The organism is Leptothermofonsia sp. ETS-13 (genome assembly GCF_049200465.1).
Taxonomy (GTDB): domain Bacteria; phylum Cyanobacteriota; class Cyanobacteriia; order Leptolyngbyales; family Leptolyngbyaceae; genus Leptothermofonsia.
This window is the reverse complement of sequence record NZ_CP120836.1, coordinates 2,764,493-2,820,436: the sequence shown is the minus strand read 5'-3', so window position 1 is coordinate 2,820,436 and position 55,944 is coordinate 2,764,493. Positions and strand designations below refer to the sequence as shown.

64 protein-coding genes, 4 pseudogenes and 2 riboswitches (2 of these 70 only partly in view) are annotated in these 55,944 nt (G+C 47.4%); of the genes and pseudogenes, 38 read left to right on the top strand and 30 right to left on the bottom strand.

The genetic code is table 11. The annotated features are described in order from the left end of the window. On the bottom strand, positions 1 to 2,897 hold the 5' portion of the coding sequence (locus tag P4D80_RS12815; protein ID WP_421654377.1) for a filamentous hemagglutinin N-terminal domain-containing protein. It extends 196 nt beyond the left edge of the window; 2,897 of the gene's 3,093 nt are visible here — the first part of the coding sequence; it begins with the start codon at positions 2,895 to 2,897; the stop codon falls past the left edge of the window. Between the two features lie 275 nt (positions 2,898 to 3,172). Here P4D80_RS12815 and P4D80_RS12810 point away from each other — a divergent pair, with 275 nt between their 5' ends. From P4D80_RS12810 to P4D80_RS12770, 9 genes are all read left to right on the top strand, one after another. Continuing rightward, complete coding sequence (locus tag P4D80_RS12810; RefSeq protein ID WP_421654376.1) at positions 3,173 to 3,637, top strand: hypothetical protein; 465 nt, start codon at positions 3,173 to 3,175, stop codon at positions 3,635 to 3,637. 184 nt (positions 3,638 to 3,821) lie between these two features. Next, positions 3,822 to 4,424 (top strand): hypothetical protein, encoded by a 603-nt coding sequence (locus P4D80_RS12805; protein WP_421654375.1) that lies wholly within the window; start codon positions 3,822 to 3,824, stop codon positions 4,422 to 4,424. Between the two features lie 10 nt (positions 4,425 to 4,434). Continuing rightward, complete coding sequence (locus P4D80_RS12800; protein ID WP_421654374.1) at positions 4,435 to 4,605, top strand: hypothetical protein; 171 nt, start codon at positions 4,435 to 4,437, stop codon at positions 4,603 to 4,605. Positions 4,606 to 4,678: 73 nt separating this feature from the next. Beyond that, on the top strand, positions 4,679 to 5,665 hold the full coding sequence (locus P4D80_RS12795) for a homocysteine S-methyltransferase family protein (RefSeq protein ID WP_421654373.1): 987 nt from the start codon (positions 4,679 to 4,681) through the stop codon (positions 5,663 to 5,665). Positions 5,666 to 5,848: 183 nt separating this feature from the next. Beyond that, the gene (locus P4D80_RS12790) at positions 5,849 to 6,061 is read left to right on the top strand and encodes a hypothetical protein (protein WP_421654372.1); all 213 of its coding nucleotides are present in this window, start codon (positions 5,849 to 5,851) and stop codon (positions 6,059 to 6,061) included. A gap of 148 nt (positions 6,062 to 6,209) precedes the next feature. Next, a complete protein-coding gene (locus tag P4D80_RS12785) occupies positions 6,210 to 6,668 on the top strand; it encodes a hypothetical protein (RefSeq protein ID WP_421654371.1) in 459 nt (152 codons plus the stop codon). Positions 6,669 to 6,946: 278 nt separating this feature from the next. Further along, a complete protein-coding gene (locus tag P4D80_RS12780) occupies positions 6,947 to 9,754 on the top strand; it encodes a hypothetical protein (protein WP_421654370.1) in 2,808 nt (935 codons plus the stop codon). Positions 9,755 to 9,766: 12 nt separating this feature from the next. Next, on the top strand, positions 9,767 to 11,035 hold the full coding sequence (locus P4D80_RS12775; protein WP_421654369.1) for a hypothetical protein: 1,269 nt from the start codon (positions 9,767 to 9,769) through the stop codon (positions 11,033 to 11,035). A 3-nt stretch (positions 11,036 to 11,038) separates the two neighbouring features. Continuing rightward, a complete protein-coding gene (locus P4D80_RS12770) occupies positions 11,039 to 11,176 on the top strand; it encodes a hypothetical protein (protein WP_421654368.1) in 138 nt (45 codons plus the stop codon). Between the two features lie 354 nt (positions 11,177 to 11,530). Here P4D80_RS12770 and P4D80_RS12765 read toward each other — a convergent pair. The 3 genes and pseudogenes from P4D80_RS12765 to P4D80_RS12755 all read right to left on the bottom strand — a co-directional run bounded on the left by P4D80_RS12765 (position 11,531) and on the right by P4D80_RS12755 (position 13,030). Next, positions 11,531 to 12,239, bottom strand: a pseudogene (locus tag P4D80_RS12765) (IS1 family transposase). Positions 12,240 to 12,319: 80 nt separating this feature from the next. Continuing rightward, the gene (locus tag P4D80_RS12760) at positions 12,320 to 12,607 is read right to left on the bottom strand and encodes a phage integrase N-terminal SAM-like domain-containing protein (protein WP_421654367.1); all 288 of its coding nucleotides are present in this window, start codon (positions 12,605 to 12,607) and stop codon (positions 12,320 to 12,322) included. Between the two features lie 234 nt (positions 12,608 to 12,841). Next, complete coding sequence (locus tag P4D80_RS12755) at positions 12,842 to 13,030, bottom strand: hypothetical protein (RefSeq protein ID WP_421654366.1); 189 nt, start codon at positions 13,028 to 13,030, stop codon at positions 12,842 to 12,844. On the opposite strand from P4D80_RS12755, the gene P4D80_RS12750 reads away from it, so the two are divergent. Beyond that, a complete protein-coding gene (locus P4D80_RS12750; protein ID WP_421654365.1) occupies positions 13,021 to 13,263 on the top strand; it encodes a hypothetical protein in 243 nt (80 codons plus the stop codon). The genes P4D80_RS12755 and P4D80_RS12750 overlap by 10 nt on opposite strands. A 323-nt stretch (positions 13,264 to 13,586) precedes the next feature. Beyond that, on the top strand, positions 13,587 to 14,465 hold the full coding sequence (locus P4D80_RS12745; protein ID WP_421654364.1) for a restriction endonuclease: 879 nt from the start codon (positions 13,587 to 13,589) through the stop codon (positions 14,463 to 14,465). Between the two features lie 1,267 nt (positions 14,466 to 15,732). Here the strand turns inward: P4D80_RS12745 and P4D80_RS12740 are convergent. From P4D80_RS12740 to P4D80_RS12650, 19 genes are all read right to left on the bottom strand, one after another. Then, positions 15,733 to 15,864, bottom strand: coding sequence for a DUF1810 family protein (locus P4D80_RS12740; RefSeq protein WP_421654363.1), 132 nt, complete (start codon positions 15,862 to 15,864; stop codon positions 15,733 to 15,735). Between the two features lies 1 nt (position 15,865). After that, on the bottom strand, positions 15,866 to 16,177 hold the full coding sequence (locus P4D80_RS12735; RefSeq protein WP_421654362.1) for a DUF1810 domain-containing protein: 312 nt from the start codon (positions 16,175 to 16,177) through the stop codon (positions 15,866 to 15,868). A 676-nt stretch (positions 16,178 to 16,853) separates the two neighbouring features. Next, positions 16,854 to 17,093 (bottom strand): hypothetical protein, encoded by a 240-nt coding sequence (locus P4D80_RS12730; RefSeq protein WP_421654361.1) that lies wholly within the window; start codon positions 17,091 to 17,093, stop codon positions 16,854 to 16,856. Between the two features lie 93 nt (positions 17,094 to 17,186). Beyond that, entirely contained in the window at positions 17,187 to 17,639 is a 453-nt protein-coding gene (locus P4D80_RS12725) for a beta-lactamase hydrolase domain-containing protein (protein ID WP_421654360.1), read from the bottom strand. A 148-nt stretch (positions 17,640 to 17,787) separates the two neighbouring features. Further along, entirely contained in the window at positions 17,788 to 18,117 is a 330-nt protein-coding gene (locus P4D80_RS12720) for a DUF190 domain-containing protein (protein ID WP_421654359.1), read from the bottom strand. Continuing rightward, entirely contained in the window at positions 18,114 to 18,566 is a 453-nt protein-coding gene (gene crcB / locus P4D80_RS12715; RefSeq protein ID WP_421654358.1) for a fluoride efflux transporter CrcB, read from the bottom strand. The genes P4D80_RS12720 and crcB (P4D80_RS12715) overlap by 4 nt, the downstream gene beginning before the upstream one ends. Positions 18,567 to 18,578: 12 nt before the next feature. Further along, positions 18,579 to 19,019 (bottom strand): fluoride efflux transporter CrcB, encoded by a 441-nt coding sequence (gene crcB, locus P4D80_RS12710; RefSeq protein ID WP_421654357.1) that lies wholly within the window; start codon positions 19,017 to 19,019, stop codon positions 18,579 to 18,581. 98 nt (positions 19,020 to 19,117) lie between these two features. Next, positions 19,118 to 19,214: riboswitch (Fluoride riboswitch) on the bottom strand. A gap of 117 nt (positions 19,215 to 19,331) precedes the next feature. Next, complete coding sequence (locus P4D80_RS12705) at positions 19,332 to 20,033, bottom strand: MBL fold metallo-hydrolase (RefSeq protein ID WP_421654356.1); 702 nt, start codon at positions 20,031 to 20,033, stop codon at positions 19,332 to 19,334. Between the two features lie 203 nt (positions 20,034 to 20,236). Beyond that, a complete protein-coding gene (locus P4D80_RS12700; protein ID WP_421654354.1) occupies positions 20,237 to 20,866 on the bottom strand; it encodes a 4Fe-4S single cluster domain-containing protein in 630 nt (209 codons plus the stop codon). 10 nt (positions 20,867 to 20,876) lie between these two features. Continuing rightward, positions 20,877 to 21,566: a radical SAM protein gene (locus P4D80_RS12695; RefSeq protein WP_421654353.1), complete on the bottom strand. Its 690-nt coding sequence runs from the start codon at positions 21,564 to 21,566 to the stop codon at positions 20,877 to 20,879. 224 nt (positions 21,567 to 21,790) lie between these two features. Further along, positions 21,791 to 22,186 (bottom strand): hypothetical protein, encoded by a 396-nt coding sequence (locus tag P4D80_RS12690; protein ID WP_421654352.1) that lies wholly within the window; start codon positions 22,184 to 22,186, stop codon positions 21,791 to 21,793. Positions 22,187 to 22,280: 94 nt separating this feature from the next. Next, positions 22,281 to 22,844 (bottom strand): ferritin-like domain-containing protein, encoded by a 564-nt coding sequence (locus P4D80_RS12685; protein WP_421654351.1) that lies wholly within the window; start codon positions 22,842 to 22,844, stop codon positions 22,281 to 22,283. A gap of 39 nt (positions 22,845 to 22,883) precedes the next feature. Beyond that, positions 22,884 to 23,417 carry a DUF3122 domain-containing protein gene (locus P4D80_RS12680; RefSeq protein ID WP_421654350.1) on the bottom strand — a complete coding sequence of 178 codons (534 nt, stop codon included), beginning with the start codon at positions 23,415 to 23,417 and terminating at the stop codon, positions 22,884 to 22,886. Between the two features lie 11 nt (positions 23,418 to 23,428). Then, positions 23,429 to 24,022 (bottom strand): Tll0287-like domain-containing protein, encoded by a 594-nt coding sequence (locus P4D80_RS12675; RefSeq protein WP_421654349.1) that lies wholly within the window; start codon positions 24,020 to 24,022, stop codon positions 23,429 to 23,431. Further along, positions 23,943 to 24,416 carry an ArsR/SmtB family transcription factor gene (locus tag P4D80_RS12670; RefSeq protein WP_421654348.1) on the bottom strand — a complete coding sequence of 158 codons (474 nt, stop codon included), beginning with the start codon at positions 24,414 to 24,416 and terminating at the stop codon, positions 23,943 to 23,945. The genes P4D80_RS12675 and P4D80_RS12670 overlap by 80 nt, the downstream gene beginning before the upstream one ends. 10 nt (positions 24,417 to 24,426) lie before the next feature. Then, positions 24,427 to 25,734 carry an NAD(P)/FAD-dependent oxidoreductase gene (locus tag P4D80_RS12665; protein ID WP_421654347.1) on the bottom strand — a complete coding sequence of 436 codons (1,308 nt, stop codon included), beginning with the start codon at positions 25,732 to 25,734 and terminating at the stop codon, positions 24,427 to 24,429. A gap of 285 nt (positions 25,735 to 26,019) precedes the next feature. Then, a complete protein-coding gene (locus P4D80_RS12660) occupies positions 26,020 to 26,283 on the bottom strand; it encodes an NAD(P)/FAD-dependent oxidoreductase (RefSeq protein ID WP_421654346.1) in 264 nt (87 codons plus the stop codon). A 93-nt stretch (positions 26,284 to 26,376) separates the two neighbouring features. After that, positions 26,377 to 26,736, bottom strand: coding sequence for a cytochrome c6 PetJ (gene petJ / locus P4D80_RS12655; RefSeq protein WP_421654345.1), 360 nt, complete (start codon positions 26,734 to 26,736; stop codon positions 26,377 to 26,379). Positions 26,737 to 26,779: 43 nt separating this feature from the next. After that, positions 26,780 to 27,304: a DUF4079 domain-containing protein gene (locus P4D80_RS12650; protein WP_421654344.1), complete on the bottom strand. Its 525-nt coding sequence runs from the start codon at positions 27,302 to 27,304 to the stop codon at positions 26,780 to 26,782. 191 nt (positions 27,305 to 27,495) lie between these two features. Between P4D80_RS12650 and P4D80_RS12645 the strand changes: the two genes are divergently transcribed. From P4D80_RS12645 to P4D80_RS12620, 6 genes are all read left to right on the top strand, one after another. After that, complete coding sequence (locus P4D80_RS12645; protein WP_421654343.1) at positions 27,496 to 27,708, top strand: YgaP family membrane protein; 213 nt, start codon at positions 27,496 to 27,498, stop codon at positions 27,706 to 27,708. A 385-nt stretch (positions 27,709 to 28,093) separates the two neighbouring features. After that, positions 28,094 to 28,258: a Rieske 2Fe-2S domain-containing protein gene (locus P4D80_RS12640; protein WP_421654342.1), complete on the top strand. Its 165-nt coding sequence runs from the start codon at positions 28,094 to 28,096 to the stop codon at positions 28,256 to 28,258. A gap of 100 nt (positions 28,259 to 28,358) precedes the next feature. After that, the gene (locus tag P4D80_RS12635) at positions 28,359 to 28,754 is read left to right on the top strand and encodes a rhodanese-like domain-containing protein (RefSeq protein ID WP_421654341.1); all 396 of its coding nucleotides are present in this window, start codon (positions 28,359 to 28,361) and stop codon (positions 28,752 to 28,754) included. Between the two features lie 101 nt (positions 28,755 to 28,855). Continuing rightward, complete coding sequence (locus P4D80_RS12630) at positions 28,856 to 29,311, top strand: hypothetical protein (RefSeq protein ID WP_421654340.1); 456 nt, start codon at positions 28,856 to 28,858, stop codon at positions 29,309 to 29,311. A 112-nt stretch (positions 29,312 to 29,423) separates the two neighbouring features. Next, on the top strand, positions 29,424 to 29,735 hold the full coding sequence (locus tag P4D80_RS12625; RefSeq protein WP_421654339.1) for a hypothetical protein: 312 nt from the start codon (positions 29,424 to 29,426) through the stop codon (positions 29,733 to 29,735). A gap of 162 nt (positions 29,736 to 29,897) precedes the next feature. Next, positions 29,898 to 30,365, top strand: coding sequence for a DUF2214 family protein (locus tag P4D80_RS12620; protein ID WP_421654338.1), 468 nt, complete (start codon positions 29,898 to 29,900; stop codon positions 30,363 to 30,365). Positions 30,366 to 30,403: 38 nt separating this feature from the next. On the opposite strand, the gene P4D80_RS12615 is transcribed toward P4D80_RS12620, so the two are convergent. Further along, positions 30,404 to 30,997, bottom strand: coding sequence for a class I SAM-dependent methyltransferase (locus P4D80_RS12615; protein WP_421654337.1), 594 nt, complete (start codon positions 30,995 to 30,997; stop codon positions 30,404 to 30,406). A gap of 119 nt (positions 30,998 to 31,116) precedes the next feature. Between P4D80_RS12615 and P4D80_RS12610 the strand changes: the two genes are divergently transcribed. The 6 genes from P4D80_RS12610 to P4D80_RS12585 all read left to right on the top strand — a co-directional run bounded on the left by P4D80_RS12610 (position 31,117) and on the right by P4D80_RS12585 (position 34,337). After that, positions 31,117 to 31,695, top strand: coding sequence for a 4Fe-4S binding protein (locus P4D80_RS12610; RefSeq protein WP_421654336.1), 579 nt, complete (start codon positions 31,117 to 31,119; stop codon positions 31,693 to 31,695). 45 nt (positions 31,696 to 31,740) lie between these two features. Next, the gene (locus P4D80_RS12605; protein ID WP_421654335.1) at positions 31,741 to 32,511 is read left to right on the top strand and encodes an arsenic resistance protein; all 771 of its coding nucleotides are present in this window, start codon (positions 31,741 to 31,743) and stop codon (positions 32,509 to 32,511) included. Next, positions 32,480 to 32,716: a hypothetical protein gene (locus P4D80_RS12600; RefSeq protein ID WP_421654334.1), complete on the top strand. Its 237-nt coding sequence runs from the start codon at positions 32,480 to 32,482 to the stop codon at positions 32,714 to 32,716. Before P4D80_RS12605 ends, P4D80_RS12600 begins: the two co-directional genes overlap by 32 nt. 267 nt (positions 32,717 to 32,983) lie before the next feature. Beyond that, the gene (locus tag P4D80_RS12595) at positions 32,984 to 33,136 is read left to right on the top strand and encodes a hypothetical protein (RefSeq protein ID WP_421654333.1); all 153 of its coding nucleotides are present in this window, start codon (positions 32,984 to 32,986) and stop codon (positions 33,134 to 33,136) included. Continuing rightward, complete coding sequence (locus P4D80_RS12590) at positions 33,117 to 33,566, top strand: NUDIX domain-containing protein (RefSeq protein ID WP_421654332.1); 450 nt, start codon at positions 33,117 to 33,119, stop codon at positions 33,564 to 33,566. Before P4D80_RS12595 ends, P4D80_RS12590 begins: the two co-directional genes overlap by 20 nt. A 168-nt stretch (positions 33,567 to 33,734) precedes the next feature. Continuing rightward, on the top strand, positions 33,735 to 34,337 hold the full coding sequence (locus tag P4D80_RS12585; protein ID WP_421654331.1) for a cation transporter: 603 nt from the start codon (positions 33,735 to 33,737) through the stop codon (positions 34,335 to 34,337). Here the strand turns inward: P4D80_RS12585 and P4D80_RS12580 are convergent. Then, positions 34,313 to 35,962, bottom strand: coding sequence for an FAD-dependent oxidoreductase (locus P4D80_RS12580; RefSeq protein ID WP_421654330.1), 1,650 nt, complete (start codon positions 35,960 to 35,962; stop codon positions 34,313 to 34,315). The two genes, P4D80_RS12585 and P4D80_RS12580, sit on opposite strands and share 25 nt — an antisense overlap. 96 nt (positions 35,963 to 36,058) lie before the next feature. Here P4D80_RS12580 and P4D80_RS12575 point away from each other — a divergent pair, with 96 nt between their 5' ends. Then, positions 36,059 to 36,415, top strand: coding sequence for an ArsR/SmtB family transcription factor (locus tag P4D80_RS12575; protein WP_421654329.1), 357 nt, complete (start codon positions 36,059 to 36,061; stop codon positions 36,413 to 36,415). A 126-nt stretch (positions 36,416 to 36,541) separates the two neighbouring features. On the opposite strand, the gene psbA is transcribed toward P4D80_RS12575, so the two are convergent. Continuing rightward, positions 36,542 to 37,624 carry a photosystem II q(b) protein gene (gene psbA, locus P4D80_RS12570; protein ID WP_421654328.1) on the bottom strand — a complete coding sequence of 361 codons (1,083 nt, stop codon included), beginning with the start codon at positions 37,622 to 37,624 and terminating at the stop codon, positions 36,542 to 36,544. A 161-nt stretch (positions 37,625 to 37,785) separates the two neighbouring features. Between psbA and hetL the strand changes: the two genes are divergently transcribed. Further along, a complete protein-coding gene (gene hetL / locus P4D80_RS12565) occupies positions 37,786 to 38,511 on the top strand; it encodes a heterocyst differentiation pentapeptide repeat protein HetL (protein WP_421654327.1) in 726 nt (241 codons plus the stop codon). A gap of 27 nt (positions 38,512 to 38,538) precedes the next feature. On the opposite strand, the gene P4D80_RS12560 is transcribed toward hetL, so the two are convergent. Together P4D80_RS12560 and acsF are read right to left on the bottom strand one after the other, a co-directional pair. Further along, positions 38,539 to 40,134: a pyruvate kinase gene (locus P4D80_RS12560; RefSeq protein ID WP_421654326.1), complete on the bottom strand. Its 1,596-nt coding sequence runs from the start codon at positions 40,132 to 40,134 to the stop codon at positions 38,539 to 38,541. A gap of 184 nt (positions 40,135 to 40,318) precedes the next feature. Then, on the bottom strand, positions 40,319 to 41,383 hold the full coding sequence (gene acsF, locus P4D80_RS12555; RefSeq protein WP_421654325.1) for a magnesium-protoporphyrin IX monomethyl ester (oxidative) cyclase: 1,065 nt from the start codon (positions 41,381 to 41,383) through the stop codon (positions 40,319 to 40,321). A gap of 244 nt (positions 41,384 to 41,627) precedes the next feature. On the opposite strand from acsF, the gene P4D80_RS12550 reads away from it, so the two are divergent. The 10 genes and pseudogenes from P4D80_RS12550 (at position 41,628) to P4D80_RS12505 (ending at position 53,580) form a co-directional block, all read left to right on the top strand. Further along, positions 41,628 to 42,398: a heme oxygenase (biliverdin-producing) gene (locus P4D80_RS12550; RefSeq protein ID WP_421654324.1), complete on the top strand. Its 771-nt coding sequence runs from the start codon at positions 41,628 to 41,630 to the stop codon at positions 42,396 to 42,398. 93 nt (positions 42,399 to 42,491) lie between these two features. Next, positions 42,492 to 43,877, top strand: coding sequence for an oxygen-independent coproporphyrinogen III oxidase (gene hemN / locus P4D80_RS12545; RefSeq protein ID WP_421659469.1), 1,386 nt, complete (start codon positions 42,492 to 42,494; stop codon positions 43,875 to 43,877). 133 nt (positions 43,878 to 44,010) lie between these two features. After that, a complete protein-coding gene (locus P4D80_RS12540) occupies positions 44,011 to 44,787 on the top strand; it encodes an acyl-CoA desaturase (RefSeq protein WP_421659531.1) in 777 nt (258 codons plus the stop codon). A 1,128-nt stretch (positions 44,788 to 45,915) separates the two neighbouring features. Next, positions 45,916 to 46,057, top strand: a riboswitch (cobalamin riboswitch). A gap of 260 nt (positions 46,058 to 46,317) precedes the next feature. Further along, positions 46,318 to 47,196, top strand: a pseudogene (locus P4D80_RS12535) (hypothetical protein). Continuing rightward, positions 47,180 to 47,638, top strand: coding sequence for a hypothetical protein (locus P4D80_RS12530; protein ID WP_421659468.1), 459 nt, complete (start codon positions 47,180 to 47,182; stop codon positions 47,636 to 47,638). The pseudogene P4D80_RS12535 and the gene P4D80_RS12530 overlap by 17 nt, the downstream one beginning before the upstream one ends. Next, on the top strand, positions 47,631 to 48,170 hold the full coding sequence (locus tag P4D80_RS12525) for a GTP-binding protein (RefSeq protein WP_421659467.1): 540 nt from the start codon (positions 47,631 to 47,633) through the stop codon (positions 48,168 to 48,170). Before P4D80_RS12530 ends, P4D80_RS12525 begins: the two co-directional genes overlap by 8 nt. A 184-nt stretch (positions 48,171 to 48,354) precedes the next feature. Then, the gene (locus tag P4D80_RS12520) at positions 48,355 to 50,472 is read left to right on the top strand and encodes a TonB-dependent receptor (RefSeq protein WP_421659466.1); all 2,118 of its coding nucleotides are present in this window, start codon (positions 48,355 to 48,357) and stop codon (positions 50,470 to 50,472) included. Positions 50,473 to 50,483: 11 nt separating this feature from the next. Continuing rightward, positions 50,484 to 51,362, top strand: a complete 879-nt coding sequence (locus tag P4D80_RS12515) for a (2Fe-2S) ferredoxin domain-containing protein (RefSeq protein ID WP_421659465.1) — start codon at positions 50,484 to 50,486, stop codon at positions 51,360 to 51,362. Positions 51,363 to 51,508: 146 nt separating this feature from the next. Then, positions 51,509 to 52,555 (top strand): ABC transporter substrate-binding protein, encoded by a 1,047-nt coding sequence (locus P4D80_RS12510; protein WP_421659464.1) that lies wholly within the window; start codon positions 51,509 to 51,511, stop codon positions 52,553 to 52,555. Continuing rightward, positions 52,552 to 53,580 (top strand): iron chelate uptake ABC transporter family permease subunit, encoded by a 1,029-nt coding sequence (locus P4D80_RS12505; RefSeq protein WP_421659463.1) that lies wholly within the window; start codon positions 52,552 to 52,554, stop codon positions 53,578 to 53,580. Before P4D80_RS12510 ends, P4D80_RS12505 begins: the two co-directional genes overlap by 4 nt. A 360-nt stretch (positions 53,581 to 53,940) precedes the next feature. Here P4D80_RS12505 and P4D80_RS12500 read toward each other — a convergent pair whose 3' ends face one another. After that, positions 53,941 to 54,183 carry a hypothetical protein gene (locus P4D80_RS12500; protein ID WP_421659462.1) on the bottom strand — a complete coding sequence of 81 codons (243 nt, stop codon included), beginning with the start codon at positions 54,181 to 54,183 and terminating at the stop codon, positions 53,941 to 53,943. A gap of 60 nt (positions 54,184 to 54,243) precedes the next feature. Then, positions 54,244 to 54,453 carry a chlorophyll a/b-binding protein gene (locus P4D80_RS12495; RefSeq protein ID WP_421659461.1) on the bottom strand — a complete coding sequence of 70 codons (210 nt, stop codon included), beginning with the start codon at positions 54,451 to 54,453 and terminating at the stop codon, positions 54,244 to 54,246. A gap of 143 nt (positions 54,454 to 54,596) precedes the next feature. Here P4D80_RS12495 and P4D80_RS12490 point away from each other — a divergent pair. From P4D80_RS12490 to P4D80_RS12480, 3 genes and pseudogenes are all read left to right on the top strand, one after another. After that, positions 54,597 to 54,813 (top strand): annotated as a pseudogene (locus P4D80_RS12490) (IS1 family transposase); the annotation flags it as partial. A gap of 484 nt (positions 54,814 to 55,297) precedes the next feature. Then, positions 55,298 to 55,450, top strand: a pseudogene (locus tag P4D80_RS12485) (DapH/DapD/GlmU-related protein); the annotation flags it as partial. Positions 55,451 to 55,488: 38 nt separating this feature from the next. Further along, positions 55,489 to 55,944, top strand: the 5' portion of a protein-coding gene (locus P4D80_RS12480; RefSeq protein WP_421659460.1) for a glycosyltransferase family 2 protein. Its footprint extends 417 nt past the window's final position; the window shows 456 of its 873 coding nt (coding positions 1-456); the start codon lies at positions 55,489 to 55,491; its stop codon lies beyond the right edge, outside the window.

The window sequence follows — 55,944 nt, the reverse complement described above, 5'->3', positions numbered from 1 at the left end:
GCTTTTGCAGTGGGTTGGAGCGATCGCACCTCCTGTCCCTCCCTCTCTGCCATGCGCCAATCTTCCCATCCAACGGTGGGACTCAGCATTGCTACAGGAGAATCGGGCAGTCCACCCCGCCCGATGATGAGAAACTGGTTGCCTTGAGTTGCCGAACAGAGTTGCTGGTTAATTAAACGGGACGCATCAACGGGAGCATTGGGTAATTGAGTCAGGGATTGGGTTGGATCTAAATTGGGAGTGGTAATGGCAACAATCCCACTCAACGACGGACTGGTTTGGGAAATAGCAGTCACATCATTACTGGGCAACTGTTGTGGATTGAGGCGAGTCGGGTCAGTGGTTTGCAGGGCCCGCTCCAGATCCAGGCGGGTGCGGGGCACAAACCCGAAAATTCCCAGGGTGTCAATTTTAACCTGCCCACCTCGACCAGAAAAAGCATTGGCAGTAATGTCACTGTTTTCGTCAGGATTGGAGACGATAAAGCGAGCATTGATGCGAATGTTGCCACCATCACCACCAGCGGCAGCCGTCCCTGCTGTTGCCGAAATTAAACTGTTGCGACGCAGTAACAGAACATCCTGTACGTCCAGACTAATATCGCCGCCTGTAGAACTGGTGGTTTCAGCCGTGATCCGTCCCTGATCCAACAGTTTTAAGGAACCAGTGGTGATGGCGATCGCGCCTGCTGCTCCAGCACTTCGGCCTTCTGCAGTAATTTGCCCACCATCCTGTACCAGCAGTTGCCCTGTGTTCACTGTAATTGTTCCACCTTGCCCATTACTGAGGGATTGGGCATTAATCAATGCTCCATTAGCGAGCCTCAGGGTATTGGCCTTAACAAAAATGTTGCCCCCATCCCCAGTTGTGTTTCCGGCGGTAAAGGTGCCAAAACCACTGGGATTCCCCGTCCCTGAGGCAAATCCTGAAAGAGTCACACGATCTGTTGCCTGGACAAAGATATTGCCTGCTCTGCCATCTGCATTAACCAGGGATGCATTCAGACGCGCTCCATTGGTGAAAGAAATATTTCTGGCGGTGACTCGCAGGTCTCCTCCATTCCCTGTGGCGCGCCCGAAGCGATCGCTCTCTACAGCTGTATCTGCCGAACTGACAAACTCGCCTACCGCTCCATCCCAGGCGGCGAGTTCACGCGCCACAATAGTGACATTGCCTGAGTTACCTGTTCCATTAGAACCAGACCTGATGTTCGCTCCATTTCTGACGAACAGGTTGGTGGTTGAAATGGTAATGTCTCCTCCACGACCAACTGCTCTGGAAAACTCAACAGCACTGAATATGCCACTATTGACCGGCAGAAGAGTATTGCTAACGCCATCTAACAAAACCGTGTCACGGGCAGCGATGATTATGCTGCCTGCCCTGCCCTGCCCAAAGGTGCTGCTATTAAGTCTTGCACCATCTCGCACCAGGAGGGAGCCAGTGGTTATCCTGATTTCTCCTCCATTGCCAAAGTTACGCGCTGCGGTGAAAATTCCGCTCGTGAAACTTCCGAGGTTAAATGGGCTGGGCTGGACTCCCAGGAAGGAAGCTGTATCTTGAACATCAAGGCTGATATTGCCTGCATTGCCGCGTCCACGGGTGAAGCTAGCTAATGATCCACCATTCTGGGCAACCAGCGATCGCGTAGTAACCATAATCTCCCCACTGTTCCCAATTGCATCGGGTTCCACAACACTGCGCAGACTACTGGAACCTCGTCTACCAATTCCATCCAGCCAAACAGTATCTTGAGCTTGGATAATAATCTTTCCAGCATTTCCCTGTCCTGCCAGCCTAGTAGTGAATTGGGCACCATTAAGCAGGGAGAGTGAGTTCGCCGTCAGTTGGATATTTCCACCCTGACCAGTAGTACTTGCCAGCACCGAATTATCAATCAGGCTGGCATTTAAACTAGCCAATTCAGTTGCATGAATTTCAATATTGCCAGCCTGTGTTCCAGGGAACCCCAGTCCTGTTTCAATGCCAGCCAGCAGTTGGGTGTCTGATCCAGTCATGGTGAAGTTCTTCGCGTTGACGATGATATCACCGCCACTCTGCGATCGCACATTGATCTGAGCACCATTCGTCAGTGTGACATTGGCGCGATCAACACTACCGGGGAAACTAAGTTGCCATTGATTATTCTGGACCTGGAGTGGAATCACTCCCTGGCTGGCAACCCCAGCAAGTTCCACCCGCGCTCCAGGTGCCAGAATTCGCCCGCCCTCAAGCTGCACGTCGCCGCCCACAAACAATACACTCTGTTCCGCCGCTATTTGTAGCCCGACACCATCCGCTGTAGAACGATGAACGATTGGTTGAGCCGCCATTTGACTAAACCACAGAGCAGAGGGATTGACCGTAAGTAAGGGAGGAGCCTGGGGATCGGAGACACGGAATATACCCTGGTTGCCAAACTGAACTTCATGCGCAGTCGTCGTAATGAAGGAGCCACGCACGTCTAATCGACTGCCTGGACCAAACAGGAAACCATTCGGATTGATCAAAAACAAAGACGCCGCACCATCGACTCCCAGAGTACCCAGAATATTAGACGGGGTATTGCCTGTGATACGAGCCAGGATCGTCTGAATGCCAGCAGGATTAATAAAATACACACGCTGTCCGTCTGCAACATTGAAATTCTGGAAACTGTGAAACAGATTAGCATTACGAATTGCGCCACCCCCAATTTGAATGGCCGGTTGTCCACCGACGGTTCCAGATACTATCACGGAATTTTCGCTCCCCCAGGTTGTATCAGGTGTGATCTGCGCCAGGGCGGAGTGGGAATGAAAACAACGGGTTACTACAATCAACAAGAGTGCTACCTGCCTACCGGATGCACCGTTGAGGAAAGAGTTTTGAAGCAGTTTTCCATACCAGGTAACCATTGGTATTAATACCCAACTAATCTGACCTCAATTTAGCTGAATTTGCCTGAATAGTGAATGAAAAATTTGAAGTCGAAGCTCTAAATAAGTCCTGAATTCATCTCAACTATTGGAATAAAAAAATTCTGATACTGATACTGTTCAGAGTTAGTCAATGCATTGTTCTATCAATTGATAATTAATTGATAGAACAATACAAATAAGCCTAGTGCATGAACTGGAACATCCAGATCTATCCATTCTAGTTAACTCAATCTGTAAGGAGACTACAAATCATGAAACGCCAAGTAACGGCAATTGGTCTGGCAACCTTCTCTGCATTCAGTTTGCTCATTTCTCAATTTGCTGAAGCAACACCAACTCGAGTAACGATTACTGACCGAGAAAACAATAGCCGGCAAACCCCTCAGTGGATTGGAACCCTGAAACCCAATACTATCTATACTGTAAACGGTTCGCTGGGAAACCGGCAGAGCGATGGACAGATTGATCTGGTCGATAACTATCGCTTCCGAATTTCTAAGGCTGGCAGATATGTGTTCGCGCTGGGAGGTGGCGCAAAGGCTGGCAGTGCAGAATTGCGTTTGTATAAAACTACGACGCTGATTGCCAATAAGAAACCCGCTCAACCGATTGATATGGTTTTGCAACCCGGCACCTACCGATTAGAAGTCTTTCGGACTCCATTTGCCCAGGGTTCATTCAGCTATGGGACTTCGATCATTACCCCTCAAAGCTAAATAGCTAATGTCCTCTGATGTATAGCTGTCGCCAGGTTGCTTAGGACATTGGCTTTAAAGGGGTGCTTCGTCCCCAGCCAGAGGTTTCACCCCTGCACCCAGTCCTAAGCCTGGTGGCTATCGCTATATTTCGTGACTCAATTTCAAAATGGCTGTATGACTCAATCTAAGGAGATTATCAACAATGAATCGTCAACAATTTGCTATTGGCTTTACGGCTATTTCTATCCTGAGTGCGCTGGCATCTCCTCTTTCGGCGCAAACGCTGGAAAGAACCGTGAATATGACTGTAGTTAAAGCATCTACAAAATGGGTAGATTCTTTTGATCAGGGCATCATTCAGTATTTCGCTCCTGATTTTTATGTGATTCCGACCATTGATGGGCGGCAGTTGCCCAAGAGTAAAGTAGTCAGCGACAAAATGGAGCCGACTTTCAACCACTCAGTTGCGACCAAAGTCTCTCTTTCTAAAACTAAAGTTCCCATCAGTTTGAAATTGATGGACAGCGATACCTTTCCTAACAGTGATGATATTGCTGATATCAATCCTCTTCCTGGTCAGGATGTGCTGACGCTGAATTACGAGCCAAGTACGGGGTCAATCTATGGTCCTGATGGTCGGAAACTGGGTACAAAAGGTCAGGCGATCGCCGTCAAGGGAGATAAAGACAAACACGGGGTAGAAATTACCTTCATCGTTACCCACAAAGATACAACGGTTACCAGTCCACAACTACCCCAGGAACCCAGTTGCCCGGTCGCAGGCACCAATTGTCAGGTGAAGTAATACAGAATCCGTGACTAATATTTCAGGTAATGGTTATGCGAATTCGATTCAGCCAGTAGTCTGGCAAACAGGATTGGATGGAGTGTATAACGCGGTGTACCTGTGCCTGCGCTTACCCCGACAGCGATGCAATGAGTGCGATCGCACTTGCAAGAGTTTTCTTAAAAATGGCAACAGTTAGGAGTTGGCGAAATATTAGAAGTGACTTTTTGTTAAAGTATTGCATCAACATAGTTAATCAATGGAGAAGAACAATGGCACAATACAAACATAATTTGCCGCAATTATCGAGTGATTTGTTTATTACGGATGGTGGCATTGAAACCACACTCATCTTTCGGGAAGGACTTGATCTACCTGATTTTGCAGCCTTTGATTTGTTGAGGCATGAAGCAGGTTATCGAGTATTGCAAAAATACTTCCGCACCTATGCCAGCCTCGCTAGAAACTATCAGGTTGGTCTGATCCTGGAAAGTGCAACCTGGCGAGCAAATCCCGATTGGGGCACAAGGTTGGGATATTCCAGTACAGCATTAGCGGAGATGAATCGGATGGCGATCGCACTCTTGCACGACATTCGCAATGAATTTGAAACAGAACAGTGCCGAATGGTGATCAGTGGCTGCATTGGCCCCCGTGGTGATGGCTATATTCCAGCCAATGCTATGAGCGTGGATGAAGCACGACACTATCACCAGGCTCAAATTAATACCTTCCGTGATGCCGAGGCTGACCTGGTAACGGCAATTACGATGAATTATGTGGAGGAAGCGATCGGGATTGTCCAGGCCGCCCAGGCCAGTGAGATGCCAGTCGTGATTTCCTTTACTGTAGAGACTGACGGTAGATTACCTACAGGTCAGAGCTTGAAAGATGCGATCGCTCAGGTTGATGCGGTTACCAACAATGCACCTGCCTACTACATGATCAATTGCGCTCATCCCACCCATTTTGCCAGCGTACTCGTGGCGGGCGAACCCTGGATAGAGCGGATTCGGGGTATTCGCGCCAATGCTTCTGCCAAAAGTCATGCTGAATTGAATGAGTCAGAAACATTAGATGACGGCAATCCAGAAGAACTGGGCAATCAGTACCGTGAGCTGAAAGACACATTAAAGAATTTGAATGTGCTGGGGGGCTGCTGTGGTACTGATGATCGCCACATCGAAGCCATCTGCAAAGCCTGCTTGCCCGTCTTCTGGATGCATCTTTCACAGCAATCTTTGATGCAGCGCGTCTAACGAGTCTGCAATTTTTGTCAGCAAATCTGATTTATCCGAGATCAATTCTATGCAACGTATAGCGGTAGTCATTATGGTTAGGACTGGGTGCAGGGGTGGAACCCCTGGCTGGGGACGAAGCACCCCCCTTAAAGCTAATGTCCCAAGCAACCTGGCGACAGCTACACTCACTCGGAGTTCATCATGAAAGATTCTATCCCCTCTGTGCCTCAGAAATTTGGGCACCTCCTGGGGGGTAACTGGCACAAATCAAAAGCCAAATGGCTGTTTGTCATGTGGATTTATGGCGACATTGAAACCACACTCACTTTTCGTGAAGGACCCAATTTGCCTGATTTTGCTGGTTTTGCTCGACTCAAACATGACGCAGCTCACAGGCATTCCAGAGATAGGTAGATAGCCATCATTAATTGTAAAGGGGGGAGAATTGTAAAGGGGGGAGTGGGGGTTGCGTCTTCAAAATTATCCTTCATTTAATTGCACCTGACTACTTACTTTCGCATCTAAACAAGCATGAAGTAAATGATTTATGTTGAAACACCAAATGATAACTACTTTAGTGATTGTATCTACTTTAGGTACACTGTATTATTCCATTCCTGTGGATGCTGCTAAGCATAAAATTTTCGATCAAGAATTCAATGATACTTTTGCTCAAGAAATTGGGCGGTTAAATAAAGGTGATAGCTTATTTCTGAACGGTGTGGTTGGTGGTTTCCTGGATCAGGATATTGATCCGGCTGACCTGTATCAGGTAGTTGTGATGAAGCCACAAACGGTAGTTCTTTCTCTGGACAGTAATCAACCAACGACTCAACTTCGTGTCTGGACAGACAAAAATCGCGATCGCCAGATTACAGCGGGTGAACAAATCATGGTCTATAAGCCCGCCAGAGAGACTGCGATCGCAACCTTCCAGCCTGGAGCTTACATCATTGAAGTGAACGATGGAATTCCCAGACGCGAGGCCAATTATTCGGTTGAGATTGCAAGTATTCAATGATTTTTAGACAGGTTATTCAGACATTGTCATTTGCTGTTGGCTGTCAGGCATTTTTATTAGTCATGAGTCACAGATCATTGCTCATAACTTCATTGGTCATAACTAATGACCAATAACTATTCATCAGTAACCTGAGCAGGATTTATAGCGATAGCCACTAGGCTTAGGACGGGGTGCAGAGGTAGAACCCCTGGCTGGAGGTGAAGCCCCCCCACCCCCTTTAAAGCCAATGTCCTAAGCAACCTGGCGACAGCTGTCACAAACCATTCAAGTAGGTGATGCTGCGAGTGATCGATTGGTTGCGATCGCTAACAGATTGTGCTGCAAATTTTGCTGGTTCGGGAGTTAGTGAAATGAAATTATTAACACGAGGAATCCTTAGTCTATTACTAGCTCCCCTGGCTTGTTTGTATGCTCAACTGGCAGCGGCACAAGTCAAAATTCAGCCATCTAATTTTAATGAGAAGGTCATCGTTCAACCAACGGATGAAATTCGATTGACGTTGGATCGGTTGCCAGCTGAGGAAGAAGGTAAACTGACCATTTTCATTGGGCGCACCGATGTCACCTCTCAATTCCGTCTAGTTGGGACAGAATTGATTTACCAACCCGGTCTTTTTCCACTGCCATCCGGCGCAACCCAGGTCACAGTTTATCTGGTCAAGGACAATCAATGGCAAGAAATTGCCCAATTCCCCCTCAGTGTGGCTCCGCAAAAACAGTCCGATGGTTTAATCCAACCCAACCTTCCATCTGAATCAAAACAACCCGATGCAGCCACACCTGCCGAACAACAACAGCCCCCAACCGTAGAACCCACCGATAGGCAATCCACCGATCCATCTCAACCCCCTGAACAACCTGAGGCATCCTTACCAGACCTCGACAAACCCGTGACAAATGGATCAAACCAACCCCAACCAGAACCGTCTCAACCCACTCAAAAACCTGCTCAAGAACCTCCGAAAAAAACCACTCAATCCGACTCAATTCCATCGAAACCCAGCACCTCAGCAGCCGACCTGAGTAATTCATTTCAGCCTCAGCCCCCCCTCCAACCTCAATCGCCTGCACCCGACCCAATTCAAGCCCAACCCGAAACACCCAGTTCAGACTTCACTATCACTTTCAAACCACGAATGAACGTGACTGTGAAGTCGCAATTTTTGGAGCAGACATCGGGTAATGCCCCCCCCTCGGAGCGACCCACCTTTACCGATGCCACCGTTGAAGCAGGGTTTGAAGCCGAAATCAGTCGGGGCACCTTTAATCTACAAAGCCGCTTCAGCACCCTGGGAGTCACGTTTCAACCAGAAGCATTGCGGTTTGCAGAATTGGGAGAAAACGCCCCCCGATTTGACTTGAGTGAGTATCAGATTAATGCCAAATGGGGTCCTGTCGAGTTTGCCATGGGACACCTGTGTTATGGCAACCATCCCTTTCTGCTCAGTAACGTTTGCAGTCGTGGGGTCACCTTTAAGGTGAACCTGAGCGATCGCATCGACCTCTCCATCAACAGTATGAATGCCACCAGTCTGGTGGGGTTTGACAATTTCTTTGGTTTGAACGATTTCAGCAATAACATCACGGCAGCCACGCTGGGCTTTCAATTGATCAAAAATGACTTTGGCGGCATTCGTCTGGAAGCAACAGTGATGGACGGCAAACGTAAACCGATTGGAGACTTTAACGTCGGAGAAGTGGTGGATGCTGAAAAGAGCCGTGGCTTTGGCTTTCGCCTGTTTGGTACAGATAATTCTGGTCGGTTGCGGATGGATGTCGGCTATGCTCGCAGCACCTTTACCAATCCGCCCGATCGTCAACTCATTGATGCCGGTGCTGGAGTCGATGAGTTGGTCGCTGACGAGTTTGAAGAAGCACCTTTTATCGAAGAACCCTTTGTTGGGGAACCGATTATTGAACAACCCATTCTTGAACAACCGATTGTTGAACCGCCACTTGATCCACCTATTGATCCATTACCTGTCGAACAACCGATTGTTGAAGCACCGATTGTTGAAGCACCGATTGTTGAAGCACCGATTGTCGAAAGCCCTATCCCAGAGGAATTTATTGAAGAGACAAACGGCACCCCGGAAATCCAGATCGTGCCCGTCAAACCAGTTACCAAATCTGCCTTCTATGCTGATGTCAGCTATGACGTGCTGAAAGACGTCAACCTGGGCGGCAATCGGACCCTTTCCCTCACCCTCAATGGTCGTTATGAACGCATTGATCCACAATTTCAAAGTCTGGGAGCCACCGTTACAGCCGACCAGATGCGAACAGTGGTGGGTTTCAATGCCAGCATCAGTGGAGCCAGCATTCAGTTTCAGCAGGAATGGCTGGAAGATAACCTGGCCAATGTGCCCACCATCCTCAAAACGAAAACGCGCAACACTACGCTGAATGTGAATGTGCCTTTTCAGAATGTTCTGGGTTCAACCAGTCGCTTTTTACCGGTGTTGAATTACTCCTATCAGCGGGTCCAGCAGGTAGGCGCAAACGTACCCATCCCAGACCTATCGGGCTTTGATCCGACTGAAATTCCAAACCAAATTAATCAGCAACATCAATTTGGAGTGCAGTGGTTGTTTGATGAATTGAGTTTGAGCTATCAATTTTCCAGTTCCTTTCAAGACAATCGCCAGCCCAGTCGCGAGAATGCCGATTTCCTCAATCTCAGTCATCAGCTCTCCTTTAGCTGGCAACCATCGCCCCAATTTCAGCTCACCCTGGGCTATAACTGGTCCAGTGCTGAAAGTAAAGAAGAGGGCATCACGCGCTTCAATTCCAGTCCGACGGTTGGCCTAAGCTGGGAGTTCCTGAAAAATTTGACCCTCGCCCTCAACTACAACTTCACTAGCGATCGCGACTCGCGTAACCAGTCCTTTACTCGGGCCATTGGTCTGGAAGCCATTTTGACCTGGCGCTTCACAATCTTTTCGGGATCTGGAACTCAATTTCCGGGCAGTGCCTTCATTCGCTATAGCCGTCAATCCAACTTGAACCGCGACAACGTCTTTGGTTTTTCCACCGATTCCACGCTTCAAGTCATCAACGCCGGTCTGAGTATCAGTTTTTGAGGAGGAACCATCATGCGATTCGTGGCCCTTTCTGCTTTATTGACCAGTGCCTTCACACTTCTGTTCTCGTTCAACGCCCAGGCCGTGAATGTCAGTCCCCGTGGGGTGAACGTACGGACCTTTGGGCCAACCACGGTATTTCTCACCTTCTTTGGGTTGGATGCCGATCAACGCCCAGCAGAAGCCCTCTGGTGTGGGGCCATCAACGCTGACCAGTCCTGTGTTCCCGGTACCATCTTTGGGCGCTTACCCGTGCGTAGTAATCTGGCCAGGCGGAGCGGCAGAAACAATCTTACTGATATCATGACGATTCCCGCCTCAGTCGCTCGCCGGGCTTATCAGGATGCCCTACGAGGAAATTCTTCTGAGTTTTTCTACGTCCGCCGCTTTGTCAGCCGGACGGGTGGACCGGATGAATTTGTCGCTGTCACCTGTCGCCTGGCCGGAGGGGGGGCACGAGTTCCCCTGGCGCTCACCCAGGTACGCCTGGAGTTCGTGGGCCGTGCTGGTTCTAGCCAGACTCCATTCAATTCCATCATTCAGGTGGTGCCCCAGGGACAGGAACCGCCTATGCTCCAGGCCAACATCCGTTACAATGGGTCAGGCCGACTCAAGGGACGCTGGGAAGTGGTCTTACCCGGTGATCCACCGCCTACCTCGCAAGACTTATTGACAGAAGCAACTCTCCCGATTGAGCAGCGAGGATTGCAACGGCGCTATACTCTGGTCGAGCCCTTTGAGCATTTCCTGCCACCGACGGGTGAAGTGACTTTGCCCGGACCCGACCCAACCCGACTGCCGCAACAGACAGCGGGCCTCCACCTGATTCTGTTACGGATTGAGGCAACGGATGACCGTGAAGGCAATTCGTTTACTGGGGTAGGTACGGTCAATAGTGGCGGGGTGGCGGGGTTTCCCATGCCGGTGTTGCGGTACTATGTCAGCCCCAATGCTACTTCCGTAGCAGCAACAACGACCTTGAAAACTCTGGGGTTGCTCCAACCCGCTGCCAACGCTCAATTAACCCCGACTCAACCCATCACCTTTCGCTGGCAAAACGTTCCCAATGCCACAGCCTTTAAACTGGAAATTGCTGAAGTCAATAATGACCTCTTACTTCTATCAGCAATACTGAATCGTGAAACGACCAGTTATTTAGCTCCTCCCTGGCTGCAAGAGAATGCAGGTAAGATGCTTCAGTGGCGAGTGCTGGCGATCGCTGAAACTGGCACAGTTATTTTGCAATCAGATTGGCGCAAATTCCAACTGCAACCACGATAAGCAGTGAATGATTGTAAGGACAAATGTGCACAATTGCGATCGCCCCTTCCCTACGAGAGAACCAGTATCCTGCGGGCAACTGGAATTACAGAAGCACAGCGATCCACCCTCAAGCAACTGGGAGCGATCGATGGTGATTAACGCCTTTATAGCTCTACGCAGGTGCGTTAGGACATTGAAATTAGACAGGGAGTGGGGGCCTCGCCCCCAACCAGGGGTTCCACCCCTGCACCCCGTCCTAACCACAATGACTACCGCTATAAAGTGTCTGGGTCAATAAGGTGGAAGTGTTGACGAAGTATTTTTCGAGGTTCTATGATGCCAGGACGTGAATCACCCCCATCAAAAGTTTTTTCCAGTTCACCTTTCGCCCTACCCCCTCACACCTCTACTCCCCCTGCCTGACGAGGTGTTTTTCCAGGTCATCTAGAATGGCATTCATAGTTTCAAGTGCTGGAGCGCATCTGACAATCGAGCATCCCCACCCTGGTAATGCTACAGAAATAATGAAGTATTGTAGTAGTGGATGAAATACCAGATCGCTCCAATGTGATTATCTAACGAATTGGAAAAAGACAAGGTTTTGCAGACTAAACGAGATACCCTTTGCCTTAAGGTATTGTTGAATCGCTCAATGTAACTGGTTTTGCCCGTTTCCTTGCCGATCGCCCGATCTCGTTTGCTTGGTAGAACAGCACCATAAGCTGCCCAAAAGTCAGTATAGGCAACGGCGCATTGACGGTAAACCACAGGCAGAGATATCCAGAGCTGATGGGCTGCCGCTTCATCCCTTGCTCCAACATAAACTCCCACAATCTCACGAGTGTCTGCATCCAATACCAACCACACCCACTGCTTGTTGCTTTTGTTCTCCACAAACGACCACAGCTCGTCGGATTGAATCGTTAAACGCCTCTTTTTTGGGCGTGACCCGCACCGCTCGTGGCACGTTGGTAGATTGCTCGTTGACGCAGGTTTGCAACCACTGCTCTGAGACCTGAACAGCACAAGCGGCGTCCACCAGGGAGAAGCGTTCGAGCAGCAAGCGGTCAATCAACTCTCGCGTGGCTTGATCAATCACTTTTTTCGTCGGTTGTTCGATAAACTGTCGCCCGCAATCGTGGCATTTGAACCGTTATTTACCGTTGTGGATGCGACCATTTTTGACGGTTTGCACAGAGGTGCAACTAGGACAGGCAAGCATAGCAAGACTTGAGTGAACTTCTCTACTCCTCATATCATTACATGTTGAGTACTACCATTATCCCTTATTTCCCAACAGGTCTACTGAGGTCGTTTTGCTCGAACGGCCTTAATGTCTGCTATGTCAAGTTTGAGTACTTCCCGATAGAGAAACAGCAAGGCACTGAGAGCTTGATTCTGGGTTGAAGCTGAAACCTGCCCCTCGACGGCTAGATGGGTGAGAAATGCTTCAATTTCAGCGTTGCTCATCGCTTTCGGATGGCGCTTATTGTGAAACAGGATGTAACGACGAATCCACTGCATGTAGGTTTCTTCCGTGCGGTAGGCATAGTGCTTGAGACGAATCGCATCCCGCAGCTGATCCAGCAATTTTTAGGCGGTGGCTGCATAGGAAACGGGTAAATGTACTTTGTATTTAAAGGTACATACAATCACCTCCGTAAGGGCTCTGAAAATATGGGGAAAGATTCTCGGGTCGTGAATCAGAGAAATGTGGGATCATAACTTACCAAAGTTTTCAGGTTTGATTGACTCAAATCTGAAGACAGGCAAATGAAGGTCGTCTGGTAATTGTTACAAATTTTCCCACACTGCTTTGATGCACTACCGAGTACCGTAGTATAAAAAGTGCAGTAACAGTATATCTGTTCTACTGAGTTGCCGACCAAGCTCAGCGACCGCCGCCGGAAACGCCCGGTCGGCTGCAACAGTCGCTGCCACATTACCCGAACCGTCCGACTGAAAAGCGGGGCGGCGGTTCGCTGCGGCGCCCTTGTTAGGCCATGTCGTCATACACTCTCAATAGCAGAGTCGAAGCTCTGCGCCAACGCCAGAAACTCACGCCCCCAACCGCTGCTCTGAGCAACCTCTTGAATGTTCCCAGTCGGCGCGAACAACAAGGTGAGGTCCATCCGTGTCGGCATATCGCCCGTCTCGATACGAGTGATGAAGCTGTCCATCTGCCGCAAAGCATCGTCGCGACTATTCCAAGAAGACCAGACAAAATCATTTCCGGGACGAGCTAGAAACTCGCGAACCTCGCGAAGCACGTTAATCAGTCTGCTGTGCGTGGCTGAAGGCATGGCGTGTGAAGTGACCTAATAAGATAGATACACAGAATTTTGCTGTATATCCAGCCTATTTGAGGGAGATATCCAGCAAGGCTGCTGTTGATCTACCAGTTTTGGGGAAATATACAGTAGGCAATCTGTTTATTTACCCTATAGGGGGAGATATACTGATAAAGTTTGTCTAATAAATTGTTAGACACCTCAAGTTTCCTGTTGGGGCGGTACTTAAAGCTTATCTGTGGGCATCATAGGTTTCGTTGATCATTCTGAGGCAACACATGGGCGGACCTAAATTTGTTCGGTTCTTTTCACCAGTGATTGAAGCTCTGAAAGAATTGGGTGGTTCAGGTCGTCCTGTAGAGGTAAGAGATGTAATTGCAAGGCAATTGAATATCTCTGAGCAAGAGAGAACTGATTTACTGGATGGGGGTGCGCCACGTTTTGATAACGAAGTGGCGTGGGCAAGGTTTTATCTGGTTAAGGCTGGGCTAGTCGACTCCTCAAGGCGAGGTGTTTGGAGTTTTAGTGACAAAGGGAGAGCGATCGAGTCGTTGTCCTATGATGAAGCTTTCAATATTTTCAAACAAGTCCATTCAGAGTTTCAGGGAGAACGAGATTCTGATGCAGTAGAATCACAACCTGAAGAGACAATCGGAGAAACGATCGCGCCAAACGATACAGTAGTTAATGATGATTCTTCATACCGTAAAAAATTGCTTGAAATATTGACATCCCTTCCACCCTCTGGTTTTGAGCGTTTATGCCAGCGACTATTGCGAGAGTCTGGGTTTGAACAGGTTGTTGTTACAGGGCGATCGGGTGATGGTGGGATTGACGGACAAGGCATTCTACAAGTCAACCCATTTGTCAGTTTTAAGGTTTTGTTTCAATGCAAACGGTACACAGGGTTAGTAACAGTATCACAAGTTAGGGACTTTCGTGGAGCAATGATGGGGCGTGCAGATAAGGGAATTATTCTCACAACTGGGACGTTTACATCAGATGCTCAAAAAGAAGCTGTGCGCGATGGTGTACCCCCTATTGAGTTAGTGCATGGCGAAAAACTGCTTGATATGTTTGAGCGTTTAGAGCTTGGGTTAACTCCCCGTACAACCTATGATGTTGATCATCACTTTTTCCAAGAGTTTCAGTCGTAGAGAGTTGGCGGTGTCTAACAATTCGGGTGCAGCGGATTGACCGAAGCCGCTTGGGTGAGATGCAAAGTTCTCGACAACCGCTGACCCGAACCGTTAGGTAACCAAATACTCTCTGTCCAGAAAGGACTTTCTTTAAGAAAAAAATTGAAGTGTATGTAGTACTAGAACAAAAGTCTTCCATAGTGAAAATTCTGTATGGTGAAAATTTACATAGACACAAATATATTCATTGGGTTTTACCAATCCTCAAATGATCCAATTAATATTCTTGATGAAATTGGAAAATATTCTCAATATCTAGTTACCACATCTCAAACGATCAATGAGTTTCATCGCAATTGTATAGGGGTACTAAATAAACTCATTAAAAATTTTTAGGATTCTGTAAATTTTCAGGATTCTGTTAAGTTCAATCCTTTTTGCACCTCTTTAATTAAACATTTACCTGAGTTCAATGACCTCACCACAAAGTGTAAAGAGGCTCGAGAAAAATCTCAACTAGTGATCCAGAAGTTAGAGACTGCAAAAAAGCGTAATGAAGATCCTGTCGCTCAAAAGTTTGATGCAATCTTTAATCACCCTTCCACTACAAATATAGTTCTGACAGACGCTTTGATTAATAAGGCTTACCAAAGGAAGCTTTTAGGCAATCCACTTACATCAGACGGTAAAATTACTATCGGGGATGAGGTTATATGGGAATCGCTTCTTTCTAGAGTTAGGGAAGACAGTAATGTTCTAGACATGGGGATAGGAATCAGGGAGAATAGGAGCACTCGAACCCGTTAAATTCTCCCAAACAACTACGACGGTACTTGAACCTGTGCATTGCCCCACCTGTGAGAGCACGAATGCGGACTACAACCTTGTTCGAGAAACAATAAGAACTCAAGGATTTTCAAGTCTTAGCGGCAAAATGGGCAAACTTGTGCAGCCAAGAACAAAGGGGCAAGGTCACGGAAGCACCTCTCGCGCTTTCTATGCTCGCACAGGGTTCGTCGCACACATTTTGGGAGAGGGCTACTCGATTCCTTTATCCGTTAAACCAGAATAAATTTTTTCTGGATAATTTTGTGCTGGTTACAGCCTGTGTATTCAACAGGCAACTCCCCGTTTGTGCCTCAACAGGTAACTTGAGCTGCCTAACGCTTGTGGTCACCCGGCCCGCGCGGACGATTGTCCATCCCAAAGCGCTCGGCTCGCGGGCTCGGGTGCACCACTTGGTTCGCCATTCTTCGGCAGAACAGGTCGGCTGGCAGCGGTGTAATCAGTTTTGATTCAGTAACTCAAGAGTTCGTCGATCACTCTTTCCATCAAAGTACTTGTCAATGATCTTTTGGAATACGGAATTGGCATTTGAAACCTGAGCAAAAAGCGTCGCGCAAGATCGGAGCTTCATGTCATCCGGTGTGCCAAAAAATCTCAGTTGCAGATCGTCCGTCGACGGCCAGCGCGGCATCGCAAATTGTGATCAGGCGTGGCCCAAGCACATCATGTGTGAGATAAGCATAGGCCTCATCTAAACCCGTGATGCCGTATTTCTTGGCCATCGAACTGTGACCCAGACCGCGAAGCTGAGGGAAGATGTACCACATCCAGTGTGACGCTTTACGCCCGCTCTTGATCTCCGACAATGCGGTATGAAAGGTACCGTCCTGGGCCAGAACGAAACGAGCGAGATCAAAATGGTCGTTAGTGTGTGTGTTGTGCATCAAAGGTTTCTGGCGAACAATTTATTATACAAACTTTATCAGTATATCTCCCCCTATAGGGTAGATAAACAGATTGCCTACTGTATATTTCCCCAAAACTGGTAGATCAACAGCAGCCTTGCTGGATATCTCCCCCAAATGGGCTGGATATACAGCAAAATTCTGTGTATCTATCTTAGTAACTCAGTAGAACAGACATACTGTTGCTACACTTTTTTTATACTACGGTACTCGGTAGTGCATCAAAGTAGTGTGGGAAAATTTGTAACAATTGCCAGACGACCTTCATTTGCCTGTCTTCAGATTTGAGTCAATCAAACCTGAAAATCTTGGTAAGTTATGAGCCCACATTTCTCTGATTCACGACCGTACTTTTCCTGCTTTCAAAGATACAAGCGAGGCGGATGAACTCTGGAAACTGCGGAGTCCAGTTGAGAGGGCTAGCAAGGTAATGATGTGTGGCTAGCGCTGTACATCATTATCTACTCAAAAACCATTACGATTTGGGTACCACCCCGGAACAAACTGATTACGCTTAAAACTATGTGAAATTAATCCGATCAAGCAGGGCAGGACAGTCCGATTTATTCGGCTCACGGAGATAGACACGATGGACAACCATTTTCTGAAATGAGACACGCCAAAATCACCACTGGAGTAGTTAACCCTAATTGGCTCAAAGCTGTTCTGGATCAATGACCAGTTCTCGGAGCCTGGCAAAGGCCCGATCGCGCTCTTCTTTTATCCGATCACGTTCTTCAATGAATGCATCAGGATTTTTGAACAGTTCACCATCTGGATAAAATACCATTAACCCGTCTTCAGCCAGTTCAAACCGGATCCCCAAAGTTGGAGAAGTCCAGGGAAAGTTGATGGCAGTAATTGGCAAAAAATCTTGATTAGCACGGCTCCGCACCAGTCCCCAAAAGTCATGGGAATCAGGGTCGTAAAGAACATTTCTAAAACGCCATGCTCTTTGTAGAAAGATTGTTTGGCGAGCATTGCAGCGCTAGTTTGCGTTTGTGCGTTCTAAAACGTACTGCTGAAAGAACTGCTTCATTTGTGGACTAGATTCGCAATCAAATCCCATTCGTTTTCCCTTTTCCATAGTAGCTTCAGCACTCAAGCCTTCACAGGTGGCAGCATACATCAGCGCCATTGCTCCGGAGCGCAGTCCACTTTTGCAGTGGGTCAACAGCGGCTTGGGCAGCTGGTCAATCTGGTTCATGATTTGATCGGTCTGCTCTTGACTGAGCGCGTCGGGACGCACAGGTAAGTTGACATACTGGAGTCCGGCGGCTTCAGCCTGCTGCTGTTCGTCGCTCAGCGCCCCCTCTTCCTGGGGCGATCGCAAGTTCAGGACCGACTTGTAGCCTTCCTGTGCCGCCTGTTGCAGATCGTCAGGGGTTGGTTGCCCCATTGCTATGGCAATATCGTCGTTGATTGACTTAATGTCATTCATTCATTCTGATTCAATCTATTCTTGATCAACTATTCTACCAACTAGTAATATGGTATCGATGACAATTACCTGATCAATCTAACTTTCGTAGGATTGTTGACCTTGCATCAGGAAGGATTACTTCAACTAGGGTTGCTCTACTGCTGATTCACGTTTGTGGGGCATGATAGACAACACGAATCGTCTCTTGAGTAACCAGCCCCACTGCAACCATTTCTTGCACCGATGAAAGAAATTGGGCGATCGCCTCTTCTCGATCAATCAGTGTAACTATGATTGGCAAATCCGCTAGCTCCATAATTCGCGCAGTGTGAATTCGGTGGTGCTGGCGAACACCAAATCCTTCTATGCCTCTAGTCACCGTAGCTCCGGCAAGTCCCTGCTTTCGAGCTTCTTCTACCAGTGCTGTAAAAAGCGGTTTACCATGCCATTGATCGCTCTCGTTAATATAGATTGTTAGCTTTTCCCAATAGCTCATGGTAGCCTCCTCGCTAAAAAAATTCCCAATTCCAAACACAGCACTCCCAGAGTGGCAGTGCAAACCCAATACAATGCTGTGATCTCCCAATGCCCACTGGCAAGCAGTTTTTCAGCATCCAGTTCATAAGTGGAGAAGGTTGTGTACGATCCTAAAAAGCCGACTGCAACCAAAACACGCAAATCCGGAGACACCTCGATTCGCTCAATGACGAGCGTGGTGAAAAAGCCCATCAAGAATGCTCCTGAAAGGTTTATCAATAACGTGCTGTAGGGAAAGGTCGTTCCAAACCATTGATTGCAGCCGAGGGTGAGATAGTAGCGACACAAGGCTCCCGCGATGGCCCCAAGGCTAACTGCCAACGGCAGCCTGATCTGAGGATTGTGAGTGCGTAATAAAGAGAAAATAGCGGCTAAACCTTTGCCAGATGGATGGGATTGCTTGGGCATCTGCATCTCCAACTAGCTGAATAGTTGAGCTAGACGGATACCGATTTCCAGGCAAACCCCTCCCAGCACCACACTGCCTGCCCAATAAACAAGAGTCAGCGATCGATTACCCGTTCGCCGCAGATTAGCAGTGTCTAGAGCATAGGTGGAAAAGGTAGTATACGACCCTAGAAACCCAGTGGTTATCAGAAACTGCAACTCTGACGAGGGGATGACGCGCTTGATCGCTAAGGCAGCGAAAAAGCCCATCAACAGAGAGCCTGACAGATTAATCAAAAACGTACCAACGGGAAAACTGACTCCCAACCACCGGGCACACAGGAGCGTGAGATAGTACCGACCTAATGCTCCGGGGATTGCCCCTATGCCAACTGCTATTGGTACACTTAGCCCATCTGGTAAGAGCAACAACAGCTCAATCGAATAAACTGGGTGCAGTGAAATAACAACCATCTAAATCTCCTAAATTGGCACCAGTTGCCATTTTCCCAGTGCTTTAGGAGAAGGTAAGTGTTTTCAACCTCACAGCCCCTACTCCCCTGAAGCGATCCTGGAAAGTAGGAGCCATCATCCATTGACATTGGCAACCTGTTGAAGGTGTATCAATCTCTAATGGCGGTTTTGGCAGGCTCCATTGCCATAATCTAGTTCATAATCTAGTTATACCTCTAAACCCTAATTCATGACAAAAACCCTCTTCTACTCGGTGCGAAGAGGGCTAAATTGCTGGAAGGTTAACTGCATAGAGCAGATTAGTGACAATCTCTATCGAGCCGCAATTGCCACTTTGCCGCATTCCTGATTGGCTGGCACTGCTTCCATAATTTTCTTGGGATTGGGCAGGTTGAGGTTTGCCATCAGGTCAATAAAGCTCTCCCGTGTTTGCCCCACAAAGCGAGGATTCCACTGCTTTTCTTCGCCAATCGTAGACACCGTTTCGCCCTTATAGTCATGTCCTGGATATACCAGCGTTTCATCCGGTAAAGTAAACAGGCGCTGGGTGATGGCATCGTACATTGCCCCGGCATTGCCGCTTTGAAAGTCGGTGCGTCCACAGCCGCGAATCAAGAGGGAATCCCCCGTCAATAGATGTGTCCCATTGACCAAATACGCGACATGGCTGTCAGTGTGACCTGGAGTCGCGATCGCCTCAATCCGAAGTGAACCCAGTTGCAACACCTCACCGTCCCGCATTACGCGATCAGCACAGACCGCTTGGGCACCCGCAGGAACAATCCCCAAACATCCTGTAGCATCCCGCAGTTTGCCCGTACCCGTAATATGGTCAGCATGAATGTGGGTTTCCAAACAATAGCGCAGGGTCAAGCCCAATTCTTTCAAGATACGCAGATCACGCTCCACTTGTTCAGCCACAGGATCGACCAGGATAGCTTCCTTGGTGCCTGGATCAGCAATCAGATAGGTATAAGTCCAGGTAGCTTCATCAAAAAGTTGGCGAAATAACATGATTAGAGTCCTCCTTTCGTTGAAGAGTGAACAGGTTGAGAAACGCAATGCCGCAATCCCTAATTCCGTAAAACAATCGGCTAAATCAATTGGCAATGAGGTGAGAGAGGAAGGCAACCCTTCCTTCTTATGTAATTATATCACTATATAGTGATATTTTATGCTTTTGATTATAGCTGAGTTTTTGACCTCAGCCGTCATCGCTATTCTGTGAGATTCATCTGCCCACGGTAGCCTGTGATCAATCGGCTGCCGTCTTTGAAAATGTGAATTTCCATTTGATCGCTGGCCCAGTTGAGGCGATCGTGAAAGGCGGGATTGAATACATGCACTCGTTGATTGCGCGAAGACACTAGGGAATCTGGCGTATGCACTGCCAGCGATTCGACATAGGGACCATCCACCAAAATATCTAACTCATCCAGCAGTGCCTGTGCGCCGGTTGGGGCATCGGATCTTTGAAGTTCCTCTAGGGTGAATCCGGTAAATGACATGACGCTCAGCCCCCGTGCTTTGGCTTGATGGGCAAGTTGTGCTAAAGCAGGTGCTTGCCAAAACGGTTCTCCACCTGAAAAGGTCACTCCTTCGTTGCGTGGATTTGCCAAAATTTTCGCTAGCAGCTGATCAATACGGATGAGTTGATTCGGCTCAAACGACCAAGACGCAGGGTTAAAGCATCCCGGACATTGCCGTAAACAGCCCTGTACCCAAATCACCGCACGGCAGCCAGGGCCATTCACTTCTGATTCATCCACATACCCCATGATGTTGAGATGATCCGGTGGAATTTCCATCAGTCTCAGCGCGGCCCTTTCCTGAGAATTCGGCATCATTGCTACTCCTTTACGCTTGCATGGAAGGGATGAGTTGGTGCTGAGGATAGCGAGTCGGAATTCCTATTGCAGCTTGAATGCGATCGCGAAAAATCTGCAATTGTTCTACACTCACAGGTTTGAGGGAACGTACAGGGTAAGGTCGAGATCCTGGAGTGTGGTTGCCCCGGGCATCGAGTTCGTGACGAGTCGGTTTAGGACGAGTGGGTGTGTTGAGTTGAATTTCATTGGGTAACAGTCTTTGCATCAGCGTAATGTAATCGGCTTGTTGCTGATCGCTCCACGCCGAAAGTACCATTGTTTGGATCGATAAGATGCCCGAATATTGTTGCCGAAACTGCCACAGACCTGCCCAGAGTTGTCCAAGTTCCAAGTCTTCGAGGGGTCGGTTAATGTGTTGAAAGGAGTTGGGGGCGATCGCATCCAGCTTGACCGCAACGTGATCGGCAATAGTCAATTCAGCCCGAACGTTTGGATCGCTCAGTAAACTACCATTGGTCAAAACAGCCACTGGCTTCGCGGCGATCGTTTTAGCGACGGTTAGAATATCTGCCAAATTTTGAGCCAGTGTGGGTTCGCCACTGCCGCTGACGGTGACAATCTCTACGTCCCAAGGCGCAAAAAGGTTGTAGATCTTGTTGGATTTGTTCAGTTGAAATGAAAACTTGTCGAGTTGTGGTCTGACATTCAATTTCGCCAAGCTGACAGTAAACACAGTTGAATGAACAGTTTGAAACCGCGCCAATTGGATCAATTCCCAAAGATTGCCCAAATCGCCAAGACTTTACGGGTCCATAGATAGAGTTAAAGAAACGTTTGTTGTGCAGCATTATTCATTTTTAATCGCTTTGTTCACGATTTTTCACGCTCAGAAGACATCAATATCATTGATTCAGCTATTAGAGGGCAAGCTGCTTGCAAGGCTCACATTGATGCATCACTGCAAACGATCGAACAAAGGGGACTGCCATCAATGGGTTTTTTGATCATGGCTTGATAGTCGCCAACTTTGAATTTGAGTTTGCCAGTTAGATACGCTAAGCTTAATCCCATCATGTCAATGCCTTGCTGCATCCAACACCGCCACTGCTGAGGCGTTGCCCGCAAATCCCAGTTCAAACTTTGCCCAGTGTACTTTTCAGCAGTCATGACTTGACCCTGCACTACAGTGAGAACACCTCTCGGCTGCGGTTCGTCAGGGAATCCATATCCAATCACAGAATTAAACTCAATTTTGGCTAAGGCATTTACCAGTGCTACGTCAGCATTCCAAGCTGCTTGATAAGCACGCATCCATTCGGGGGAAAAGAGTTCTGACATTACTTGTACTCCGAATCTTGAGATAAAGGTTTGAGATTTGAAGCGCGTTCAACCTTCCTGAACATTTAGAGAATTAGAAGAAGTAAAACTGCATTTAGCGAACTGAATTACGTCGGTTGCCGCCTCCAGTCGCTTGTCGGTCAAGGCAGCGCTGAAACGCAGGCAGGTGGTTTTCCTGAGAAACATGACGAAGTTGGGTGAATGCTGCTCGCAAATCCGGTTCTTTGACAAACGTTAGAAAGTGATCGTACATCTCAACGTTGGCAATTTCTGCGGTAACACCCATTTGACAGGCGGCTTCGAGGGTTTCAGGCGCTTCAACTGCTCCCGCAAACTTGTCTTCTGGAATCGGCAATCCATAGCGAGTAAACAAGTCATTCCAGAGCATGACATGACGATCTTCAGCAGTCACGATATTGCTAAATGGACGCACTCTACCAAATTTATTAATGACAGCTGCATAGAGCGTACGAGCTTGATACTCGTCGTTGATTGCATCAATCATGGCTTGCTGGGTAGGTTTGTCCAGTGATGTAGACGCTGAGCCAATTGCAGTCTGGAACATTGGGGAGAACAGAGCCAGCGTTGTTGTGCAAGCTCCTGCGATTGCCCATCGTTGGCGAGAACGAATTCGATTGGCTTTATGGTAGTGATTCATCAATTTTTTCCTTTAGATATGTGATTAGTCACGAATAAGTTATGACTGTATGATGAGCGATCGCCACTCTTCGATCAGCGATGGTGAAACATTCAGCGTAATGCTGGCTTGACCAAGGCTAGGAATTTCCAGCCGCAAGGGAACCACAGGGTCTAATTGCATCAAAATTGGCTGCAAATCATACTGAGCAACGTTCGGTTCTGGAGTCGCAGAATCTGTAAAGATCTGCTGTGACACATCATTGGCTGTCCAAGTTTTTCCCAGTGAATTGATCAATTTGAGCGGACGAGTATGATCTACTTCTGCGATGCCAGGAAAACCGACAAGGCGTAAATAAATACTTTCTGTACCGTCCAATCGCACTCGCTTAAAGGCGATCACCTGCCAAATATTCCCCTGCCGATCCTTCAGCGTTTGGCGAGACTGATATACCATTTGTCCGGGTGATTCTTCTAGTTGGCGAATGGCAGCCTGAGCTGGGTGAACTATAACCCCTACATTGAGTACCCATGCCAGAATCCCAGGAATCAGAATGAGCAAAATCAACTGGCGTAGTGAAATCATTTTCATCATTGAAACCAACCTTAGGATGATGAATTGACTGCATCTTGAATCGCTTGTTTCACATTATCGGGAATAAATACGGCATACATTCCACGCAGATCACCGACATGAAAGTTGTAGGCTAAATCTTGCGGATAGTTGTCTTTGACAAACTGAGGGCGATTCTCTTTTAATCCATGACAGGCCAAACAGCTTGCTTCCACGTCAATGCGGCGGTAATAGCGAGTTCCTAGTTGCCCATCGATCGTTTCTCGATCCCAAAATCCAACAAGATTGGGTTCGCGTTCAAATTTTGCTAAGGCAATCTGAGCCTGTAAGTGATCCGGTGCATGGGCGGGGTTGCGATATTTCTTGGCGATTTGCTTCACCTGCCAGCCATTCTCCTGACTCAGTTGCATGGCTCGCATCCCCACTGGGCGGCAAACTTCCTTCATGGTTTGCATCGTGGGTTCTTCTGTGCGCCCCTCCAAGGAAGACGCTAATCCAGAGCGCATTGCATCCAAATTTTCAATTTCCTGAACCGCACGTGATAATTCACTCGGATTGGGAATGTTGGGAGCGGCTAATGCTATGACAGGTTTCCAACTGACTAGCAACAGACTGAAACTGATCATGACAACCAGTTTGAAACCAAGGCTGATCACACGCTGATGGAAGTTCTGCATTAATCTCTGAATCGGCTTTAACATCATAAGGTTCTCCTGACTCATTTCCTGATTCATTACAAGCAGTTTTGGTACAACGCCAACAGCTTAGAATTTGCGGATCGATCACGCGATAGTAGTGGTAGTAGCTACGTTGTTCGCAGGCGATCGCCCCAATTTCACGCAGCACCCGCAGATGTTTGGAGACGTTAGATTGTTTGCAGCCTGTGCGATCGCAAATGTCTTGCACACTTAATTCCTGTTCCCCTAAGACCGCCAGAATTTGTAGACGAGTTGGGTCAGACATCATCCGAAACCGATCCGCCATGTGTTCCAGTCGTTTTAAGTTCGTTGTCCAGTCCATTAAGATGTCCTCAACAGGGGGTTCCATACGGGCAATCGGTTGATGATGATTTTGCCAGGGGTTCCACCAGCGATAAGCCAACCCCTTTCAGGGCAAGCCGTTCAAGCCAGGGAACGGCTGTACCCAAACGCATTTTGGCAAGGAAATACTGCTCAAATGCGGTTTTTGCCCAACCCACCCAGGCTCCTTGCAGCGCGATCGCCCGTCGCCGGTTGCCGGTTGCCGGATCAGGCAAAACAGGGTCTGCCAGAAACAAAATGCCAGTATTGCCAAAATCTGCAAAGCAGATAGCTTCCAGCGTGGGTGTGACCGGATGAGCAGACATTTCACCGAGGGCGATCGCAATGTTGTGCGCCACGGCCATGCCCATCGCTTCTGTCATCTGCCCCGTTTTTGGCACTCCCACTGGCAGCGGCGTGGCTTCCGGTGGATGAAGCTGGACAATCACACCCACAGCATAGATGGAAGAATAGTTAGGGTGCTGATAGGTGGGCAACACCGGAATAAAGCCATTTGCATCGGTCAGACCTGGAACGTCCTGCAAAAATTGGGGACCACGAAAGGCAGGTAATAGCATGGAGTAGGCAAAGGGAAGCGATCGTCCATCAGCAAGCCGGATCTGGTCAGGCTCCACCGCTGTCACCGCCGTATTCTCGATGACTTCCACCCCCCGCGCTGCCATCAAGGTAGTCACTAGGTTCGCCGAATTTGCCATACTACCAATGCCTAAGTGACCTGCATAGGGTTCTGGTGTCACAAAGGTGATTGGGACTTGATCTCGCAAGCCTCGTTTTCGCAATTCGCGGTCCGCTAACAGCGCGAACTCATAAGCTGGCCCAAAACAACTTGCTCCCGGAACCGCGCCCACAACCAACGGCCCTGGCTGTGCTAAAAACTGTTGCCATGCTTGCTGGGCTAATCGCGCATGATGGGGGTTACATACCGATTGGGTGTAGCCATTATCTGGGCCTAGACCTGGTACCGCGTCTAAATCAAGTTCTGCTCCGGTTGCAATCACCAAGTAGTCGTAGAAAAGCGGCGCTTGATTCACAACCACCTGTCGGTTGTCTGGATCGATCCCTTCAACTCGCCCTTGCACCCAATGAATGCCACGCGGTTCAAGTCGGTTGAGCAACTTCACCTGAACTGACTCCAGGGCTGTTAACCCTAAAGCCACCCAGGGCAGCGAGGGAAGAAACGTAAACTGGGGAGTATCAGATATTAAGGTAATTTGATGCTGATGGGGGAGAAGATGCCGAAGTTCGTAGGCAGTTGGCAGACCACCCAATCCTGCGCCAATCACAACGATGTGAGCCATGTGAGGAGCCTCCAAAAGTCTGCAATCCAGTCGGTCGAAGCTTTCAATCCTGCTCAGATTGCAGAGACATATAAGAATTTATTGAATCCTGAGGTCGGGACGAACAACTTTTTATTTATTGTATAACTATATAGTGGTATAAATTCCCCGTCAAGCCCTAAGTTAGTAAATGAATTGACACAGCCGATCGCGTCATTGCCCAAAGGGCAATTTTAGGCAGGAACTCTGGAGATTCCCACCTGAAAACGCTTAACCCAAAGACAGTAACCTAAAAATGACTTGCGTTTAAATAATTTTGGCACCAAAGTTCTCGGCTTGCTGACGAAAGACAGAGAGCAGGTCTTTCCCAGTCATCACCTGGAGAATGCCAGGATAGTTTTCAATCTTATAAGGCAAAGCAAGTGCCCCTGCTCCAGGACTTTTATCTAACACAATTGTTTGTAAGCCTGCTCGTGAAGCATAGAGAGCAGCACTAAGTCCAGCAGGTCCGCCCCCAATAATAGCTACATCGTAAAGATTATCTGCAAGAGCATCTGAGGTTGAATGCAAGAGCATCTGAGGTTGAATGGATTAGAGGCTGTGTAAACATTATCAAAACCTCTCTAAAAAAATATGTGTAGATAGGCATTCTTCACTATGCAATCATTGCCAACCTATTTGAGCCTGCTCTAGCACATAAGCCGCAACGTCTTCAATTTGTGTTTCAGATAGTTTTTCTTTAAAGGCTGGCATCGCATTCATCCCTGCTTTGACCTGCGCGGCGATCGCCTCTACTGAATCTTTTCCATACTTTTCGAGAGCAGCTTTGTCCAGGGTTTTATCGGCTGCAATGATGTTTTTGCCACCTCGATGACACATAGCACAGTTCGTTTGAAACACCTTCGCCCCATTTTGTAAATCGGCTGCACTTGCCGGTAGACTCGCGATCGGAACAAGGAAGAGTAACCCTTGGAAGACCAGAACACCAAGAAACAATATTGCAACAATAAGTAGTTTTTTCATCGCAATGCACTCCAGCCATTACAACTTGATGACCTTCAGCATCCTAATTTGAATGCTCTAATTCCTGATGATGACTCGAGTTCACACTGTACTGTTTGTCATCATCTGGCTTACAATCTTTTTGCACAATTTGCACTCCTGTCACCGCTTGCCAACCAAACAATCCCAATAAAATCAGGTTGAGCATAACATGAACACTGCGAACCCAGTCATGCTTTTGCATAAAGGGAACCAATGCCGCAGACGTAGAAATCAAGCCGACAATTCCCAAACCTGCAAACAAATGGGGACTAATTACAACCTTGCCGTTGTTCAGGTAGGTCACTGTAATACCACCGATCGCCCCTAGAACCAGCAATGCCAAGAGGATAGAGCCAATTTGATGATGACGAACCGCAAAGCGACCTTTGACCAACTCTTTCTTGCAATCGCCATCTGCTAGTCTCGTCCGTCGGACTTGTACACCTAGGTACAGGGCGTAGAGCGCAACACCAAACAAAACCCACATTGCCGCAGGATGAAAAAAGCTGAGATAAGGCTGAAAAGCTGCTAAACCCTCTAAACGCATCTGGGATAGCTCCAAAATATAAGCCCACACTTTTAATCTACTTTACTATTTCATGATCTACTTTACTATTTTATGACTAATCAGTTATATTATGAGTAGAGTTACAAAACGTTGCAAGGCTGCGGAGTCTGTCTCTGCAACTATTCGATGGCTTTTGTAATTTGCTTGATCTGTATTTGGAGATTTCAGCGATGAAAACGAATGTTGGCTTGCTTGATCGTCTGATCCGCTTGGTTTTAGCTTCAGTGCTGTTTTATCTAGGATTGTTTCTCTACAGTGGCACTACTTTGGGGATTGGGCTGGTGGTTGTAGGCAGTGTGTCTCTAGTCACAGCCCTGGTTGGCTTCTGCGGTCTTTATCGCCTTCTCGGAATTCACACAAACCAACCCAACGAACAACTTTAGTTTTACCCTAGTTTTACCCATTGTTTCACATCTTCAGACCATGCAAAAAGGAGGTTTCTAATGGACAACACTTTTCCTCTCGAAGAACTATCCTTATCACGGCGACAACTGCTTAACTTTCTCACTGGAGCAACGTTAGCCGTAACGTAGGTTCTGCACTTTAGTCGGTTGGTCAGTTCTTTATTCCACCCAAAGAAGACGCTGGGGTAGAGGGTGGCATCATTGCTAAAGACATTCTGGGGAATCCAATTCCCGCAAGCCAAATTTTGACAGAACCCCCCGGAACTCGTGCGCTGGTAGCAGGGTTAGCAGGTGAACCAACCTACCTTGTTGTCAAATACGATCAGTTGTCAAAGATGATCAAACGCTTGATTTTGTAGGGCTTGTGGATAATTGCACTCACTTGGGTTGCACCTTTCCCTGGAATGCAGTAGATCAACAGTTTCAATGCCCTTGTCATGGTTCTCTTTACGCGTCGGATGGAACAGTGATTCGAGGGCCAGCTCCCCCTACTCCTCAAGATTGTTCATGTCGCCGTGATGGACAATGATAGTATGTTTAATCTCCTCCTGGATGGAAGCCGATCCCCATACTGGCATCCCCATACTGGCAAAGAGCCTTGGTGGGCTTAATCATAAACGAGGTGTTCAATGGCTAAACTGACTCATTCTAAACTTGTTCATTCTGAGCCAACTATAACGGATCTGTCTCCCACAGAATTTGCTCAGTTGCCGAACCCACCCTTACTCATCGATGTTCGCAGTTCCCTAGAGTATTTCACAGGTCACGTGCCCAATGCTCGCAATTTAAGTCTGCCGAGAATTTTGATGGGCTTGAGCCTAACGCAGTGGTTTTTACCCCGATGGTTTCGGGAATTGTCAAAAGAGCAACCCATTGCAGTGATCTGCTTAACAGCGCATCGTAGCCCGATCGCAGCAAAGAAGCTTGCAGATGCAGGTTTCACCACAGTCTATAACATCACAGGCGGCATGATGGAATGGCGGCGATCGGGTCTAAAGACCGAATTGAAAACCCAAAAAAATTGATCTGTTCCTTGTTGAACTTGTTGGGACAGTAGATCAAATATTATGCAGATTCGACGAGGAAGACAACCTGCAAAAAATTAAGACTTGTCCCAAAAGGAGTTTTGCAACTACCCAATGCTGGCGTTTGGTACTTGTACTGGCGTGATCCCTACCATTTGTTACTGACAGTTTCTTGGTCTGGGTTTCTGCTGTTTATTGTGCTAACGTATGCCGCAATAAACGCTATTTTCGCCCTGGTCTACCTAACTGATGGAGAGGGTATTGCCAGCGCTCACGCTGGATCGTTTGGGGATGCGTTCTTCCTCAGTGTGCAAACGCTGGCATCAATCGGATACGGAAACTTATACCCTCAAATATACCCTCAAACTTTTTTTACCAATTTTTACCAATTACCAATTTTTACCAATGCTGTTGTCACCTTCGAAGCATTGATTGAGCTTTTGGGTTTCGCAGTCGTAACCAGACTGGCGTTTACGTGCTTTTCTCAATCTACTGCCCGTGTTCTCTTCAGTCGTTTTGCCGTTGTAACCTATTATAGCTCTACGCGGGTGCATTAGGACATTGGAATTAGAGAGGGAGTGGGGGGCTTCGCCCCCAGCCAGGGGGTTCCACCCCTGCACCCCGTCCTAACCACAATGACTACCGCTATACAACGGCATACCTATCCTGATGTTTCGTACAGCCAACCAACGAGACAATCAAAATTATAGAAGCCCAGATGTTATAAAAGCCCAGATGCGAGCATATCTCTTGCGAGATGGAATCAGTTTGGAAGATCAGTTTATGCGCTGCCTTTATCCCTTACGACTCTTACTCAGCCAAACGCCTAGCTTTGCACTAGCATGGACAGCGATTCATCCGATTGACACAGACAGCCCTCTACAAGGGCAAACCACAGACTCTTTAGTTCACCTCAAAGCCCAAATTGTTATTTCGTTGAGTAGCATTGATAAAATAGTGACTCAAGCAGTTCATGCTTGACATCTTTACCAAACACAAGAGATTTTATGGAATTACCAACTAGTGGACATTATTCACGAAACCAAATGTGGAGAACACTATATCGACTTTACTCATTTTCATGATGTTCTATTGATAGAACCCTGAGTTTGATTGAATATCAATAGCACTAGAGAGGAACTAATGTGGGGAAGTGTTGTTACAGCCTATTTGCATTATCTGAGCTTCATGCTGGCATTTGGAGCGTTGATTGTTGAAAGTCTGACGCTGAAGCAGGAGCTGAGGCTGAACGAAGCTTGGAAGATGGTTACAGCTGATGCTGTGTATGGGTTATCTGCTACAACAATTTTGGTTACAGGCATCTTAAGAGTCCTGTACTTTGGGAAAGGTACTGAATATTACCTCAGTAGTCCGGTCTTTTACACAAAGGTCGGAATTTTTGTAGTAGTGAGTTTGCTATCTCTTTATCCCACCTTTTCGTTTGTGTCTTGGGTAAAGCAGTTGCGGGAAGGCAAAAGCCCAAACCTTGAGTTATCGCAGGTACAGCAACTATCCTGGCTGATTCGAGGAGAGTTAATCGGATTGGGCATCATTCCTTTATTTGCAGCCATGCTAGCTAGAGGGGTCGGAGTAGATTGGGTAAACAGATAATTTAAGAATAGAATTAATGCCTAAATCCTAGGATAGAATTAATGCCTAAATCCTAGAAGTTGGACCACAGCACTCATTCCGTTGTGTAGCATCCCCTCGCGGATGAAGCGTACTTTTTCCTGAGCGATCGCCCATTCTAGTCCCATCAATTCAGTCTGTAGCTCAGTCAGGTTCATCATTAGCTCGGCAGTCGGTGGACCGCCAGTCTTGTATTGCAACTGTTGAGGCGTGTAGGCTTCTAAGACGAAGGCTCCGCCAGTTGCTAATCCTGCTACAGCAGCGCGGTGCAGAGGAACACGCACTTCCGGTGGTACATGAGCAAAGATGGAAATAATTCCCTGCCATTGGTTGGGCTGAATCATAAACTCACTTAAATCAGCACAACAGGTTTCGATACTGACACCTCGCCCAGCCGCCAATTGTCGTGCCTTCTGCAAGCCAACACTAGAGAAGTCAACCGCCGTTACTGAATAGCCTTTCTCTGCCAGGAAGACCGCGTTTCGTCCTTCTCCCTCTGCCAAACAGAGAATGCGCCCTGGCGGAATGCGATCAACAACGCTGATCAAGAAATCATTGGCAGTCGTGCCATAGATATAATCTTCTGCCTTGTAGCGTGTGTCCCACTGGTTCATGATCAACTAAGTCCTGACTGAATTAGGTCAACGCTTTCAGTGTACAGGTATAATTACGCATTGTCTTTTAATAACTATCTGGTTATATAATTATTTAATCTAGAAGAGGAGGCACTTTAATGACGACACTAGCCAAAGCTAGAAAACTGAAAGGCAAGCGTTCTCAATGGATCATGCTGGGATTCCTCCCATTAATTGCGATCGGGGGCTTATTCTATCCATTGCTGGGCTATTTGATGCCCTTGATGATGGCATTTCTGATTACAAACTCTTACTTTCACGCTCGCTATTGGTGCGGCAATCTCTGTCCCAGAGGAGCTTTTTTAGATATTGTCATGCCACACTTTACCTTCAATCGCCCCTGGCCACGCCTATTTAATCGGCGTTGGTTCCGCTGGGGGGTGTTCGGGTTATTTATGAGTGTCTTTATTTCCCGCATGATTGCAACAGGTGGTGACTTGCTGGCAATCGGGGGAGTATTTGTCAACATGTGTGTTGTCACCAGTTTAATTGCAATTCCTCTGGGAATTGCCACTCGTCCTCGCGCCTGGTGCTCTTTTTGCCCGATGGGAACGCTGCAAGAATCCCTCGGTAAGTTGGGGCAACGCCACACCCGCGCCAAACGAAAGGCATCCCAGCAAGCCCAGCTACCTGCAGCGACAGACTCAGCACCCACAAAACCTAACTCAAACCCGTAACCTAATCCATTCCTAATTCAACTGACACATCACCAACAGACTTTCATGTGGAAATTTCTTTCTCTGATTCAACAGCAGCTTATTTGGTCGATTCCAGCCGCAATGATAGCGGGCATTCTCTTTGGTGTTTCCATTGACCCTAGTTTCCTAAAAGCAACAATTATTCCTTTAACCTTTTTCATGGTCTATCCCATGATGATCAACCTACAGGTTCAGGAAGTTTTTTCAGGTGGTGATTATAAGGTTCAAATCGTCACTCAGTTGATTAACTTTGCAATTATTCCTTTTTTTGATTATTTTGTGGGTCAATGGTTCTTCCATGATCAGCCGTTGATTGCACTGGGACTCCTCCTATCAGCCTTACTTCCTACCAGTGGCATGACGATTTCCTGGACAGGATTTGCGAAAGGAAATGTGAGTGCGGCAATCAAAATGACCGTTGTTGGATTAATTGCTGGGTCAATCGCTACTCCATTTTATGCAAAATGGTTAATGGGAACAGTCGTTGAAATTCCTTTGGCAAGCGTGTTTCAACAAATCCTCGTGGTTGTGTTCTTGCCTTTGGTTTTAGGCATCATAACTCGGCGCCTCTTGTTGGTTACGGTGGGCAAAGATAGATACAACAAAAACTTGAAGCAGAAATTTCCCGCCTTCTCGACACTGGGTGTGTTGGGGATTGTGTTTGTTGCGATGGCATTGCGCGCAAAGGGAATTGTGGCCAACCCCCTGGATATTGGCTTCCTTACTCCTGCCTTTAGCAATTGTGTATGGCTGCAACTTTCTGTTGAGTACGGTCATCGGCAAACTGTTTTTTAATCGGAATGATGCGATCGCGCTGGTCTATGGAACCGTAATGCGAAACCTATCGATTGCCCTGGCGATCGCGATGACGGCTTTCGGCAAAGAGGGTTCAGAAATCGCGCTGATCATTTCGATGGCATACATCATTCAAGTGCAGGCGGCTGCTTGGTATGTGAAGTTTACTGATAGGATTTTTGGTAGACCTGTTGAAGCTATTTGAATACGCTAGCGTTAGCAGTGTCTACTTTATTATCGGGAGCGTTCAAATTTTTGTGTAAATCCAGGTTATGGGAACGGGGATTCAAGGGCTTCATCCTGGTGAAACCCAGTTCTTTGAACACTCTCTATTATCAGGAGGCCTGGCAGGAGTGTTATCAGTCTCACAGGAAGGGTTGAATTCGTCAGAACCTCAGGTGTTTTTGCGGCAGTTGACGACACAAGCCGTTAACTCTCAGGACGATCGCCAATCTCAAGTATCAAATCAGTAATGACTCCATCCTTTGACGCTGAACAACGCCGGGTTGAGCAAGCTTGGACGGTTCAAGATTGCTTTCTAGAGTTGCATTCGCACTGGCTGACATTGATGGGTGAACATCTTCAAGACCATCAGGGGGAACGTATTGGAATACTGGCGGATTGAGAAAGCGGATTCGGTCATTGTATTGCCGATTCAGAATGAACAAATTCTCTTGCCCGTTCCTAGCTATCGCCCTGGAGTCGGATCGGTCACGTTGGACTTCCCAGGCGGACGAGTGCCCCCTGGAATAAGTCCAGAACAGGCGGCGATCGCAACCCTACAGCGAGAACTGGGTGTTGATTCAGGCTCGATCGAGCAGCTCATCACTCTAAACTCCACCGGATGGGCAGTCAATAGTTCTTTCTCAAACCAAAAACTTTATGGCTTTGTTGCTCACATCCACAGCGCGACCAAACTTGCCAACGAACGGATTGCAGCCACTTATTCCGTAACTCCAGCAGGAATCTATCCATTACTTAAAATTCTCAATTGTTTGCAGTGTCGAGCTGTACTGCTAGAGTGGATTCTAAACATAACTAATGGTGGGATTTAGTCATTCCTAAGCTTTATCTGGATGAAATGCTTGTGCAACAATTGTTGGGTACATTAGGACATCGGTGTGTATTGTTACAACTGGCTGCTTTAGGCGGGTACGATGCTAGCCAAATGGGTGAAGTAGTCGCACCCATTGAGCCGCACACTTTGAATCAAGGGAAGCAAGATGTCTGATTGCGGTTGTGGTGACGTTAAAGCGGACAATGCAGCGCAGCGCAAAACGCTGGGGTGGTTGTTGGCGATTAATGCATCAATGTTTGTGCTGGAGTTTGGGACGGGGCTACTGGCAGGTTCAACTGCACTGGTGGCAGACTCCTTAGATATGTTTGCTGATGCCACTGTCTACAGTATTGCCCTCTATGCCGTGGGGCGATCGACCGCAGCCAAAAAACGAGCCGCTGGGTTAAGCGGTCTGTTTCAAGTGGGTTTGGCGCTGCTGGTGCTAGCGGATGTGGTGCGGCGCTTTGTTCTTGGCAGCGACCCAGAACCGACCTGGATGGTGGGCATTGGGCTATTAGCCTTAGCCGCCAACACGGTGTGCTTGCTGCTGATTGCCAAACACCGCCAGGGAGAAATCCACATGCGGGCAAGCTGGATCTTCTCAAAAAATGATGTGATTGCCAATTTGGGCGTGATCGCGGCTGGTTTCTTAGTCAGCTTTACTGGATCGCGGTTGCCCGATTTGGTAATTGGGCTGATTGTCGCGGCGATCGTCCTGCGGGGCGGCATCGCCATTCTGCGCGATCAAGCCTCTGTTAAGGCTTCATAGGTCTTAAAGCCACCTGTGAGATTATGGGCATCGAACCCAGATTGCCGTAGGGTTCGGGTGGCATAGTAGCCGCGTTGTCCCACCTGGCAGTAGATCCAAACAGGGCGATCACGGGGAAGTTCCTCTATCCGTTGCCGCAGTTGCGATAGCGGCAGATTGATTGCCCCGGCAACATGTCCCCGCTCAAATTCGGACTCCTCGCGCACATCGACTAAGCATACCTGCGCCAAATCCAGATCTTCCCAGTAGACAATCGGCGCATCGCCGCGCAAAGCATTGACCGCAATCATACCCGCCATGTTCACGGGATCTTTGGCCGCTCCAAATTGCGGTGCGTAGCACAGTTCCGCTTCTTCCAAATCAAAAACGGTCATGCCTGCCTGAATCGCCATAGCCAGCACATCAATCCGCTTTTCGGTTCCGGCAGTGCCAACCGCTTGTGCCCCTAGAATCCGACCATCGGTTGGAGCATACAAAAGCTTGATGGCGATCGGTTGGGCACCAGGAAAGTAGCCCGCATGATGACCGGGATGGAGATAAACCTTGCGGTAGTCCATGCCTACACGCTGGAGGGTTTTCTCATTGGCTCCAGTGCTCGCCACCGTCAAATCAAAGATGCCGCAAACAGAGGTTCCCTGTACACCACGAAACTGTGAATCCCGTCCCAGAATGGTTTCCGCCGCAATCCGCCCCTGACGATTGGCAGGCCCAGCCAGAGGAATCAACGTCCACTCTTGGGTCACAAAATCCTGCACTTCTACGGCATCGCCCACCGCCCAAATCTGCGGATCGCTGGTTTGCATGGCCGCGTTAACCCGGATTCCACCGCGTTCTCCCAGTTCTAGCCCTGCCTCTTTTGCTAGCTTATTCTCCGGTCGTACTCCAATCGCCAAAATTACCATCTCAGCAGGATGTTGCTCACCAGAGTCTGTTTGGACAATCAGGCTATGATTTGCTCCGGTTGCAAAGCCCCGAACGCCATCGTTTAGGCATAGGTTCACGCCTTGAGACTGGAGGTGAGCCTGAACCGGAGCTATCATCTCTGGATCAAAGGATGGCATCACCTGGGGCAGTTTTTCTATCAGCGTCACCGCAATACCGCGATGCACTAAATTTTCTGTCATTTCCAACCCAATAAAGCCACCGCCCACGACGACTGCTTGCTTTACCTGATGAGCGTCAATCCATTCTCGAATCCGACGACTATCGGGAATCGTGCGCAGGGCAAAAATTCCTGGCAACTCAATTCCTGGCAGCGGCGGACGGATCGGTGCGGCACCAGGAGATAACACCAAGGCATCGTAGGGTTCTTGTTGTACTTCTCCAGTTTGTAGGTTTTTCACCGTTAGGGTTTGGGCAGTACGATCAATTGCCACCACTTCGTGCTGTAATCGAACTTCGATGTTAAACCGTTGCTTAAATAAAGCTACATTGGCAACCAACAGCTTTTTCTCATCGGTGATGATGCTACCCACGTAGTAGGGCAAACCACAGTTGGCAAAGGAGACAAATTGCCCGCGATCAAAGATGATGATCTCTGCGGCTTCCGACAGCCGTCGTGCCCGCGCTGCACAGGATGCTCCCCCAGCAACGCCGCCGACAATCAAAATCCGCGGTTTAGCCATTGAATCTCCCTTCTATTCCCTACTCATTAGGCTTGAATCTGCTGTAATAGCATATAGTCATGCAATGACGATATCATCGTTTATTTTAGCCTGTCTATGCCTGCAAAGAAACGAACTCAGCCTGATTTGGATACTCTGGCATCAGTTGCCGATTACTTTAAAGTGTTGTCTGAAACCAGTCGGCTGCAAATTTTACATTATCTTCGCGACAGTCCAATGAATGTGATGGAGCTATGCGAAGCGACGGGGTTAGGGCAGGCCAATCTATCTAAACACTTGAAGGTGCTAACGCAAGCCGGAATCTTATCTCGCCAACCCAAAGGTACTAGTGCCTACTACGAAATTATTGACCCAGCGGTGTTTGAGTTTTGTGATCTGGCGTGCGATCGCATTCATGACCGCATTTTGAAACAAACAAAAACCTTAAAACAACTCAAGCAGCTACAACAATAAGATTGCTAAAAGACTGATACTGAAAGATTGATGCAGAAATGCGCCTCCTATCATCTGGAGACGCAAAACAGAAGACGCAATTACACTCATTCAAACTATGACAACAGACCAATTAGCCTGCACTGTTTAACCAGTTATCGCAGGAGCTTTTAATGCAATTGGCTGAGCTTCACCTGCTGCTAGATCCAGCGGAAAATTGTGGGCATTGCGCTCATGCATCACTTCAATTCCCAGGTTGGCTCGGTTCAACAGATCGGCCCAAGTAGGAATCACACGCCCTTGGCTGTCTAACACTGAGTTATTGAAGTTGAACCCATTCAGGTTAAACGACATGGTGCTGATGCCCAAGGCTGCAAACCAGATGCCCACAACAGGCCAAGCTGCCAGGAAGAAGTGCAGCGATCGGCTATTGTTGAAGCTAGCATATTGGAAAATCAGGCGACCAAAGTAGCCGTGCGCTGCCACGATATTGTAAGTTTCTTCCTCTTGCCCAAACCTGTAGCCATAATTCTGGGACTCCACTTCGGAGGTTTCCCGCACCAGAGAAGCAGTCACTAGCGAGCCATGCATGGCACTAAACAAGGCTCCTCCAAACACACCCACCACACCCAGCATGTGGAACGGATGCATCAGAACATTGTGTTCTGCGGTGAAAACAATCATGAAGTTAAAAGTGCCCGATACGCCCAGCATCAACCCATCCGAGAAGCTACCTTGACCGATGGGATAAATCAATAATACAGAGGTCGCTGCTGCCACTGGAGCCGAATACGCGACTGAAATCCAAGGGCGCATTCCTAGCCGATAACTCAATTCCCATTGCCGCCCCATGTAGGCGTAGATCGCAATCAAGAAATGAAACACGATCATTTGCCAAGGGCCGCCATTGTAAAGCCATTCATCCAGAGATGCTGCTTCCCAGATTGGGTAAAAATGCAGCCCGATCGCATTCGACGTGGGCACAACAGTCGCAGTCATCAGGTTATTGCCATAGAGCAACGAACCAGAGACCGGTTCGCGGATGCCGTCAATATCCACCGGGGGCGCTGCAATCATAGCCAGAATGAACACAATCGCGGCTACCAATGCCGTCGGAATCAACAATACTCCGAACCAGCCGATGTACAAACGGTTTTCCACGCTGGTAATCCAGTTGCACAACCGATCCCAAGCGTTGGTTGAATTTCTTCGTTCCAATAATGTTGTCATAATCCCAATCCTCAATTCATGAGGTGATCTGAGGTATAGTGAACATCAAGCAATTAAAGCTCGATGATATGATTTTATAACTTTCTAGTTATATAACTGTCAACAGGAGCAACGGAAATTCTTGTAGAATCTTAATTCGATCAAAGTCTGGATGAATTCCTATGAGTGATCAAACCGTTGTTCGTCAACTGCTAGAGCATTACAAAACTGGGCAGCGCGACTTTAGTAACGCAATGCTCCGCGGACAGAATTTGCTGCACCTCCAGTTGTCCGAGATTGATCTAAGCCGAGCAGATTTGCGTCAAAGTCGTTTGGGCAAAACCAACCTCAGTCGAAGCACCTTGAGAACCGCCGATTTAAGTGAAGCGATTCTCTGGGGCACAGATCTGACTGCAGCCGATCTGCACGGTGCAACTTTACGAGAAGCGGATCTGAGTGGAGCTGTTTTAACCCAAGCTCAACTGACTAACGCGAATTTGCTCAAAGCGAGTTTGTCTGGGGCAAATTTATCCAAAGCAAATTTCGATCATTCGCTCTTGATTGAAGCTGATTTGCAATCAGGAGCTGATCAGCAAACTAATCTCAGCCATGCCAGCTTCAAAGGGGCAAACCTATCCTATGCCAATCTAGGAGGAGCGCTGCTGTATCAGGCAAATCTGGAGGGAGCCAGCTTGTGTCGGGCAGTGTTGGTGCAGCGATCACCTCAGTTGCTAATCCCCACAAACTTAACGGAAGCCAACTTACAAGGAGCCGATCTCAGCTATGCCGATCTGAGCGGTGTTATTTTACAGCGGGCAAACCTACTTTATACCGATCTAACAGGCACAGTTTTGAGCCGAGCTGATCTGACAGGTGCAACGATGCCCGATGGCTCTGTGCATGACTGAACGATAGGAATATTTATCTCCGCTTGCTCATGTTAGAGGTGGATGATTTGCGATTGACCAGGAATGAAGGGCTCGTAACTGGGGGGTTTTCTTCAACTGATGAGTTTCCATGCGAGTCAAGACATCATCTAAAATCGTAACCGCCTCAGCAATAAATGGACCTTTGTTAAGCATGACGCATTCAGCCCGTTCGGCCATGGCCGCGTCGGTCATTTCGCCACGCGAAGGTGCGCCATTTTTCACCAGATTTTCTAACACCTGAGTAGCCCAAACCACGGGAATATGGGCAGCTTCGCAAATCCACAGAATCTCTTCCTGAATTTCTGCTAACCGCTGGTAGCCAATTTCAACAGCTAAGTCTCCTCTCGCGATCATCACCCCAAAAGGTTGCTTCCCTGCTGCCTGAATGATTAGCTCTGGCAGATTATTTACCGCCATTGCCGTTTCAATTTTGGCGACAATGGCCGGACGGGGGCGATGGCGCTGAAGGCGTTCATCTAATTCATGCTGAAGTAATTCTAGATCTGCCGATCGCTGCACAAATGAATAGCCAATGATGTCTGCATGAACGGCAACAAAGTCAAGATCTTGTCGATCTTTCTCGGTGAGTGGATTAAGAGATAAAACGGTATTCGGAAAGTTTAACCCTTTTTTTGACCGCAGTTTGACTCCTTTGGGTCTGGCATGAGTCACCTCCAAGAGCAGCCCTGATTGACCGTTGGGGAGTAAATAGTGCGTCTTCACAACCTGAGTGCGAATTGTCCCGTCATCTATATAGACCAATGCCCCAACCTCTAATTGGTCAATAATATTAGGAACCGAGCATTGAATTTGAAACAATGTGCTTGGAGATCGTTTTGGGTCACATTCTGCATTGGACTCTGGTGCATTCCGCAGCAGAACAATTTGATCACCACGAAACACCCTGCTTTGACCGGGTGGTGTCACCACAGTACCTGTGCGGATTTTTGGCCCTCCCAGATCCATCATGATTTTACAGAGTCTGCCTGTTTCCTGCTCGGCTCGCCGAACCTGATCAATCATTCCTTGCCAGAGAACCGGATCATCATGGGCACAGTTGATTCGCAGACAGTTTGCACCGCGTTCCAGGAGCGTTCGCACAAAGTCATAATCGGTTGCAGCTTCAGTAGGTAGTGTCACCATAATCCTGACCCGTCGATGAGCTAAAGATGGACCAAACAACTCCTCTGTGCGTCGTTGAAGCAGATAATTTCCCTCAAAAAAGGACATCAGATCTGGACGGTTTACCGATTCAGATGATGGTTCGTTAGAGTCTTTGTCACAGATAGCCATCAGAGTGGCGATCACTGCATCCAAGTTTGGCATGACGCGAGCTTCAATGCGTCCTAGGGACGATAAGCCCCAAGGCATGAGTGCCACTTGAAGCGGACGTAGATCATAGCAACGTAGGGCAAGGTAGTAGGCTAAATTTAATGCGCTGGCAAGAAAATCAGACTGTTGAATTTGTGATCGCCACCGTTCAAAGGTACTGTGCCCTTCTTGTTCGATGGTTTGCTTCAGTTTTTTTAGAACAGAGAGCAAAATCTGAGGGTTGGATAGGTCAAGCGATTCGGTGTTGAGTTCAGACATTGAGCGAATCATACACTCTCTCCTGTAATAGTTCCTAAGGGATCAAACTCTGCCAGACATGGAACATCAGAAAATACTCAATTGCCACTTCTATTTTGTGATGAAGCAATGCCTGAACTCAATCGCTGTTGTTTGGATTGATTCCTAGATCGCTGCTTAGATTGATTCCGGCTCCAGACTTGATAAGCAACCAGAGCTAGCGAACGGTTCCCCATATGGCTTGAGCATTCACCGGACGCAGTAAATACAGCCTGAGCAAGTGTCCAGCGATCGCCAGTTGCAGCAGTACTTTGCGGAGACGCTTCAGAAATTGAGGTCGGGTGCTTTGGTGAATGGCGAGAATTTGCTGATTCAAGTCCGAACACTGTTGCAGCCGTCGGTAAAAGCTTGGATGCTGGGTATCAAGTACCACCGAAAAGGCGCGGGCTGCTGTTTCATTCGTCTTTTCAATCACCTGGCGATCGAACTCCGTTGCATCCAATCCCAGTGCTTGATAAAACCCTGATCGCTCGTGCACCGTCATTGTATGAGTCGCAAACACCATCAGCAAAAAGAAGCGCATCCACAGTTTTGCTTTCCAAGTATTGACCAAGTGCGGTTGAGAATGCAGTAATGCCTTGAAGATATCGCCGTGGCGGTTTTCATCCTGGCACCAGCTCTCGAAATATTTAAACAGTGGATAGAATGAATGCTCTGGATGTTGCTCTAGATGTCGATAGATGATGATGTAGCGCCAATAGCCAATCTTTTCAGATAGATAAACGGTGTAAATAATCCACTCGATTGGGAAGAACGTATAGGTCCGTGCTTTGGCCAAGTAGCCCAAATCCATTGAATAGCCAAAATCAGCCATGGCTTTATTCAGAAAACCCGCATGACGCGCTTCATCCCGTGCCATTAGATGAAAAATTTCTGCCAGTAGTGGACTACGCTGCTTCAGCTTACGAGATAGTTCTTTGAACAACAAAAAACCAGAAAACTCAGAGACACAGGAACGTTCTAGATAGTCGATAAAGGCTTTACGGGTTACTTCATCGAGATGTTCCCAAGACTGATTAAACGATTCATCTCGAACAAAATGGTGACGGTTATAGTCTGCTTGCATTTCTGCCAGCATGACCTCCAGCTGCCGCTGTTGGGGGGTGAGGTCAAGGCTTGCAACAACGTCAAAGTTTGTGGTGTAAAACCGGGGAGTGAGCAAGTTTTCCTGAATTGCTTTTGAAGTAGCAACCTCTGTTGAACTGGGCGGAGACGAAATCATAATCACCCTATCCACATACTTGATAACTATCAAGTTATAATACAATCTCGCGTGCAATTATGCTTTTATCTTTTTTGAAAAATTGTGAAGCATCCATATCGTAAGCTTTTGGTTTTGCTTGATAACTATATAAGAATTAAGTTATGGTTAATTCTGTGCTGATTTTACTGCGAGGCTCGCACCTTCGACAGAACGCAGTAAGTCTGTTTAACCTCAACTTTTCAGAATTTGAAGGAGTTGTATCATGACTATGCTATCCGTTGCCCTGCGAGAAGGAACTGCCCATGCCCATACCTTGGCAGAAAACACGGCATTCATGAAATGCTTCCTGCAAGAAGTTGTTGAGTGGGAACCTTTTCGGAAGCTGCTTGCCAATCTCTATTTTGTTTACAGCATTCTAGAAACCGAAATTGAAAGCCACTGCGATAAACCGATTGTGGCTGCGATTCACTTTCCGGAACTGAATCGGACTGCTAGTCTAGAGCAAGATTTGGCATTTTATTATGGCGAACAGTGGCGAGATCAAATTGTTCCTTCTGCGGCGGGGTTAGTCTATGTCAACCGCATTCGGGAAGTGGCAACCACTGATCCAACCTTGTTGATTGCCCATTCCTACACCCGCTATTTGGGTGATCTATCCGGTGGTCAGGCTCTCAAAACCATCATTCGCTCTGCCCTCAATCTGCCTCCTACTCAGGGAACGTCTCTCTATGAGTTTGAGCAGATTCCTACCCCAGAAGCAAAACGAGCCTTTAAAGAAAGATACCGCCATGCGATCAACGCTTTGAACCTAGATGCAGTCACGATTCGTCGGATTGTTGCTGAAGCAAATTTTGCTTTTGCCTTGAACCGAGATGTGATGCATGAACTAGAGCCAGATGTGAAAGCCGCCATCGGTGATCATGCCTTTGATCTACTGACCCGTCAGGATAAACCCGGCAGTACAGAACGTACCTTCCATCATTCATCCGAACCTAAAACACTAAAGCCAGAACCAGTAAATTACGTCATCTGATAACGTGATCTGAACTGCACCAGAACTCAATCTGATTGTCATTCAATCCAGTTATCAGAGCCAATTTAGATTTGAGAGGAGAATGCAATATTCATGATTTCTGTACCGCCAATTGTTCGATTCGATGCTCGTTTATTACAGCGATACGATCGCCCGTTGCCACGCTACACCAGCTATCCCACTGCAGCTGAGTTTACACCAGAATTTAATCAACATCACTTCAAGCAGGCGATCGCTGCATCCAACCAACGACAATCCCCCCTATCCCTTTACGTTCACATTCCCTTTTGCCAAACCGCGTGTTACTTCTGTGGTTGCAATGTGATTGTCACCCAAAGTCAAACGGCAGCTCAATCCTATTTAGATTGCTTAGTGCAGGACATTCGGCAAACGGCAGCATTGATAGATAGGTCGCGTCCAGTAACTCAAATGCACTGGGGGGGAGGTACACCCAACTATCTGAATTTGGACCAAGTCGAGGTATTATGGCGTACCCTGCAGCATCACTTCAACTTTGCACCAAATGCTGAAATTTCAATTGAAATTAACCCTCGTTACATCAATCGTGACTATATCTTGGCACTGAGAGAAATTGGATTTAACCGCATTAGTTTTGGCATTCAGGACTTTAATCCAAAGGTGCAGATTGCAGTAAATCGAGTTCAGTCAGAAACTTTGTTATTTGATGTCATGAGTTGGATTCGTGCGGCTGAGTTTGATAGTGTCAATGTAGATCTGATCTATGGCTTGCCCTATCAAACGCTGCATTCTTTTACCGAAACCATCGAGAAAACAATCGTACTCAATCCCGATCGCATTGCCGTATTCAGTTTTGCTTACATTCCCTGGTTAAAACCCGTTCAAAAACAGATTGCTGCCGATACTTTGCCCAATGGCTCTGAAAAACTGGATATTTTGCAAATGGCGATTGAAACGCTCACCCAGCGACACTACCAATACATTGGTATGGATCACTTTGCTAAACCCGATGATGAACTAGCGATCGCCCAACGGCATGGTACTCTAAAGCGAAACTTCCAGGGCTACACTACCTTGCCTGATGCCGAATTAGTTGGTTTTGGCTTAACGTCCATTAGTATGTTGCACAATGCCTACGCCCAGAACCATAAGCACTTGCAGTCCTATTTTCGCGCAGTTGAAAAAGGGGAATTGCCGATAGAACGGGGAATTCAGCTTCATCGAGACGATCAAATTCGCCGCCACATCATCATGGAATTGATGTGTCAGTTTGGTCTTTCCAAGCTAGACATAGAAGCTCGCTATTTTCTCGACTTTGATCACTACTTTGCCAGTGAACTTGAGGCATTGACTCACCTAGAGGTGGATGGACTAGTTGAGGTAACGGACAATCGGATTCAGGTGACACCCGTTGGACGGCTATTGATTCGCAATATTGCCTCTGTGTTTGACGCTTACCTACACCAAAAGCCAATTTCTGATTTCTCAAAAGCGATTTAATCAGTGTGAATTAGTCCATTTGTATTCTTTCTATCTGTACTCTTTTATGTGAGGAGTTTTCATGTCAAACAATATTGAATCAATGATTCCAGCTGATTCCAAAATTAGTTGGACATTTATACTGTTTCTCAGTATGAATCATATTCTAGCAATTATTGCTCTTTGGTTCTTTTCTTGGTCTGCTTTCGGTGTTTTCCTACTTTTACATTGGTTGTTTGGTAGCATTGGTATTTGTTTGGGCTATCATCGTTTACTGAGTCACCGCAGTTTTCAAGTTCCTCGGTGGCTAGAGTATGCGATCGCTATAATTGGTGCTTTAGCCATGCAAGGTGGTCCGATTTTTTGGGTAGCTGGGCATCGGTTACACCACGCTTATACGGAAGATGAAGTCAAAGATCCCTACTCGGCTCGTCGAGGATTTTGGTGGAGTCATTTGTTGTGGTTGGTGTATCCTCAGCCTGAATTCTTTGACTATGAACAATATGTCCGCTTTGCGCCTGACTTAGCAAAGCAATCCTTTTACCGTTGGCTCAATCGCTACTTTTTATTGCTGCAATTACCCTTAGGAATATTGCTCTATGAGATCGGGGGTTGGTCGTTTGTGCTGTGGGGAATGTTTGTGAGGGCAGTCTGGCTTTGGCATAGCACTTGGTTCATTAATTCGGTGACGCATCTGTGGGGCTACCGCACCTTTGAAACAGCCGACAACTCGCGAAATCTGTGGTGGGCAGCCTTACTGACCTATGGTGAAGGTTGGCACAATAACCATCATGCATATCCACAAGTTGCAAAAGCTGGTTGGCAATGGTGGGAGATTGATGTTACATGGTGGACTATCAATCTGTTGCGATGGCTTGGTTTAGCACGAAAAGTGAATTTGCCTCCGGTCCCGATGCGATCGCCCTGGTGATTCAAGCATCTCTCCATCAACAAAGAGTTGAAAAAAATTCCACATGAATTAATCATCAAACAAACTGTCTTGAAAGAAGGCTGACACATTCTTTGTAATTGACAGAGAATCATGTTGCACTGATTTTCTTTTACAGCGGTAGTCATTGTGGTTAAGACGGGTGCAGGGGTGGAACCCCTGGCTGGGGGCGAAGCCCCCCACTCCCTCTCCAATTCCAATGTCCTAAAGCACTTGCGTAGAGCTATACTAATTATTTTTGACCCCACGGAAATAATTTACCCACTTGCTTGACTCGAGTAATCACGGTTGCATGATGCCCCCCTTTGATCCATTCAATCACTCGAAAGTCTGAGCCATTGACACACAGTCTGAGGTACCTCCGTAAACTCATTGGAGTATCTAGCAGTCGGAGAGTAGCAACCAAAGAACTGTCTTCTACACTCCTTGCAAATGTGATTTTGTTTACTACTCCTTGCAAATGTGATTTTGTTTACTCTTCTGTTTACCATTTTTACTGATACTTGTTGAATCATATTCTGGTCATTGCATAGCTTCTCCACCTAGGGCAAACGTATACTCAATAATGGGAGGGATTGCTGAATTTGAGTATGAAATAGGTGATGTATGCTCAAAACTTCGTTTCGATTCATACTGCTTTTCAGCAACGCCTAATGGGAGGATGAGGGAAAAACTAATCATTCGTGTGTGCGGCATTCCTAGGATAGAGGAGGAAGTAAAGGAGCTATCCACATGGCCAGTGCATGGGCAAGCCAGAATTGGTTGGTGTTAGCCCACGTTAAGGTAGACGAAAAGTCCAATGAAATCATCGCCATTCCTCAGTTATTGCAGGTATTGGTTTGAGAGGGTTATATCGTAACGATTGATGCGATGAGGCCCAAACGGATATTACCGGGCAAAATTATCGCAGCAGGGGGTGATTAGGATCTTTACAAAAAGAACTTGAGTAACTTCTAAAACATGTTGCCTGCCTACAAGGTTTTCTAAGCTTTGGGAGTGCAATTTAAATTTGTAAGGATCCTTATCATTATGCAACGCTTATGCAACGCCCAGAATGTGTCATAAAACCCTTTCATAAAAAAACTTTCATAAAACCCCTTATTGTGTTAATATCCAAATACTCATTCGGTTCTGATGGGGAGCAGCCATCAGACGCAAGGGGGAAAGTGCAGTGTAAATCTGCCGCTGTCCCGCAGCTGTAATGAGAGTTGTAACTCTCTGAGTCAGAATGCCCGCCGATTAGTAGACCCGTTATATAAACATCTGCGAGGTACGGATGATAAAAACTTCAGGCTTTTGCAATTGGCTCTTTGCCAGAAATTGAAGGTTATAGCGTTCTAGATTGACTATTTGAGGTGAACGCGAGGTTGACGCAGCGAGTCTACCTGAGGAAAGGTAGCTGTATTTACGCTGGCAATTGTAGCTAGCATCCTCACCGCGTCTAGTTGTGAGCTGTTTTCTAATCGGGAAACGGCCAGCTTTCGCACTTATTTACAGAATTGCGCTACCGCTATGACCATTCAAATTGCAACGCTGGGGTATCCCCGCATTGGTAAAAATCGTGAGGTTAAAAAGGCATTAGAAGCCTTTTGGAGCAACAAATCCGATACAGACATCTTGTTGCAAACAGTCCAAGAAGCTGAATTTGCAAACTGTGAATTTGCAAACTGGAAGATACAGCTCGAAGCAGGGATTGATTGCATCGGCATTGGCGACACCACCCTCTACGATCATGTGCTGGATTGGACAGTGCGGTTCGGATTAATCCCAAATCGCTTTCAATCTCTCACCGAACTTGACCAGTATTTTGCAATAGCACGCGGCAGGGACGGCATTTTAGCGATGGAGATGACCAAGTGGTTTGATACCAATTATCACTACATAGTGCAGAACATAGTGCAGATCGACGAGCCTGCTCTACGAGAGGGATTACCCTTGAAGCCAGAGCACTGGAACGAGTATCTATCTTGGGCGGTTGATGCGTTTCGTTTGGCCGCTGGGGTTGCCAAGCCAGAAACCCAAATTTACACCCACATGTTTTACTCCGAGTTTGGTGACATTATTCAGCACATTGAGCGTCTCGATGCAGATGTATTGTCCATTGAAAATAGCCGCAGCAACAATGGAACCCTATTTGAAATCATCGATACGGGCTACCAACGCCAAGTTGGCAACGGTGTTTACGATGTCTACAGTCCAGTGGTTTCCAGCATCGAACAGATGGTTCAGCAGCTAAAAACTGGAATTGCCAATCTAGTGATTGAACAGATTTAGGTTAACCCGGATTGCAGATTGAAAACACGCCGCTGGGAGGAAGTGATTCCCGCTCTGAAAAACATGGTAGAAGCCTCACACATCGTTAGGAGAAAAGCCCATGCGACCAAAGAATGAAGTATGGCAAGGTTATTGCGGCTACTGGCAAGATCTATTCATTCGGGAAAATCTGTTATCCCTGGGACATGCGGCATGGCAAGGATTTACCACTCAAGGACGGGGCATAGTGGTCTGCGATGTAGCGATTATCGAAGCTAAGTCTGTGGATTGGAATAGCGACGTCGTGAAATATACAGTTCGGTTTGTGCCCCTACCTGATATTCCAGCCTATTTGCAGGCGCTCAATTTAGAGACAACTTTAACTGATTACCTACTCGATATAGCACAAACCTACGATCCCATCCAGCACGTTCTGCTGTTGATTAACGAAAATGGCCGGGCCGATATCAATTGGCTTGAACATCTTGCTATCTCCCCAGCCGACTGTTATCAGCAGATGGAGCCGCGTTGGTCAGAGTTCCAGCTTGAAGACCCTGCCCACGGAGGATGCTATGAGTGAAATTCCTGAACTGATGGCCTGGCAGCAGGAGTTTATTGCTAAGAATTTGTTGGAGATCGGCTATAACGCCTGGGCGGGTTACTTAGGCAGTGAACGCGGCGCCATTATTTGTAGTACCAATTCTCCGAAAGTTAGTATTGCAGGGGAATCTTTTCGCACCCACTTTACTCAGCGATCGTGCTTGGCGGCCTTTTTGAATGCCTGGTTAGCAGTTCCTGATACAGTGATTCTGCGTCACCACTTTATAACAGCTCAGTTGGTCAAGCGCTTGCAATCTCTGGTGCAGCAACAGGAAATTTATCGAATCAAGGGCTTTGTTGCTGTGCCTAATAAGGCCACGCGGTTGGTCATTCAAGGTGTGGGCAATCGATTTGATACTTTTTACGATCGCCCCTGGCAACCCGATGAACCCCGTCAAACTCGATTAGTCTTCATCAGGCGATTGCTCCAGCAAAGCCAAATTTCCCTAGCCCTCCTAGCTAACTCGCCTAGTTGGCTGAAGCAATCTCATGAGCCACCTGTTCTGCTTTGAAGAAGCCGGCCCTAGAGATTAAAGATTTATCCAGAAAATTTTATCCAGAAAATGAGAATGATAATTATTATCATTTTGTGCACCTCGTGATGTAAAGGATATGGAGATGAGTTGTTGGTATTCTATTGTCGCTTTGAGATGGGCTGTAAGTGGACTCGCTCTACTGCCGATTCCTGTTTCCGCAATGCCCACTGCGTTAGAGTTATTCAAGCCCGAAGAAACAATGATAACCGCTCAAGAGTCGTCTAGTCCGGCCCCTAGCCCCACTCCAATCGTTCCAGCCCAGTCAGATAATCTTGATGCAGATGAAGAACTTGATGCAGATGAAGAAGAGTTGATCATCATCGAACGGATTCTGCGGCAACCTGTATCTACTCCCGGTCGGGGAGAAGCGATCCTGCGCGATTCCACGCGTCCAACCTATGTGATTAATCGGGAAGAAATGGAGCAGCGGGGAGCCAGAACTGTGCGGGAAGCGCTACGGTTTTTGCCAGGAATTTTAGGGGATGGCACTGTAGGCAGCCAGGTCAATTCCCTCAGTGGGCAGTTTATTCGCGGCTCAAATACGGCGCAGGTATTGATTTTGCTGGATGGTCGTCCAGTGAATAATCTGGGTGGGGGCGGTTTTGATCTATCAGAATTCACCACTGATGCGATTGAGCGGATTGAGGTGTTGCCAGGGGGGGGGTCAACGCTGTATGGGTCAGGTGCGATCGGCGGAATTATCAATATCATCACTCGTCGAGCTGAACAAAAGCCATTCAATGCTCGTGTCAGCGGGAGTTTTGGTAGCTATGGCTATGATGATCAAACTCTACAAATTAATGGCACAGTCGATCCAGTACGCTATTTCCTCAGCTATAACCGCATCCAGGCTGAGTATGATTTTCCTTTTTCCATTCCCGAAGCGGGGTTTCGCAGTACTCGGAACAATGGGGATGCGCTATACAACAATCTGAATGCCCGGCTGGAATTCAAGTTGGGCGATCGCGCTACCCTCAGCTTCAACACCTTCTACTTACCCAAAGAGCAAGGAGTTCCGGGCGGTGTGCCAATTCCCTTTCCCATCTTTGGACAGGGCTTTTTCAACTCCCTCACCGATAACAACCGTAAGTATACAGATCAGGTCTTAAGTGATGTGACATTGCAAGTACAATTGGGAGCAGGCACTGATTCTTTACTCACGACTAGACTCTATTTAGACTTTCTCAATACTCGATTTGATAATCGCACTGCCTTTGCAGATACTCTTTCAGTTGTGCGTGGTGTTCCAGTTCTAAGGCGCACATCTCAAACACAGCAACGGTTTCAAACTAGACAGCGATCTCTGGGCATCCAGGTGCAGCACAACTGGAAACTGGCTGCGAATCAAACTATAATCTATGGCTTCGATTATCGCAACACTGATGTAGAGAACCTGACACAAAATCTGATCACTGATGTTGTGCGAATCAACTACGATGATCGCATTGGACAATGGGCCGTCTTTGCACAGTACGCACTCGATATTGTACCCCAATTGACCGTGACAGCAGGGCTACGCCAGGATTTTAGTAGTTTACGCAATGGTTCAGCCCTGTCCCCCTCCGTGGGAGCCAGACTATTGTTAGGTGATTCAACGACATTACGTGCCAACTATATTCGCAGCTTTCGCACCCCTACTTTGGCAAACCTGTTCAATGCCAATCCGACTAATATTGGTAATCCCGACCTCAAGCCGGAACGGGGCAACAGCTTTGACGTGGGGATTGATCAGAAGATTGGCAACTTTGCCCTTTTACGGTTGACCTACTACCACAACACCATTTCCGATTTGATTGCCTTCCAGCGTATCAACCCACCTGTCAATGGGATTTCTGGCACCTTTCAAAACCTGGGGAAAGTACGCTCTCAAGGGTTAGAGGCTGCACTGAATGTACAAATCGTCCCCAATGTTTATGCCTTTGTTGGATATACTTTGAATGATCCCAAAATTCTCCAGAGTGTAAATCCAGGTGAGGAAGGGCGAGAACTCCGATTTGCAGGAGCAAATAAACTAAACCTAGGACTCTGGTATGAAAATGCAACGGGCTGGTACGCTGGACTATTAATGAACTCCTTAAGTAGCTATCCTACAAATAACCTGAACACCGAGTTTTTGCCAGGATACACTACGTTTGATTTGCGGTTGAGAGTACCAATTACCTCTCAATTGAGACTGAACTTTGGCATTGAAAATCTCTTCAATCAGCGGTATCAGGTATTTCCAGGATTTCCTGATGCGGGACGTATTATTCAGGGAGGGCTGACCTATAACTTTTAAGGAGGATTGTAATGTCTGAATTTAATCGCCAGGTAACACCATTGCACCAGTCTGCTAAGGAACCATTACCCAGTGGTGGATGGATAGAATTTGAAGATTTCCCAACCACGATCGATGTGCTGGGTTCACTCCTGTATTTTCTATTCCAGGATCACTGGCAGGAAGTTGGTTTAGGACACATGGTGGATGGCAGTGTACTGGAACTGGAATTCCCCCAACCTCCCAAAATCATTCGCCTGTACGATGGCTACCTGACTGTTGTGACCGAAGGCTGGCATATGCACCTGTGTATTGAAGAGAATCAGGGCGGCCCAGAATCAACCACACCCAAAGAACTGAGTCGCAAACGATTGGTCAGTCGAGCTGCATTGTATCGACGGTTTAACCCTCGTGGACAAGTTCGTAGTTGGGGCATTCAGTTCTGGAATGGAGCGGGGGAGCGGATGATGAATGTGTTTTTGCCTAATCCATTTGTAGGTGAGAATGAGGATTTGTTACCGGAGAATAAGCCCGATCTTCGCAAGCTCGGATTGTATGAACAATTGCGAGAAATTTATGTCCAGGGCAGTCAATTGATTCCTTACGAAACCAATCCTTTAAAGCGTCCGTTTGTCTCGGTCTGTCGATCAGGACGGTGTAATCCTACTCGGAACTGGCAACCGATTTATGAGGCGTTACGGAGTGCCGTGGCGGAGTCGGGGTTAGAAGTAGATGTGATTCATTCTGGTTGTTTAGAAGTATGTAAATTGGGACCTGTTGTGTTTTATTCTGGCGATAAAACTTGGTATACCTGTGTCACGTCTGAACTTGCTCAAGATATTGTGTATGAACATCTTTGTAAAGGTAATAAAATCAAGTCTCATCTATATCCGCCAGCGAAAGATTTATGAGTAAACATCTGAATCTTGGTTGGTTGATTTTAGTAAGTGCGATCTCACTTTCTTCCTGTGCGATTGCGCCTCCTCAAAAGACTCCTGAGCTTTATTCAGAGTGCATCGACAACTACCAGAAAGGAGTGGATTATTTCCCTCATAAGGTGCACATTACGAATGCTCAAGGGTTTACTGTTGACTACCATAAGCATTACAAGATTGTGTCAGTAAATCATCCCTGGAAGGATGCTAGGACCCGGTTTCAATATATCCTAGTACAGTGTGGTACCCCCACTCCTGAAGGATTTAAGCCGGAACAAGTTATACAAATTCCAGTGCGATCAGTGGTGACTTTATCCACGACTCACTTTGTGCCCTTGCAACAATTGGGAGTGCTTGATCGCTTGATAGGAATCAGCAACTTTAAGGACGTGACAACCCCTGCAGTGAATGAAAAGGTTCGAAAGAATCAACTTGCTGAAGTAGGGAATGCTGGAGGTTTGAAACTAGAGAAAATTTTGGAGTTAGCACCCGATTTAGTTACGACCTTTGGTACGGGTAACCCGCAGACAGACGCTCATCCCAAGTTATTAGAGGCAGGAATTAAGGTTGCGATCGTGGCGGAATATATGGAGTCTACGCCCCTAGGACGAGCAGAATGGATGAAATTCTTAGCCCTCTTTTTCAATCGGGAAGCGGAAGCGGAACGGAGTTTTGCGGAAGTTCGGCAACGTTATCAAGCGATCGCAGCCAAAGCGAAAACAGTCAACCGCCGACCCACCGTATTTTCTGGTTTCGAGCGCAAAGGTACCTGGTACGTGCCAGGGGGCAATAGCTATGTCGCAAAGTTCCTGGCGGATGCAGGGGCAAATTACCTTTGGTCGGACGATCGCAGCCCTGGCAGTTTGCAACTTACCTTTGAGCAAGTGTACGATCGCGCCGCCCAGGCACAATACTGGATTATCAACGCCCCAAGTGTTAAAACACGCGCTGATTTGTTAGCTATTGACCCCCGTTATCAGGGCTTTGCTGCTCTGATAACTAATAACGTATTTAGCCCCACTGCGAAGGTCAATCCTCAGGGGGGCAATGACTACTGGCAAAGTGGGATCGCCAATCCTGACGTCATCCTAGCCGATCTGGTGAAAATCTTTCACCCAGAGTTAGTGCCTGGTCATCAATTTGTTTACTATCGGCAACTCCCCCAATGAAGTGGCATCATCCTTTACCCCCCACTCTTTGGCTCGGAGTTTTGCTGACTGGAGTAGCGCTGATCTTTGCCCTAAGTCTAGCGGTCGGCTCCGTCTCCATTCCCCTAGCCGATGTAATCACAATACTACTCGGTGGCACTCCCACCAAACCCAATTGGGGTAATATCATTTGGCAATTTCGTCTCCCCCGATCTTTGACAGCCATGCTAGCAGGGGCAGCTTTAGCTATCAGTGGACTGCAACTACAAACCCTGTTCCACAACCCTCTGGCAGGTCCCTTTGTCCTGGGAATTAGTTCGGGTGCCAGTTTGGGGGTAGCGATCATGGTGTTAACCTCTCAACAGTTGAACTGGTTGTATGGAGATCTGAGTCTGACCACTGCTGCCTGCCTAGGAGCTGCCAGTGTTGCAGGATTAATCATTCTTACATCGAAAATTGTTCGCAATCCGGTTGCCTTACTGGTGCTGGGATTAATCTTTGGATATTTAACGGGTGCCATTGTCAATATTCTGCTGCAACTCAGCTCTGCCCAGCAGGTGCAGCAATTCGTGATCTGGACGTTTGGCAGTTTTGGCGGAGTCACCTGGAAACAGCTTCCCCTACTGACAGGAGGTATTTTGGTGGGGGGGACGATCGCGATCGCTAATCTTGCGGCGCTTAATGTCATGCTACTGGGCAGTGTGCAGGCGCAAGCATTAGGGGTCAACCTGGATCGGCTGCGATTTCTGGTTTTACTCAGTTCGTCGATTCTGGCAGGAATTGTGACGGCATTCTGTGGACCGATTGCCTTTCTGGGGGTTGCTGTTCCCCATCTCTGCCGTGGCATCCTGCAAACTGCTGATTTACACCGTTTGTTGCCTGCGGTGATTCTGGTGGGAGCTGGACTGGCATTGATGGCAGATCTGCTTTCGCAATTACTGGTGCGATCGTCAGTGCTGCCGCTCAACTCAATCACGGCACTAATGGGCGCCCCGATCCTGATCTGGATCATTCTGCGCGATCGCGTCTCTAGACACTACCGATAACGGACTTATTAACCTGGCAATATTTTATCTTGCACGAACCATAGGTGCTGTTAGGCCTCACTGTAACACACCATTAACCCATGCTCAGTGCGTTACGCTGTTGCTTGAGCGTAGCTCCAGCGAAGCCATGCCGTTAGACTATTGTCCGCAGGACTATATATAGCTCTACGCGGGTGCGTTAGGACACTGAAATTAGAGAGGAAGTGGGGGCTTCGCCCCCAGCCAGGAGTTCCACCCCTGCACCCCGTTCTAACCATAATGACTACCGCTATATTTTCCAACACAATTAAAAGTCCCAGAAAGAGAGCCAACTGGGACCTCAAACTAACCTTGTGATGAGTAGCAAAAACGATAAACTACCTATGCCATAGTGTTAAACAACACTGTCCATAGAACGCCAGCTGTAACAATAGCCAGCAATAGATTTGTAAAGAAGCGACCTGCCTCAGCACTGAAACCAAGTACTTTATCTTCCTGGCCTGCGGTAAAGAACAATGACCATGCTTGGTTTGCACTAATGACTTCAGACTTGGCATTAAAGTCAGGTCTGAACACAACTGGACCAATCAGGTACTTATTGGGGAAATCGAAGTCAGTTTTCATGAGAGTTGTCTCCAAAATAGATTACGTTTACTGATGCAAAACTCACCTAGAGGGAAAAGCCTACAGCCCTGTCAACCAGCCAATTACACCATGTCCAGTCACTACTTCTAGGATCAGGGCGGACATAAAGCCAATCATTGCCAGCCGTCCATTCAGCTTTTCTGCATATTCGTTAAAGCCAAACTTCTGAATGTCATCCACATACATTCTGGGTTCAACTGCATAAACATTGGCGCGTCCACCTTCTTCTATGACCCGTCCACGAACCATAACGTTGCCTCCTTTTTTTTAGATTATATAACAAAGTGTAACTTAATGTAAATAAATATTTCAATATTCTTGACATAAAAAACCTTTCGTATGAGCAAACTAGAAAATCGGCTAACTGTAAAAATGCTTCTGAGTATCAATATGGATGGAAGGTCTCTCCGATGTTCATTGAGGAGGGAGACGAAATTGTCAGCAAGAGCTATATGACTCGGACGGAGAGCGAGAACCCCGTTTGCGGCACTACTTAGCACGGTTGCACCGCAAAACTCTTGCTATTCCAAGTCCGTTAAGATGCTGAAGTGTTCACTTCGTTTACTGCTTCACTACCTGGAGTATCGAACAGCTCCTCTGCCAGCTTAGTTCATTACAGTTTCAGCAACACCTACCCCATCACTCATCCACTGCCCCTTTCGTCCGGATATCGGTCAGTTTCTCTGGAATAGTTAAATGGACTTACCTGGATGAATGGCTAATGCGTCGGGCGATCGCAGGAATCAAAAGCCGCTGGCGAAACTTTTATTACCGCAGGCTAGGCGTCAGGCTGCATGGCTATGTTTGGATGCGAGAAATTGAGATTCCGCGCAATTTCAGTGATATTGAACTAGAAGGTGGTTGCTCTCTTGATCGGGGAGTGGTTCTTCTGTGCAGTGGTGAACCGTTACCTCATCCCAAAATTTGTATTGGTGCCAGCACTTACATTAATCGCAATACGTTTCTCGATGCCACATTGTCGCTAGAGATCGGTAGAGAGTGTGGAATTGGCCCTAGCTGCTATATCACCGATCATGATCATGGGACCGACCTAGCTTTTCCTCCCCTCGGTCAGCCGATGGTTTCCTTACCAACTCGGATTGGCGATCGCGTCTGGATCGGTGCCAATGTCACTGTTCTTAAAGGGGTCAAGATTGGTGATGATGCAATCATTGGGGCAGGCAGCGTTGTAACAAAAGATATTCCAGAACGAGCGATCGCTGTTGGAGTACCCGCCAGAGTGATTAAGTTCCGGGAAGCCCGTGAGTTGGCACTAGAACATTCATGATTACTGAACAAACATTATCAACGTGGGTTTCTATTGGCATTACGACCAAAAACCGCTGGCATGATCTCAAGATCACGCTAGAAAAGTTGGTGGAAACTAAATTAGAGACTCTTCCAATCCTAATTATTGATGATGGCTCCGATGAACCCTGTCCCTTTAATCTAAAAGGGTTTCCACTAAACATCCAACTGCAACGGTTTACAACCTCTAAAGGTTTGATTGTCCGCCGCAATCAGCTAGCACAGACAATGCAAACCAAGTATTATTTGAGTTTGGATGATGACTCCTTTCCAGTTTCTGGTTCGTTAGTAGAAGCAGTTACCTTTGCAGAATCCCGTAATGATTTACTCTGTCTTGCATTTCCGGTATACAACCCGGTGATGAATGTTTATCAGAGTCAGTCACGTCAGAAAAAACCGTATCAGGTACGCCACTTTATTGGGTGTGGGCAT

Coding starts and splice junctions, on each gene's coding strand:
- P4D80_RS12585 (WP_421654331.1), top strand. CDS start 33,735: ATGTCTGATTGCGGTTGTGGTGACGTTAAAGCGGACAATGCAGCGCAG.
- P4D80_RS12520 (WP_421659466.1), top strand. CDS start 48,355: ATGCCCACTGCGTTAGAGTTATTCAAGCCCGAAGAAACAATGATAACC.
- P4D80_RS12780 (WP_421654370.1), top strand. CDS start 6,947: ATGCTGCGAGTGATCGATTGGTTGCGATCGCTAACAGATTGTGCTGCA.
- P4D80_RS12650 (WP_421654344.1), bottom strand. CDS start 27,304: ATGCGTTTAGAGGGTTTAGCAGCTTTTCAGCCTTATCTCAGCTTTTTT.
- P4D80_RS12515 (WP_421659465.1), top strand. CDS start 50,484: ATGTCTGAATTTAATCGCCAGGTAACACCATTGCACCAGTCTGCTAAG.
- P4D80_RS12620 (WP_421654338.1), top strand. CDS start 29,898: ATGTGGGGAAGTGTTGTTACAGCCTATTTGCATTATCTGAGCTTCATG.
- P4D80_RS12670 (WP_421654348.1), bottom strand. CDS start 24,416: ATGGACTGGACAACGAACTTAAAACGACTGGAACACATGGCGGATCGG.
- P4D80_RS12755 (WP_421654366.1), bottom strand. CDS start 13,030: ATGACGACATGGCCTAACAAGGGCGCCGCAGCGAACCGCCGCCCCGCT.
- P4D80_RS12705 (WP_421654356.1), bottom strand. CDS start 20,033: ATGTTATTTCGCCAACTTTTTGATGAAGCTACCTGGACTTATACCTAT.
- acsF (WP_421654325.1), bottom strand. CDS start 41,383: ATGATTTCGTCTCCGCCCAGTTCAACAGAGGTTGCTACTTCAAAAGCA.
- hemN (WP_421659469.1), top strand. CDS start 42,492: ATGATTTCTGTACCGCCAATTGTTCGATTCGATGCTCGTTTATTACAG.
- P4D80_RS12690 (WP_421654352.1), bottom strand. CDS start 22,186: ATGTCAGAACTCTTTTCCCCCGAATGGATGCGTGCTTATCAAGCAGCT.
- P4D80_RS12500 (WP_421659462.1), bottom strand. CDS start 54,183: ATGAAAACTGACTTCGATTTCCCCAATAAGTACCTGATTGGTCCAGTT.
- P4D80_RS12720 (WP_421654359.1), bottom strand. CDS start 18,117: ATGAGCTATTGGGAAAAGCTAACAATCTATATTAACGAGAGCGATCAA.
- P4D80_RS12595 (WP_421654333.1), top strand. CDS start 32,984: ATGACTCCATCCTTTGACGCTGAACAACGCCGGGTTGAGCAAGCTTGG.
- P4D80_RS12645 (WP_421654343.1), top strand. CDS start 27,496: ATGAAAACGAATGTTGGCTTGCTTGATCGTCTGATCCGCTTGGTTTTA.
- P4D80_RS12675 (WP_421654349.1), bottom strand. CDS start 24,022: ATGATCAGTTTCAGTCTGTTGCTAGTCAGTTGGAAACCTGTCATAGCA.
- crcB (WP_421654358.1), bottom strand. CDS start 18,566: ATGCCCAAGCAATCCCATCCATCTGGCAAAGGTTTAGCCGCTATTTTC.
- P4D80_RS12575 (WP_421654329.1), top strand. CDS start 36,059: ATGCCTGCAAAGAAACGAACTCAGCCTGATTTGGATACTCTGGCATCA.
- P4D80_RS12550 (WP_421654324.1), top strand. CDS start 41,628: ATGACTATGCTATCCGTTGCCCTGCGAGAAGGAACTGCCCATGCCCAT.
- P4D80_RS12605 (WP_421654335.1), top strand. CDS start 31,741: ATGTGGAAATTTCTTTCTCTGATTCAACAGCAGCTTATTTGGTCGATT.
- P4D80_RS12785 (WP_421654371.1), top strand. CDS start 6,210: ATGATAACTACTTTAGTGATTGTATCTACTTTAGGTACACTGTATTAT.
- P4D80_RS12735 (WP_421654362.1), bottom strand. CDS start 16,177: ATGCACAACACACACACTAACGACCATTTTGATCTCGCTCGTTTCGTT.
- P4D80_RS12725 (WP_421654360.1), bottom strand. CDS start 17,639: ATGAATGACATTAAGTCAATCAACGACGATATTGCCATAGCAATGGGG.
- P4D80_RS12525 (WP_421659467.1), top strand. CDS start 47,631: ATGAGTGAAATTCCTGAACTGATGGCCTGGCAGCAGGAGTTTATTGCT.
- P4D80_RS12610 (WP_421654336.1), top strand. CDS start 31,117: ATGACGACACTAGCCAAAGCTAGAAAACTGAAAGGCAAGCGTTCTCAA.
- P4D80_RS12795 (WP_421654373.1), top strand. CDS start 4,679: ATGGCACAATACAAACATAATTTGCCGCAATTATCGAGTGATTTGTTT.
- crcB (WP_421654357.1), bottom strand. CDS start 19,019: ATGGTTGTTATTTCACTGCACCCAGTTTATTCGATTGAGCTGTTGTTG.
- P4D80_RS12560 (WP_421654326.1), bottom strand. CDS start 40,134: ATGATTCGCTCAATGTCTGAACTCAACACCGAATCGCTTGACCTATCC.
- psbA (WP_421654328.1), bottom strand. CDS start 37,624: ATGACAACATTATTGGAACGAAGAAATTCAACCAACGCTTGGGATCGG.
- P4D80_RS12540 (WP_421659531.1), top strand. CDS start 44,011: ATGAATCATATTCTAGCAATTATTGCTCTTTGGTTCTTTTCTTGGTCT.
- P4D80_RS12680 (WP_421654350.1), bottom strand. CDS start 23,417: ATGATGAAAATGATTTCACTACGCCAGTTGATTTTGCTCATTCTGATT.
- P4D80_RS12775 (WP_421654369.1), top strand. CDS start 9,767: ATGCGATTCGTGGCCCTTTCTGCTTTATTGACCAGTGCCTTCACACTT.
- P4D80_RS12745 (WP_421654364.1), top strand. CDS start 13,587: ATGGGCGGACCTAAATTTGTTCGGTTCTTTTCACCAGTGATTGAAGCT.
- P4D80_RS12700 (WP_421654354.1), bottom strand. CDS start 20,866: ATGATGCCGAATTCTCAGGAAAGGGCCGCGCTGAGACTGATGGAAATT.
- P4D80_RS12805 (WP_421654375.1), top strand. CDS start 3,822: ATGAATCGTCAACAATTTGCTATTGGCTTTACGGCTATTTCTATCCTG.
- P4D80_RS12505 (WP_421659463.1), top strand. CDS start 52,552: ATGAAGTGGCATCATCCTTTACCCCCCACTCTTTGGCTCGGAGTTTTG.
- hetL (WP_421654327.1), top strand. CDS start 37,786: ATGAGTGATCAAACCGTTGTTCGTCAACTGCTAGAGCATTACAAAACT.
- P4D80_RS12790 (WP_421654372.1), top strand. CDS start 5,849: ATGAAAGATTCTATCCCCTCTGTGCCTCAGAAATTTGGGCACCTCCTG.
- P4D80_RS12750 (WP_421654365.1), top strand. CDS start 13,021: ATGTCGTCATACACTCTCAATAGCAGAGTCGAAGCTCTGCGCCAACGC.
- P4D80_RS12665 (WP_421654347.1), bottom strand. CDS start 25,734: ATGGCTCACATCGTTGTGATTGGCGCAGGATTGGGTGGTCTGCCAACT.
- P4D80_RS12530 (WP_421659468.1), top strand. CDS start 47,180: ATGCGACCAAAGAATGAAGTATGGCAAGGTTATTGCGGCTACTGGCAA.
- P4D80_RS12580 (WP_421654330.1), bottom strand. CDS start 35,962: ATGGCTAAACCGCGGATTTTGATTGTCGGCGGCGTTGCTGGGGGAGCA.
- P4D80_RS12615 (WP_421654337.1), bottom strand. CDS start 30,997: ATGAACCAGTGGGACACACGCTACAAGGCAGAAGATTATATCTATGGC.
- P4D80_RS12810 (WP_421654376.1), top strand. CDS start 3,173: ATGAAACGCCAAGTAACGGCAATTGGTCTGGCAACCTTCTCTGCATTC.
- P4D80_RS12495 (WP_421659461.1), bottom strand. CDS start 54,453: ATGGTTCGTGGACGGGTCATAGAAGAAGGTGGACGCGCCAATGTTTAT.
- P4D80_RS12685 (WP_421654351.1), bottom strand. CDS start 22,844: ATGAATCACTACCATAAAGCCAATCGAATTCGTTCTCGCCAACGATGG.
- petJ (WP_421654345.1), bottom strand. CDS start 26,736: ATGAAAAAACTACTTATTGTTGCAATATTGTTTCTTGGTGTTCTGGTC.
- P4D80_RS12740 (WP_421654363.1), bottom strand. CDS start 15,864: ATGAAGCTCCGATCTTGCGCGACGCTTTTTGCTCAGGTTTCAAATGCC.
- P4D80_RS12635 (WP_421654341.1), top strand. CDS start 28,359: ATGGCTAAACTGACTCATTCTAAACTTGTTCATTCTGAGCCAACTATA.
- P4D80_RS12625 (WP_421654339.1), top strand. CDS start 29,424: ATGTTTCGTACAGCCAACCAACGAGACAATCAAAATTATAGAAGCCCA.